Source organism: Actinoplanes palleronii (assembly GCF_016862315.1).
GTDB classification, from domain to species: Bacteria; Actinomycetota; Actinomycetes; order Mycobacteriales; family Micromonosporaceae; genus Actinoplanes; species Actinoplanes palleronii.
The window spans coordinates 1-57,671 of the sequence record NZ_BOMS01000085.1; the positions used below are offsets into that span (position 1 = coordinate 1).

A 57,671-nucleotide genomic window follows, 5' to 3' on the forward strand; every position below is an offset into this window, starting at 1 on the left:
GGCGCCGAGCGCGGGGCTCCGCTGCTCCGTCGGCGTCGGCCAGCCGCGCCGACCGGGGCAGTGGCGGAGGTGGATGGGTGGGTGGGGAGGTGGGCTGGTGTGGGTGGGGTCAGCGGTTGATGTCGGTGCCGGTTAGGGCGGTTAGGTCGGGGCGGGTGGGGGCGCCCTGGCAGTCGCCGGGGACCGTTACCGCGAAGGCGCCGGCGGTGATCGCGGTGTGCAGGCGGGTGGTGGGTGGGGCGCCGGTCAGGCGGTCGGCCAGGTAGCCGGCCACGAAGGCGTCGCCGGCGCCGACCGGGTCGATCACGGTTACCGGGAGGGCGTCGGCGGTGAGGCGGGTGCCGTCGATCAGGGCGGTGCAGCCCCGGGCGCCGTCCTTGATGATCACCTCGGTGGGGCCGAGTGCGGCCAGGCCGGCGACCGGGTCGGTGGCGTCGGTGAGGATGGCGGCCTCGTCCGGGCCGGCGAACACCACGTCGGCCCGGGTGACCAGGTCGCGCAGGATCGGGGCGGCGTCGGAGCGGGACCAGAGTTTGCTGCGGTAGTTGACGTCGATCGAGACCGGCACCCCGGCGGCCCGGGCGGCCTCGACGGCGGCGAAGACGGTGGCGCGGGCGGTGTCGCTCAGGGCCGGGGTGATGCCGGTGATGTGCAGGATCCCGGCCGACTCCAGCTCGGACAGGGGCAGGTCGGCCGGGTTCAGGTGGGAACCGGCGCTGCCGGCGCGGTGGTAGTCCGCGTGGATGAACTGGGCGGACCGCCGATAGCGGATCATCAGGCCGGTCGGTGACGCGTCGGGGACGGCCAGCACCCGTACGCCGGAGGAGCGCAGGCGGGCCGCGATCAGTGACCCGGCGGAGTCCGGGCCGAGGCGTCCGAGCCAGGTGGCGGACCCGCCGAGACGGGCGACACCGACCGCGACGTTGCTCTCCGCCCCGCCGACCGCGAGGGTGAAACCGGGGGCGTGGTCGAGCGGGCCGATGCCGTCCGCCACGAAGATCCCCATGGCCTCGCCGAGGGTGAACAGCCCGCCGCTCACCGGACACCCCGGACCGATGCCGAGCGAGGCGCGGTCACGAGCGGGCCTGGGCGACGGCGTCGACGGCGCGCTTGGCCCGGGCGGCGAGGGCGGTGAGGCTGCCGCCGGTGGCCGCGTCGCCGACCAGGGGGCCGCCCAGCCCGACCGCGGACGCGCCGGCGGTCAGCCAGGCGGTGATGTCGTCCAGGTTGATGCCGCCGGTGGGCAGGATGCGGACGTGCGGGAGGGGGCCGCGGAGGTCTTTCAGGTACGCCGGTGTCAGCCCTCCGGCCGGGAAGAGCTTGACCATCGGCGCCCCGGCGAGGTGGGCGCGGTAGACCTCGGTCGGGGTGTACGCCCCCGGGTAGCACGGCACGCTCTGCCCGGCGAGGGTGTCGAGCACCGGCGAGACCAGGAACGACGCGCCCGCGTCGACGGCCGCCCGGGCGTCGTCCGGTGTGAGCACGGTGCCGGCCCCGATGATCGCGTCGGGTGGCAACCGGCGGCGCAGGGCGGCGATCGCGTCGAGGGCGCCCTGCGAGGTCAGGGTGACCTCCAGGGCGGTGATCCCGGCGGACACCAGCACGTCGGCGACGACGGAGAAGCCGCCCGCGGTCGGTGCCCGGAGGATGGCGACCAGGCCACTGTCGGCGATGGCCGCGGAGACGGGGTCGAGGGGGGTGCGAAGATCGGTCACGGGGTCGATCCTGCCCGATCCCCCGCCGCCGAGGCCAGCTACCGACGGCGGATTCCCATCACCGAAGGAAAGCGCATTCCCAGCGCTCAGGAGCGCTCCACCTCGGAACGTTTGAGGGCTGCACCGTTCTGCGGCCTCCGCCCGTTCAGGGAGTGCGGCCGCGCCGACGGCGGGGCGTCCTCGATGCCCAGCTCCTCGCGGATCGCCGCCTCGAGCTGTTGCATGATCAGGGGCACCTGGGCGAGCAGCTCGCGGAAGTGGGTCTCCGGGCGGACCCCGGACACCCCGGCCGGGTTCATCGGCGCGTGCAGCCGCTCGAGTTGCAGGTGGACGGCGAGGGCCGCGCTGCGTACCGGGCCGGAGGCGAGCAGCCGGACCGGCATCAGGGCCGGGCTGATCTCGTCGGTGTAGGCGAGGGCGGACGGCGGCTTCTCGTCCGCCTCGAAGCTCAACCGCAGGCGCACGACCGACCGTTCGAAGGCGGCCAGCAAATCGACGTAGGCGGCCTTGCGCTCCTCATACCAGCGGCGGGTGCGCCGCCGCCGGCTCAGCAGAACGTTGTCACGGGCGGCGATGAACCGCACCGACGCGGCGCCGACCAGCGCGAACACGGCGGCCACGAGGGGCAGCCCCCACCACGGGATCTGAGACACCCGCTAACCGTATCGACCCGGTGCCGGGCGGTCTGTCACCCACTCCCGAGGCATCGACGACCAGGGTCACCCGATCCAGACCTCGATCCCGTCCAGGATCCGGGCCAGGCCGAACTCGAAGAGCACGTTCAGATCAAATGCGAAGTCCGGCGTACGCAGGAACAGCTCCTCGAACTGCGGCATCCGATGCTCCTCGACGAGCCGCCCGAACGCCGCACTCTGGGCGTCCATCCACTCGTCGTCGGTCAGCCCGGTGTCCCGCATCGCCACGGCTTCCGGCTCGAGCGCGCTGGCCACCCCGCGGACGAAGCTGAACAGCAGCACCTCGACGAGCATACGGTCGGTCACGGTCAGCCGGGTCCCGCCGAGCGAGCCCATCAGCCACTCGCCGAGGCGCATGGCGTTCGGGGTCATCTGCGGCCGGGTCAGCGACATCGACACACCCAGCCAGGGGTGCCGCTGGAAGATGTCCCACAGCGCCCGGCCGCAGCCTTCCAGATCGGCCCGCCACGCGCCGGAGTACCGGGGCGGCACGCGCAGCTCGCCGAGCGCCGCGTCGATCATCGCGAGTTCCAGGTCCTCCCGGCCGGGCACGTGCCGGTAGAGCGACATGGTGGCCACGCCGAGGTCGGCGGCGACCCGGCGCATGGACAGCTCGCCCATGCCGTGCTCGTCGGCGATCCGGATCGCGGCCACCACGATCCGCTCCGGGCTCAGGTCGGTGTCGCGCCGCGGGGCCGGCCCGGCGACCACGGTCCCGACGCCGGGCCGGGCCAGGGTCAGCCCCTCGTCGCGCAGCGCCGCGTGCGCCTTGGTGGCGGTCGCGATCGCCACACCCCACTCCCGGGTGATCGCCCGCGCCGACGGCACCCGGTCGCCGGGGCGCAGCTCGCCGGCCTCGATCCGGCGCCGCAACTCCGCCACGATCCGCGTGTAGGCCGCCTCCACCTAGTACACCCACCTCTCCGTACTAGTGCAGTTTGCCCTGCTGGGAGAACCGCGCTTAGCGTGCATAGTACATCGATATACAGAGTACGCAGGGGGCGGGGAAATGCGGGTACTGATTTCCGGGAGCAGCATCGCCGGGCCGGCGTGTGCGTTCTGGCTGCACCAGGCCGGCGCCGAGGTGACCGTGGTGGAGAAGGCCCGGGCGCCGCGGCCGGGCGGGCACGCGGTGGACGTGCGCGGCGTGGCCCGGCGGATCGTCGAGGCGATGGGTGTCCGGGAGGCGATCCGGGCCCGGCAGGTGGACGAGCGGGGCATCGCGCTCGTCGACCGGAACAACCGGCCGTTCGGCAAGCTGCCCGCCACCGCGTTCGGCGGCGAGGGCATGATCGCCGAGATCGAGATCGCCCGGGGTGACCTCGCCGAGGTGCTGCGCGAGGCGACCGAGGACGTCGCCGACTACCGGTACGGCGACCGGATCACCGCGCTGGCCCAGGACCCGACCGGCGTCGACGTCACGTTCGCGAGCGGCACCACCGGCCGGTACGACGTGGTGCTCGGCGCCGACGGCGTGCACTCCGGGGTCCGCGCGCTGGCCTTCGGCCCGGAGACGGACTACGTGCGCCACCTCGGGGCCTACTCGGCGTACTTCACCGTGGCCGATCCGGGCGACCTGGACCACTGGGCGCTGATGTACAACGAGCCGGGCCGGGTCGCCCTGCTCCGGCCGGAGCGCGGCGGCACCGCCAAGGCCGGGCTCTCCTTCCGGGAGTCGTCACCCGGTTTCGCCCGGCTCACCCGGGACGAGGAGCTGCGGCTGGTCGCCGAGCGGATGGCCGGCGCCGGCTGGAAGATCCCGGGGCTGCTGGCACAGATGCCGGACGCGCCGGACTTCTTCTTCGACGCGATCAGCCAGGTCCGGGTGCCGCGCTGGTGGCGGGGCCGGGTCGCCCTGGTCGGCGACGCCGGGTACTGCGGGTCGCCGCTCGCCGGGCTGGGCACCAGCCTGAGCCTGACCGGGGCGTACGTGCTGGCCGGCGAGCTGGCCACCCGGCCCGATCCGGAGTCGGCGTTCGCGGCGTACCAGGACGTGATGGCCGACTACGTGGCGTCCGGGTTGGAGCTGCCGCCGGGCGGGATGTCCGGTTTCGCGCCGAACAGCCGGCTGATGATCCGGGCCCGCGGGCTGTCCTTCGGGATGATCAGCCGATGGCCGATGCGGCAGCTCGTGGCGAAACAGTTCGGCAAGGCCGACGCGATCACCCTGAAGGACTACGCGCTGGGCGCGACCCGGTTGCCCGACCGGGCCGTCACTCCAGGTACGCCAGCCCGTCGATGATCACTCCCGGACGTCCGGCCGTGCCCTCCGGCTCCACCCGGACGGTGTGCTGCCCGGCGTCGGTCCACGAGCGGGCCCAGATCACCCGGCGGTAGACCGGTGCGGTCGCGTGCGTGTCGGCGTACCCCTGGAAGTCGCCGTCGACGTAGACCTTGACCCGGCCCGAGTTCGTCGTCCGGCCCACCACCAGGCCCGCGGAGCTGCCGGTGAACGTCCAGCTCAACGACGACGCGTCGGTCGCGGCGGCGGCTGCCGCGCCGCCGAGATGGCCTGGGTCCGGGCGGTCCCGCCAGCTTCCGGTCCGCACGGCCTCGGTCTCCTGCAACACCCCAGGGGTACGACTGACCGCCGCGGCACGCTCGTTGCCCGCGTGGTCGGTCGCCGTGACCGTCCAGGTGCTCTCCTCGCCGACCCGGGCCGTACCCGTCAGGCTCTTGATGCTCCCGGCCAGCGCGGCCTCGCTCGCGCCGGCCACGGTGACCCCCCGCAACCCGGCGGGATCGGTGGCCGACCAGCTCAGCCGGACCGGCGCGGTGACACCGACCGTCCCGCCGGTGATCGTGGCCCGCGGCAGGCCGGTGAAGTCCGGCGGCGTCGCGTCCGCCACCACCTGGACCGTGGCGGTCGCGGTCCGGCCGGAGAGGTGCACGGCCTGGACCGCGACGGTGTGCTCGCCGGGTTCCAGGGTGAGGTTCGCGAGCCGGAAGCCGTTGGCCCGGGACAGCGCGAGCTTGCCGTCCACGTAGACGTCGAACCGGTTGATCATCCGGCTCGAGGTGATCAGGTCCCAGAGCGGGCGGAGCGCGCCCTGGGTCCAGTAGGTGCCGGACCAGAGCCAGGCGCCGGAGAGCTTCCGGAAGGCCAGGCTGCTCGGCGCCGCGCCGGCCAGGCTCCGGATCGACGGGAGCTGGGCGTAGAGCGCCTTGCCGGGGCACTCGGTGAGGCCGGCGTCGCGGTGCCCGGAGATCCGGTTCAGCAGCACCCGGCGGCCGGCGGTGAATTTCGGGCTGCCGCCGGAGACCATCGTGGTCCGCCCGGCCGGCGCGTTGCCGTCACCGCCCAGCTTGTACGCCGCGAGCTGGGCCACCGACAGCCGCGCCGCCGCCGGGATGGCCACCGAGCGGAAGTCGCCGATCACCGCGACCGCGCTGGCGTTGCTGTTGAAGCCCAGGGTGTGCGCGCCGAGCACGTTGTGGGTGACGCCGCCGCCACGCCCCTCGAAGATCGTGCCGCACTTGTCGACCAGGAAGTTGTAGCCGACGTCGTTCCAGCCCTTGCTCTTCACCTGGTAGGCCTGGATGCCGCGGACGATGCTGGTCGAGGTCTTGCAGCTGTAGTTGTTGCCGGTCGCGGTGTGGTGCACGAAGAACACCTCGACGTCACCGGTGTAGCTCGGCGACTCCTTGACGATCCGTTCGTTCGCGCCCCAGGCGGCCCGGGTCAGCATCTTCGGCACCGGGCGGGCCGGGATCTCGACGCCGGCCTTCCGGCGAGGTTTCTCGAACGCTGCGGGTGTCATCGCCGCCGACGAGGAGGAGGTCGCGTCCGGGTTGATCAGGTCGACGCGCATCCCGGCCGGCAGCGCCCGCGCCCCGCTTCCGGTGATCACCCGGGCCTGCACCCCGGTCGACGGGCCGACCCAGAGCGGGTCGCTCGCACCCCGGACGCCCGGGCCCTCGGCGCCACCGGACTCGTCCGGCGCGTCGGTCTCCAGCACCTGCCACGGCGTCCAGGTCCCGGTGCCGGACGGCCGGGTCCGCACCTCGATCGTCCCGGCCGCGACCGCCTTCGGGTCGTCCCAGGTCACGCCGACCAGGCTGAACCGCGCGGTGTCCCGCTCCGGCAGCTCGGCGATCTCCGCGCGGCCGCCCGAGGACTCCGCGACCAGGCGCATCCCGGCCGGGAAGGCGAACGTCTGCAGCAGCGGGACCGGGCGGGACGGGGTGAGACCGACGATGGCGAGTGCCACCGCCGGGGTGGCGGCGACCATGGCGGCGACGAGACGGTTCCGGCGCATGCGAGAAGCTCCCCCAGCCACCGGCGGAAGGGGTCATTTCGGGATGCAACCGGCGACCAACTGACACCTTGCCGGGGACGCGAGTGGCCTGTGATGAGTTCCGTGAAAAAGCCTCGGACTTATCCGGCTTTCTGCTGATGCCGGGCCTGCTCCACCAGACCGGCGATCATCCAGTCGGCGATCGCGGGGAATTCCAGCGGCCCGCCACCGCCCTCGATCAGCGCCTTCCGCAGGAACGGGAAGTTTCCGCTGGTCACGGCCGCCCCGATGTCCACCGCGGCCAGCGCCGGATCACTCGTCAGCTCACCGGTCACGTAGGACGCCACGAACCCGGTGAACAGCCCGAGCAACGTCATCTTGGTGATGCCGGGAAGACCGGCCGGCTCCAGCGCGCGCAGCCCGTGCTCCAGGAAACCGAGCAGGTTGCGGCCGGTCAGCCGGCGGCCGCCGAGCACACCGGGCAGCCACGGGTGGGCCCGCATCAGGTCGCGCTGCATGACCAGCAGCGCCAGCACGTCGGCCCGCCAGTCGCCGGTGACCCGGGGCGGGACCGGCTCGCCGGCCACCCGGTCCACCATCAGGTCGATCAGGTGCTCCCGGTCCGGCACGTACGTGTAGAGCGACATCGCGCCCGCGCCGACCTCGGTGGCGACCCGGCGCATGGTCACCGCCTCCAGCCCGTCGGTATCCGCGACGGTCACCGCCGCGGTCACCACCTGGTCACGCGTGTACGCCGGTGGACGCCCTCGCGGCATGACGTTCCTCCTGGTAATCTTTTTGGTACAACGTACGGGAAAGGGGTTTGATCGATGCGCGACCTGCCCTGGCTCCTCCGCCTGATGCGACGGCGGACCCGCAAGGGTCCCGCCGCACGGTACGACGTCCGCTGGGATCCGGCCGTGCCGGTGCCCGGCGCCGACGGCGATCCGATGCTCACCGACCACTACGCCCCGACCACCTCCGAACCCTGCCCGACCGTCCTGCTCCGCGCGCCGTACATCCGCGGCGGCTTCCCCTGGAACTACCTCTACGGTGCCCTCGTCGCCGAGCAGGGTTTCCACGTGCTGCTGCAGAGCAGCCGTGGCACCGGCGGGTCCGGCGGTGAGTTCGCCGCCTGGAGCAACGAGGCCCGCGACGGTCAGGCCGCCGTGGAGTGGATCCGCAAGCAGGACTTCTTCAACGGTGACCTCTACACGCTCGGCCCGAGTTACCTGGCCTACAGCCAGCTAGCCCTGGCCGCCGCGCCGCCGCCGGAGTGGCGCGGCGCGGTCGCCCAGGTCGGCGTGATCGATCCGTACCGGTTCTTCTGGCCCGGCGGGCGGTTCGCCCTGGAGCGTTCGCTGGTCGGCGGCCTCGGCCTGTTCAGCCAGGCCCGGACGTTCCGGGCCAACCTCGGTGCGGTCGTGCGCCTGCAGATGCGGCTCAGCGGGATGCTGCGCCGCACCCCGCTGATCAGCACGTATCCCGCGCTGTTCGGCGGCCGTCGCCCGGAGTTCGAGAACTGGCTGACCAGCCCGTCGCCGGACGACCCGTACTGGGCGGGCGCCGGCGTCGGCGCGGCCGCGGCGGCGCTGCCGGTCCCGGTCAGCCTCTGCACCGGCTGGCACGACCTGGCCACCGACCAGGTGATCGAGCTCTACCAGCGGCGCCGGGACGCGGGCCACGAGGTGGATCTGCTGATCGGTCCGTGGACGCACACCAACGCGCTGGAGCGCGGCTGGGCGGAGGTGTTCGGCCAGGCGATGCGGCGGATGCGCGGCGAGTCACCGCCGCTGCCGGTCCGGGTGCACGTCGGTGGCGCCGACGAGTGGCGCGATCTGCCCGATTGGCCGCCGCCCGGCGTCCGCCCGCGGCGGTTCCACCTGGGTCCGGGTTCGCTCACCGCCCTTCCGGGTCAGGGTTCGACCACTTTCCGGTACGACCCGGAGCACCCGACCCCGTCCATCGGCGGCGCCCTGCAATCGCCCACACAGGGCACCCGGGACATGGCGAAACTCGAAGAGCGCGACGACGTGCTGCTGTTCACGTCCGCCCCGCTCGACGAGGCGGTCGAGGTGATGGGTCCGGTGCAGACCGAGTTCGACGCGTCGACCAGCGCGGCCAGCGGCGACCTGTTCGCCCGGCTCTGCGACGTCGACCCTGCCGGCCGGTCGGTCAACGTGTGCGACGGGCTGGCCGGGATCACGGCCGACGGCCGGACCGTGGTGACGATGGGCTCGGCGGCACACCGGTTCCGGGCCGGGCACCGGATCCGGCTGCTCGTGGCCGGTGGGGCGTACCCGCGCTGGCTGCGCAACTACGGCACCGGCGAGCCGCCGGCCACCGCCACCCGGATGGTCCCCACCGAGACCACGGTGGAGCACAGTTCAGTATTGATGATCACTGTGGTTTAGCGGCTCGGAGCCGTGGGGTACAGGGTCGCCGCCCCATCCCCACGGCTTCGAGGAGTATCCATGACCATCCAGGGCGTCTTCTATCTGATCGCGATCATTCTGCTGGTGCTGGCCGCACTGCCGGTCGCCACCCGCGGTATCAGCCTGGCCCTGCTCGGCGCGGCGTTCGCGCTGCTGGGTTACGCCTGGCCGGTCCTCACCTGATAGCAGTCCCGGTCTTCCCGGGCATTGATCACCGGCTGTGCTTGCGCCGGTAGACCACCGCCTGCCAGGGGGCGAGCGTCAGCGCTTGCGACGACGCCCCCGGCAGGTTGGTCAGCACCAGTTCGGCGCCGGCCCACCCGGCCGCGTCGTCGATCTCGGCCGGCGCCGTCTCGCCGGAGAAGTTGCCGATCACCAGCAGCTCGGTGTCGCCGAGCCGGCGGGTGAACGCGTAGAGCCGCTCGTCGTGCGGCAGCAGCATGGTGAAGTCACCCTCGGCCACCGCCGGTTCGGCGTGCCGCAGCGCGATCAGCTGCCGGTAGTAGTGGAACACCGAGTCCGGGTCGGCCCGCTGCTCGGCCGCGTTGATCTGCGGGTAGTTCGGGTTGACCGCCAGCCACGGCGTGCCGGTGCTGAACCCGGCCTGCGGCGAGGAGTCCCACTGCATCGGGGTGCGCGCGTTGTCCCGCCCCCGGGCCCGCAACACCTTCAGCACCTCGTCCGGGGTCCGGCCCTCCAGCTCCAGGGCCTGCTTGTACTGCCCGAGCGCCTCGATGTCGCGGAAGTCCTCGATGCCGCCGAACGGGTAGTTGGTCATGCCGAGTTCTTCGCCCTGGTAGACGTACGGCGTGCCGCGGTGCAGGTGCAGCACGGTGCCGAGCATCTTGGCCGAGGCGGCCCGGTGCTCCGCGGAGTCGTCGCCGTAGCGGGAGACGACCCGGGGCTGGTCGTGGTTGTTCCAGTACAGGCTGTTCCAGCCGACCTCGGCGAGACCGGCCTGCCAGCGGCCCAGGATCGCCTTGAGGTTGGTCAGCTGCAGCCGCTGCAGCAGCCACGGGTCCGGGCCCCGATCGGCCCAGACGTGGTCGAACTGGAAGACCATGTCGACCTCGTGCCGGTCCGGGTCGGTGTGCAGCTTCGCCTCGTCGACGGTGACGCCGGGCATCTCCCCCACGGTCAGCATCTCCTCACGGCCGGCGAACACCTCCCGGTACATCTCCTGGAGGAACTCGTGCAAACGCGGACCGCCGATAAATCCGGCCGAGCCGTCGGCGTACGCGGAACCGGCCGCGAGCCGGCCGTCCGGCAGCGGAAGGACCTTGGAGATCATGTTGATCACGTCCATCCGGAAGCCGTCCACGCCCCGGTCCAGCCACCAGCGCATCATCGCGTAGACCGCCTGGCGGACCTCGTCGTTCTCCCAGTTGAGGTCGGGCTGCTTGCGGGAGAACAGGTGCAGGTAGTACTCGCCGGTCTTCTGGTCGAACTCCCAGGCCGGTCCGCCGAAGACCGAGCCCCAGTTGGTCGGCTCGGCGCCCGGCGCGCCCGGCTCCATTCCGTCTCTGGCCGGTCGCCACCAGTACCAGTCGCGCTTCGGGCTGTCGATGGACGAGCGGCTCTCCTCGAACCACGCGTGCTCGTCGGAGCTGTGGTTCACCACCAGGTCCATGATCAGCTTCATGCCGCGGTCGTGGGCGCCGGCGAGCAGCTCGTCGAAGGTCGCCAGGTCGCCGAACATCGGCTCGATGCCCTGGTAGTCGCTGATGTCGTAACCGTTGTCGTCCTGTGGCGAGGGATAGATCGGCGACAGCCACAGCACATCCACACCGAGTTCGGCGAGATGGTCCAGGTGGTTGATGACGCCGCGCAGATCACCCATGCCGTCACCATCCGAGTCCGCGAAGCTCCGCGGGTAGATCTGGTAGACGACCGCCTTCTTCCACCACGAATCAGTCATAACTCTTCTCTAACACGAGAACGGACCGCAGAACGGGCAGGCATACTGTGCGAGTGTTAATTGACCAAAGATCGCTTTTGTCGTGAAGATCGCGTTGTTGGGGCCTATCGCCTGGCGGACGCCGCCACTGCACTACGGACCATGGGAACTGATCACCAGCCTGCTCGCCGAGGGGCTGACCGCGCGCGGCATCGACGTCACGCTCTTCGCCACCCTGGACTCGGTCACCGAGGCGACCCTGGACGGTGTCGTGCCCACCGGTTACGAGGGCAACCCGGAGATCGACGGCCGGGTCTGGGAAGCCCTTCACGTGAGTCACGCCCTAGCACGATCGACCGAATTCGATCTCGTGCACAACCACCTGGACTGGCTGCCGCTGGCGTTCTCGGCGCACTGCGCGACCCCGATGCTGACCACCGTGCACGGCTTCTCCGGTGTGAACATCCTGCCGGCCTACCGCCGGGCCCGGTCGCAGTACGTGTCCATCTCCGACAGCGACCGCTCGCCCGATCTCGACTATCTGGCCACCGTCTACCACGGCGTTGATCTGAACGGGCTGCCGTTTCACGCGGATGGTGGTGAAGATCTGATCCTGTTCGGGCGAATCCACCCGGACAAGGGCACCGACACCGCCATCGAGATCGCTCGACGGGCCGGCCGCCGATTGGTGCTCTGCGGCATCGTCCAGGATCATGACTACTTCACCGAGCGCGTGGAGCCGCATATCGACGGTGACCGGGTGGTCTACCTGGGCTCGGTGGGTCCCGACGAACGAGGGAAGATCCTCGGTTCCGGCCTGGCTCTGCTGCATCCGATCCGCTTCGCCGAACCCTTCGGCCTCTCCGTGGTGGAATCGATGGCGTGCGGCACCCCGGTGATCGCTTACCGAAAAGGATCAATGCCTGAGGTAATCGACGACAGCGTGACCGGCTTCCTGGTGGATACCGTGGACGAGGCTGTCACCGCGATCGGTCGGGTCGGGGAGATCGATCGGGGAGCGTGTGCCGCGCGTGCCCGGCACCGCTTCTCCGCGGACCGGATGGTCGACGAGTACCTGGCGATTTACCGAAAAATCGTCAGCAAATAGCTGAATCTTGTTAACGTCGCAATGTGAATTGCGCGTTAAACGGGAGTTATTCCCGGAACGCCTTTACGCCGTTCACGCGCGGTGTACACGTTCGATGCCCGCGCGCGGAGTCCGCGCTGCGGGGAGGCAGCCGGCCTAGGATAGAAAGGCCAGTCATGCCCGCGACATACGGGTTTTTGAGCACTTATCCGCCCACTCAATGCGGTTTGGCGACGTTCAATGCGGCGTTGTCGTCCCACCTCACGGCCGGCAGCGGCGGATCGGGGGTGGTGCGGCTTCTCGCCAGGGACAATGCCAGCGGGGGGATCGCGCTCGACCGAGGCGCACCGCGGGTCGTGCACACCTGGGACACCGACATGCCCGGTGGCTGGCCGGGGGCGGCCGCCGCGCTGAACCGTTTCGACGTGGCGGTGCTGCAGCACGAGTACGGCATCTACCCCGGCGACACCGGTGACGAGGTGCTGCCCCTTCTGCGCGCCCTCCGGGTGCCGTCGATCGTCGTGCTGCACACCGTGCTGACCCAGCCCGATCCCCGGCAGCGGGCCGTCCTGGAGCAGATCGTCGCCCGGGCGGACGCCGTGGTGACCATGACCGACACCGCCCGGCGCCGACTGACCACGTACTACGCGGTCGACCCGCACAAGGTGACGGTGATCCCGCACGGCGCCACCAGCCACAGCGGGGTGGCCCGCGAGACCCACGACCAGCCGTACCTGCTCACCTGGGGCCTGCTCGGGCCGGGCAAGGGCATCGAGTGGGCGCTGCGGGCGCTCGCGCTGCTCGACGACATGGACCCGCTGCCGATCTACACGGTCGCCGGCAAGACCCACCCCAAGGTGCTCGAACAGCTCGGCGACGGATACCGGGACGGGCTGCGCAAGCTCGCCGACGAGCTCGGCGTGACCGACCAGGTCCGCTGGGTGGACACCTACCTGGAACCGGCCGAGCTGTCCCGGCTGATCCGCTCGGCCGACGCGGTGGTGCTGCCGTACGACTCGACCGAGCAGGTCACCTCCGGCGTGCTGATCGAAGCGGTGGGCGGCGGGGTGCCGGTGGTGGCCACCGAGTTCCCGCACGCCGTGGAGCTGCTGGCGGACGGGCCGGGGCTGCTGGTGCCGCACCACGACCCGGAGGCGATGGCGGTGGCCATCCGGCACGTGCTCGCCGAGCCGGCCATGTCCGGCCGGCTGACCGGGCTCGACAGCGGACCGACCCTGCGCTGGCCGGCGGTCGCCGCCCGCTACCAGGCGCTGGCCTCCCGGCTGGTCGCCGACCGCTCGCCGCTGGCCGCCGCGACCATCCCGGCATGAGCCTTTCCTTACGGCTGATCCCGCCGCCGGTCCAGCTCGCCGACGTGCCGCAGCCCCGCTTCGACCACGTGCTGCGGCTCTCCGACGACACCGGCATGCTGGAGCACGCCCGCAACGCGATCGCCCGCCGCGAGCACGGCTACTGCGTCGACGACGTGGCCCGCGGCCTGCTGGTCGTCGCCCGGGAGCCGAAACCGGCGCCGGACGTGCTCCGGGCCGCCGAGCGCTACCTGGCGTTCCTCACCCACGCGCAGGGCGCCGACGGGGCGTTCCGCAACCGGATGAGCTACGACCGGCGCTGGCAGGACGAGCCGACTCTGGGCGACTGCTGGGGCCGGGCGCTGTGGGGGCTCGGCACGGCGGCGGCCCGCAGCACCTCCGGCTGGATCCGGCGGGAGGCGCTGATCGCGTTCCGCCTCGGCGCCGCACGGCGCTCCACCTGGCCTCGGGCGATGGCCTTCGCCGGGCTGGGCGCGGCCGAGGTGCTGCGCGCCGGCCCGCACGATCCGGTCGCCGCCGAGCTGCTCGGCGACGCGGCCACCGTGATCGGGCTGCCCGGCTCGGACCCGGCGTGGGTGTGGCCGGAGCGCGAGCTGACCTACTCCAACCCGGCCCTGGCCGAGGTGCTGATCGCGGCCGGCGACCTGCTCGGCGACGAGGCGCTGCTCGGCGACGGCTTGCGGATGCTGTCCTGGCTCTGCGATCAGCAGGAGCAGCACGGGCACCTGTCCTGCGTGCCGGTCGGCGGCTGGCGGCCCGGCGCGGTCCGGCACCGGTACGACCAGCAGCCGATCGAGGCGGCGGCGACCGCGGACGCCTGCGCCACCGCCGCCGCGGTCACCGGCGACGAGCGCTGGGACGCACCGCTGTTTCAGTCGATCGCGTGGTTCCTGGGCGATAACGACACCGGATCGGTGATGTACGACAGCGAGACTTGCGGTTGTTATGACGGATTGACGGCTGATGGTCCTAATCTGAACCAAGGAGCCGAATCCACCCTCGCGCTCGTCTCCACGCTGCAGCATGCCCGCACGCTGGCGATCCGGAGCGCGACCCGACCGTCAGGCGGCCAAGCGTGACCGCAACAGTCAATACGACCGACATCACTCGTCACAACATCACCATGGCGCCCGACGGCCGGCGCGTGGTCATCAAACTGTTCGTGCCCGGCGAGGATGCCCACGCCACGCACAACCGCGCGGCCTGCATGATCGAACGGATGCTCCAGCTCGACGAGAAGGACATCACCGAGCTGCTGGACGACGTGCTGAACCGCTTCTCCGGCCGGCACCACGACATCCTGTCGGTCTTCCAGCACCACTACGAGGTGGTCCAGCACCGGGTGCCGCCGGAGATCGAGCTGTCGCCGTCGGCCCGGACGCTGATCGGGGCGTACTTCAGCCACGAGTTCTCGGTCGAGGCCGCGGCGCTCTGCAACCCGTCGATGATCCCGCACCCGGACCAGAGCGACCTGGGCCCGGGCGAGCTGCGGGCGGCGCTGAGCCTCCGGCAGATCGGCGAGGGACACATCTCGTCGATAGGGTTCTGCAGCGTGATCATCGGACCGGGCGCGGCGATCCGGCTGGAGGACCGGGACGGACCGCTCACGATCGGCCAGCGGGTCGGCGCCAAGCACATGAAGCACCAGCTCTTCGCGGCGCTCGGGGACGAGAACATCGACAACGAGGCGTCCGCGTACATCCTGAACTCGCTGCCGGACCGGTACGACGACCTGGAGTTCGAGGACACCCTCAGCCACATGCCGCACGAGCTGTCGGCGCGTCCCACCACCCCGATGACGATGGACCTGATCCGGCGGATCGTCGGCGACGACTACGCGGTCACGTTCCCGGCCACCATGCCGCTGCACCAGCGGGTGCTCTGGCCGGCCACCCCGAGCGAGAGCCGGGGCATGGAGGACGCCCGCTTCGTCCGGGTGATCGACCCGGACGGGCGGCCGGCGTACCAGGCGACCTACACCGCGTACGACGGCTTCAACATCTCCGGGCGGGTCATCTACACCCGTGACCTGCGGCACTTCGAGGTCACCACGCTGCACGGGCCGGCCGCCCGGAACAAGGGCATGGCGCTGTTCCCGCGGTACATCAAGGGCAAGAAGATGGCGCTCTGCCGCTCCGACGGCGAGACGCTGGGCCTGGCCGTCCGCGACGAGCAGCACCGCTGGCAGCCGGCCGGCCCGCTGCTGGTCCCGCACCGCGGCTGGGACCTGATCCAGGTCGGCAACTGCGGCTCGCCGATCGAGACCGAGGCCGGGTGGCTGGTGCTCACCCACGGCGTCGGGCCGATGCGCCGGTACGCCATCGGCGCCATGCTGCTCGACCTGGACGACCCGTCGAAGGTGATCGCCGACCTCCCGCAGGGCCTGATCGACCCGGACGAGATCGAGCGCGAGGGGTACGTCCCGAACGTGCTCTACTCCTGCGGCGGCCTGGTGCACGAGGGCCGGTTCTGGCTGCCGTACGCGTCCAGCGACGTCCGCATCAGTTTCGCCAGCATGCCGCTGGACCGGCTGCTGCACCGGATGACCCCGATCGAGCGCTAGCGCCTCACACCGTGCCGGCCACCACCCAGATGGTCAGCACGGCGAGGAAGTCGCCGCGGGCGCCGGCCGCCTCGACGTGTGCCAGCCACTCGTCGCGCAGGCCCGGCGGCGTCCGCCAGGTGTCCTCCGGCACCCGCGGGTTGACCATCGGGAGCACCACGGCAGCCGAGTCCGGGTTGCCGAACAGGCACGTCACCGGGGTCGCGGTCAGGTCGCTCAGACCGGCCGCGACCAGCCGGCGCCGCAGGGTGCGCCCCATGTCGCCCTGCTCCGGCGTGAAATGCGGCCCGACGAACGACAGCACCGTGTCACGCAGCCCGACCGGCATCCCGTCGAAGGCCAGCGAGTCCCAGTCGGTGTCGATCAGGCAGAGCCGGCCGCCCGGACGGGTCACCCGGCGCAGTTCGCCGATCGCCGCGTCCGCGTCGTCGACGTGCTGCAGCACCCGCTCGCACCACACCCCGTCGACCGTGTCGTCGGGCAGGTCCAGGTCGCAGACGTCGCCGGTCACGTACCGCACGTTGCTGTCGTCGTGCCGTGCGACAGCGGCCGCCGTGATCGCCGCCGAGTAGTCCAGCGCGATCACCTCACCCCGCGGCCCCACCTCGGCGGCCAGCCGGCGGGCCACCTCGCCGCTCCCGGAGCCCGCGTCCAGCAGCCGCGCCCCGAGCGCCGGCCGCAGCGCGTCGAACCCGGCCCGGCGCACCCGCCGGATCTCCGGATGGCGGCCCATCTCGGTGAGCGCGGTGAGCACCATCTCCGACATCCGCGCCGGCAGTCCGTCGATGTCGGAAAACGGCGTGCGGTCCTTCTGCGCGGGTTCCATGCCGCGATTGTTCTCTTGGCGCACACCTATTCGGCGGTGCCGGTCATCCATCCGACAGGGGGCTCCACCTGCTTTTCTTTTGATCCGTTCCAGTACCGTGGGGCCCTTGTGAGACAGGAGCACCCGATGACCACCCCCCTGCCGCGGCCACAGCCGCCCGCCCCCACGGCGCCGGCCTGGATCACGTGGCCGCTGAGGGCCATGGCCCTGGTGGTGGTGCTGCCGGTCCAGTTGGTGTGGGCCGTCCTCGGCGCGGCGTACCAGTACGTGCTGGTCCCGATCGGCCGCGCGCTGGGCTGGCTGCTGCGCACCCTGCTGGTCGCGCCGCTGCTCTGGCTGCTCCGCCAGCTGCTGCAGTGGGTGATCCTGCCGGTGCTGCACGCGCTGCGCTGGGTCGGCGGCGCCGTGCTGGTCGCGGTCGGCTGGGTGCTGCGGATGCTGGTGCGCTGGGTGTTCCGTCCGATCGGGACGGCGCTCGCGGCGGTGGTGTTCTTCATCGGACGATGGATGCTGCTGCCGATCGGGCGGGCGCTGGCCTGGGTCGCACAGATGATCTACCGCTGGGTGCTGACCCCGATCGGACTGGTGATCGCCGGGCTGGTCTACGCGTCGTACCGCTGGGTCCTGCGGCCGATCGGCCTGGCCATCGCCTGGACCGCCCGCCGACTCGGCGCGGCCCTGGCCTGGACCGGCGTCACCCTCTACCGCTGGGTCCTGCGCCCGATCGGCCTGGCCATCGCCTGGACCGCCCGCGGACTCGGCGCGGCCGTGGCCTGGACCGCGGTCGCCACGTACCGCTGGCTGCTGCGCCCGGTCGGCCTGGCGATCGCCTGGACCGTCCGCGCCATCGGGGCGGCCCTGGTCTGGGCCGCGGTCACGCTCTACCGCTGGATCCTGCGGCCGATCGGCCTGGCCGTCGCGTGGGCCGCCCGGTTCCTCTACCGCTACCTGTTCCGCCCGATCGGCCTCGCGGTCGCCTTCACGTGGCGGTACACGTTCGGCGCGGCGTTCCGCGGTCTCGCCGCCGCCGGCCGCTGGCTGCGCGACGAGGTGCTCCGCCCGGCCGGCGCTGTGATGCGCGACGCGCTGGGACTGCGCCGCTGATACCACATTTCGTGACGCCATGTCATGCGGCCGTTATCACAAGTAACCACCGGGTGCACCCGCAACAGGCTGGCAATGGATGTGAAAAACTTCCGGCATGATCGAGCAGGTGCGGTTCGGGCTGGTGGGCTACGGCAGCGGTGGGCGGATCTTCCATGCCCCGCTGGTCTCGTCGGCGAAGAACATCGAGTTCGTCGGCGTGGTGACCACCTCCGAGGAGCGCCGTAAGCAGGTCGCCGAGCAGCTCCCGGGCGTGGCGAGCTACGACTCGCTCGCCGCGCTGGCCGCGGACGGGGTGCAGGCGGTGACCATCTCCACCCCCGCCTCGACGCACGCCGAGCTGGCCCTGGAGGCGGTCCGGCTGGGTCTGGCCGTGGTCGTCGACAAGCCGTTCGCCCTGGACGCGGCGAGCGCCCGTGAGCTGGTCAAGGCGGCCGAGGCGGCCGGTGTCCCGCTGACGGTCTACCAGAACCGCCGCTGGGACTCGGACTTCCTGACGATCCGCCGGCTGATCGAGAAGGGCTCGCTCGGCACCATCCGCCGCTTCGAGTCCCGGATGGAGCGCTGGGCGCCGGACCGTCTGCCGAAGGCGGCCGGCGGCGGCACCCTGCTCGACTTCGGCTCCCACCTGGTCGACCAGGCGCTGCAGCTGCACGGGCCGGCCCAGCGGGTCTACGCCGAGATGCGCGGCGAGACCGAGCTGGACGACGACTTCTTCCTGGCCATGCACCACCTCAGCGGCGTCGAGTCGCACCTGTGGGGCAGCTGGCGGCAGGCCGGCCCGGGCCCGCGTTTCCGGGTCACCGGCACCGCCGGCACGTTCATCTCCAACGAGCTCGACGGCCAGGAGGACCTGCTCAAGGCCGGCAAGACCCCGGCCAAGCTGGACGAGCGCTGGGGCCTCGAGCACGAGCACCGCTGGGGCCACCTGTTCCGCGGCTCGACCGGCGCCCCGGTGGAGAGCGCCCGCGGCCGCTGGGACTCGTTCTACCCCGCGTTCGCCGACGCGGTCCTGGGCAAGGGCCCGCTGCCGGTCGACCCGTGGGACTCGGTCCGCGCCATGGAGGTCCTCGACGCCGCCCGCGTCAGCGCCACGACGGGCCGCTCCGTCACCCTCTGACCCGCTTCTCCCCAGGCCGGCGTCCCACTCAGGGCCGCCGGTCTTTTCAACCCCATATGGTACGAAATGGGAGTCCCGTCCGCAGGCTACGAGCCGAGTCCCGTGCCAGTCTCGCGCGACACCGCCCCCACTCCCGACCGCACCGCGCCCCCAGGCCCCGGCTGGTCCTTCAGGGGTGTCTCGGGGTGCCGGAGGCACCCCGGAGAGCCGGCGGGGAGTGTCAGCGGGGCTGGAGGGTGTCGTCGACTACCCGGGCGGTGGCCAGGAGGTCGGCGAAGGTGGCCGGGGTCAGGTCCAGGCCGCTCGGGAGCCAGGTGATGCCGGGCTGGTCGGGTTCGGTCATCGCGATCAGGATCTCGTCGGGGGTCAGGCCGGCGGCGCGGAGCGCGCGGAGTTCGCGCGGGTTGACGCCGGCGGGCAGCGGGCCGTTGCCGAGGTCGGTGCCGTAGCGGACCTTGCCGCCGTGCTCGACGAAGCGCCGCAGGTTGCCGATCGCGACCTCCCGCGCCGGATCGATCTCCGGAGCCGGGGGCACGGAGCCGGGCGGGGGCACGGAGCCCGGCGGGGGCACGGAGCCCGGCGGGGTCGGGTCGGTCCAGCCGTGGATGTCCAGGGTGCTGATCCAGGTCATCCGGGAGGCGCAGGCGCGGAGCAGCGGGTCCGGCAGGGACTCCGTCCACGGGGTGTGTGCCAGCAGGTCGGCGCCCGCCTCGAAGGCCGCGGCGACCGTGCCGGGCCCCTCGGCGTGCACCACCACCTGAAGGCCGGACGCGTGGGCCGCCTCGACCAGGGCGCGCAGCGTCGGCTGCGGGAGCGTGGGGCCGCCGGCATGCGCGGTCACCTTGATCAGGGTGGCGCCGGCCGACCAGGCCTCGGCCACCGCGGCGCCCGCGTCGGCGGCTGAGCTGATCTCCCGCCAGCTGCCGGCCGGCGCCCAGGCGCGGTCGCTCGGGTAGCCGCCCGGTGCGATCAGGAACGGTCCGGCGTAACGAATCCGGGGCAGGGCCGAACCGAGCCTCCCGGCGCGCGCCGCGAGGTCCCGCAGGGTGTCCGGGACGCCGCCGAGGTCCCACACCGCGGCGATCCCGCCGGCCCGGACGGTGCCGAGGTCGGCCAGGGCCGCGTGCACGTGCGCGTCGACCAGGCCGGGCAGCAGCGTGCCGGGCAGGCGGCGGACCCCGTCGCTCGGCGCCATCTCGGCGGGTACCGGCTTGGCCCGGCCGTCCGTGCCGACCCGGAGGGCCACTCCCCGGCGGAGCCGGCCGCCCCACCAGATCGAGTCGGCGAGCAGCCAGTCGACCCGGTCGCGCGCCTCGGTCACCGTCGGACGCGGTTCCCCGGGCCGGACGGTTCCGGTCGTGGCGGCTCTGGCCGTACGGGAAAAGCAGTTGTCTGTGCCGCAACCCGCACCGCCGCAGGAACGCGGCGGCAGACCGCCCACCTCGGCGTCCGGCGCGGCCGAAGAGGCACAGGACTCCGCGGTCACCGCTGCTTCTCGGCCAGGTCGCGGAGGATCGAGAGGCCGTGGTGGACCTCGGTGAAGCTGGTGCTCAGCGGCGCCGGACCGATCCGCAGACCGTCCGGGTGGCGGTAGTCCGGGATCACCCCGCTGTCCCACAGCGGCTCCAGCAGCTCCTCGAAGCCGGCCCGGCGCAGCGTCACGTGCCCGCCGCGGCGCTCCGGCTCGCGCGGGCTGACCACCTCGACGCCCAGCGGCGTCAGCCAGGCGTCCGCGATGTCCAGGACCAGGCCGGTGAGCAGCAGCGACTTGGTCCGCACCGCCTCGATACCGGCTTCGGCGAGCATGTCCAGGTTGGCGTGCATCGGCACCATCGCCAGGATCGGCGGGGTGCCGCTGAGCAGCGCCCGGGCGCCGGACGCCGGCTGATAACCGGGACCCATCTCGAACACCGCCCGATGCCCCATCCAGCCCTGGATCGGCTGGCGCAGCTCGTCCTGCAGGCCCTGGCGCAGGTAGCCGAACGCGGGCGCGCCCGGGCCGCCGTTGAGATATTTGTACGAGCAGCCGACCGCCAGGTCCACTCCCCACTCGTCGAGCCGGATCGGCACCGAGCCGGCCGAGTGGCACAGGTCCCACAGGGTCAGCGCGCCGGCCGCGTGCGCGATCCGGTTGATCTCCGCGACGTCGGCGAGCCAGCCGGAGCGGTACGCGACGTGGGAGAACAGCACCAGCGCGGTGTCCGGACCGACCGCGTCGGCGACCTGCGCGGGGTGCACGCCGGTGACCGGGTCGGTCTCGATCCAGTGCAGGGTGAGGCCGCGCTCGGCGGCGATGCCCTCCAGGATGTACCGGTCGGTGGGGAAGTTGTCGGTGTCGAGCACCACGGTGCGCCGGTCCGGGCGGGCGTCGACAGCGGCCCGGGTCAGCTTGTAGAGCAGCACCGTGGTCGAGTCGGCGACCACGGTCTGCCCGGCCGCGGCGCCCAGCGCGACCGCGCCGAGCCGGTCGCCGAGGGTGAGCGGCCAGTCCATCCAGCCGTCGGTCCAGCCGCGGATCAGCCGGCCGCCCCACTGGCCGCGGACGAAGTCGTCGAGCAGCCGGGCGGTCGCCTCCAGGGGACGGCCGAGCGAGTTGCCGTCCAGGTAGGAGACCGCCGAGGTGGGCACGAACCGGTCCCGGAAGGCCGCGAGCGGGTCGGCCGCGTCCAGGGCGGTGGCGCGGGCCAGCAGATCGTCGGTCAACGCGGGACTCCGATCTCGGTGCGGACGGCGTAGAGCTCCGGGAAGAATGTCAGATCGAGAGCGGCTTTCAGGAACGAGACCCCGCTGGACCCACCGGTGCCGCGCTTGAAGCCGATCGTCCGTTCCACCGTCTTGAGGTGCCGGAACCGCCAGAGCTGGAAGTTCTCCTCCAGGTCGACGAGCTCCTCGCAGGCCTCGTAGGCCTCCCAGTGCTGCTCGGCCTGCTCGTAGATGGCGGTGAGGACCGGCACCAGGTCGGCGCGGTACTCCCACGGCTCGGTGACGTCGCGCTGCAGGATCTCCACCGGGACCGGGTGTCCCTGCCGGGCCAGCAGGTGCAGGAACTCGTCGTACACGCTGGGCGTGCCGAGCAGCTCCTCGAGCAGCTCCCGGGCGGCCGGCTGGTCGTCGAAGATCTGCAGCATGTGCCGGTCCTTGTTGCCGAGCAGGAACTCGACCGCGCGGTACTGGTACGACTGGAAGCCCGACGACGTGCCCAGGAAGCTGCGGAACTGGGCGTACTCGGTCGGGGTCAGGGTGGCCAGCACCGACCACTGATCGGTCAGGGTCCGCTGGATGTGCTTGACCCGGGCCAGGCCCTTGAGCGCCGGCTTGAGCTCGTCCTTGGTCAGGTGGGACAGCACCCGGCGCAGCTCGTGGATGATCAGTTTCAGCCACAGCTCGGACGTCTGATGCTGGATGACGAACAGCAGCTCGTCATGGTGCTCCGGAACGCTCACCGGATGCTGAGCACCCAGGACCTCGTCCAGATGCAGGTATTCGCCGTACGAGAGATTCACTTTGAAGTCCCGGACGATGTCGTCTTCCAGCGGCCTCGATGCCGACATGGTGATCACCCACTCCTTGTGCGCCTCTTGAAGGAGATCACACCGGGCCCTGGTACACCCATCGGCCGTCGTGCCGGACGAATCTGCTGCGCTCGGTCATCACGCCGGGCGTGCCGCCGTCGCGGTAGTGCGCGCGGAACTCGACGAAGCCCTCGGCGTCGAAGAGGCCACCACCGGTGCTCTCCAGCACCTCCAGGCGTACCCAGCGCAGGGCGGGGTCACTCTCCAGCTCGTCCGGGCGGGTCTCCGGGAGCCAGGAGTGCAGAACATAATCGGACAGGTCCAGGGCGAACGCGCTGAAGCGCGATCGCATCAAGGCTTCCGGGTCCGGTGCCGGCTTGCCGTCGTGGATCGGTCCGCAACATTCCGCGTACGACGGTGAGCCGCACGGGCACGCCCGGGCGCGGGGGGTTCGCTTGCTACCAGCCATGCCGGACAGTCTTCCTCAGCCCGCCTGCTGCTCCACCACGATCCCGCTGATCACCTTCTGGCAGCGGTCCAGCTCCTCGATCAGGCCCTGCATCTCCTCGATCGCCGAGACCGCGCTCTGCGTGTCGGTGCGGATCCCGCCGACCTGGCTGCCGATCTCGCTGGTCGCCGTCGCGGTCTCGTTGGCCAGGTCCTTGACCTCGCTGGCGACCACGGCGAAGCCGCGTCCCGCCTCGCCGGCCCGGGCCGCCTCGATGGTGGCGTTGAGCGCCAGCAGGTTGGTCTGCTTGGCGATCGTGGCGATCAGCTGGACCACCTTGCCGATCTCGGTGCTGCTCGCCTCGAGCCGCTGGATCACCTGCACCGCGGTCTCCGCGGCGTGCACGGCGGCCTGGGTGGCGGTGGCCATGTCGTTGCTGACGTTGGCCAGCCGGAACACCGAGTCACGCTGCCGGTCGTGCGCCGACTGGTCCCCCGCGCCGCCGGAGGACCAGCTGTCGTTCTGATCCCAGTCGGTCATGTGGTGGGGTCCCTTTCTTACCGGTAGCCCCCAACATCCCACCCCTCCACCCGGGGCGGGCGGTTTTCGACAACCTCGCCGCGCTCGCCGTCAGGCAGCCGCTCGCCGCGCTCGCCGTCAGGCAGCCGCTCGCCCGCTCGCCGTTATGCAAGCGTGAGGTAAGCCCTGTCAGCACGAAGCGCGACGGTTAACCGGGTAAGTCCCGGGCGAACCGCGGCACACGCTCACCGCCCGTGAAACATCTTGGAAACTTAAAAGCTGCGCCTGCAACGATCGGCAAGCACTGTCATCAATTCCGAAATCGGCCGCAAAAGACGGTTCAGTTTTTGCAACATCCTGACGTAGGATTCCGGCGTGACCAAACGTCTTGCCGAGGTGGCGAAGAAGGCCGGGGTCAGCGAGGCAACCGTCAGCCGGGTGCTCAACGGCCGCAGCGGCGTCTCCGAGGCCACCCGCGCCTCGGTCCTCACCGCCCTCGATGTCCTGGGCTACGAACGCCCCACCAAACTCCGTGGCGAGCGCGGCCGGCTGGTCGGCCTGGTGCTCCCCGAACTGCAGAACCCGATCTTCCCGGCGCTCGCCGAGGTGGTGACCGCCTCGCTCGCCCAGCGCGGCTTCACCCCGGCACTGTGCGCCCGGACCATCGGCGGCGTCCCCGAGTCGGACTACGTCGAGATGCTGCTCGACCACCAGGTCTCCGGCGTCATCTTCGCCGGCGGGTCGTATGCGCTGGCCGACGCCTCGCACGAGCACTACCGCCGGCTCACCGACCGCGGGCTGCCGGTGGTGCTGGTCAACGCGGGCGTCGACGAGCTGGGCTTCCCCCGGGTGTCCACCGACGACGCGGTGGCGGTCGAGCAGGCGTACGGGCACCTGCGCTCCCTCGGCCACGAGCGGATCGGCATGGTGCTCGGCCCGGAGGGCCACATCCCGTCGCGCCGCAAGCTGGCCGCGATGATCCAGGCGGCCGGCTGGCCGGACACCGGAGTGTCGTCGGATCACCAGTGGGTCGAGCGCTCCAGCTTCTCGATGGAGGGCGCCCGGGTCGCCGCGGCCAAGCTGATCGAGCGCGGCGCCACCGGCATCATCTGCGCCAGCGACGTGCTGGCGCTCGGCGCGATCCGGGCCGCCCGGCGGCTGGGCCGGCAGGTGCCGGCCGACGTGTCGGTGGTCGGCTTCGACGACTCGGCGTTCATGACCTGCACCGATCCGCCGCTGACCACGGTCCGGCAGCCGATCGAGACGATGGGCCAGGCGGCGGTGGACCTGCTGGTCAGCCAGATCGAGGAGACCAACGTGCCGAGCGACGAGCTGCTCTTCGAGCCGGAGCTCGTGGTCCGCGGATCGACAGCTCCCGCCCCTCGATAGACGCCGCAAACCGACGGCCGTCGACCGCATCTTGCGGTGGACGGCCGTTTTTTCATGCCCGCCGACCGGGCGAAGGCCGGGAAATCACCTCAAACCACACCGCTGTCAACATCTGCCATCGCAATGTCGCGTCTTTTCAGTGCACGATCGAAACCTTGCGGAAATGAGTACGCCTCGCTACGGTGACTCCACTCACAGAGCTGACCACGGCGAGTGCCGGAGCGTCGACTCTGCGAACACGTGCATCGATGAAATCGCAGCTGTAGCTAAGCCAGATACCCGTTCCCGAAGGGATGGACAGATGTCCGCACCGCAGTACCGGAAGGCCGTGGCGTACGCGCTCGCGGCCGGCCTGGGACTCAGTCTCGCGGCGTGCTCCACGAAGAGCGACGACGCGGCGACCGACGCCAACGGCAAGGTCACCATCACGGTCGACTGCCAGCCGGTCGGTACCGAGAAGGACCTCCTGGCGAACTGGAACGCCGACGTCGCCGCGTTCCAGAAGGACAACCCCGACATCACCATCAAGAGCGTCAGCGTCGGCCAGCAGTGCAACAACCCGCCGGACTTCACCGCCCGGCTGGCCGGCGGCACGATGACCGACGTCTTCTACGGCTACATGACCGACCTGTCCCAGGTGCTCGACTCCGGCCAGGCGATGGACATCACCGAGTACGCGAACAAGGACACCGTCCCGACCTTCGACAGCATCGACCCGGCGCTGACCAAGGTCTTCACCGACGGCGGCAAGCTCTACGCCCTGCCGGTGAAGAACTACTCGATGGGCCTGGTCTACAACAAGACGCTGTTCCAGAAGGCCGGACTCGACCCGGCCAGCCCGCCGAAGACCTGGGCCGAGGTGCGCACCGCGGCCAAGAAGATCGCGGACGCCGACAAGGGCGCCGCCGGCTACGCGGAGTACAGCGCGGGCAACACCGGCGGCTGGCACTTCACCGCCGAGCTGTACTCGCAGGGCGGTCAGGTCCTCAGCGAGGACGGCAAGAAGGCCGACTTCAACAACGCGCTCGGCAAGCAGGTCCTGCAGAACCTCAAGGACATGCGGTACGGCGACAACAGCATGGGCACCCGCCAGCTGCTGCAGTGGGGCGACCTGCTGACCAACGCGGCGGCCGGCAAGGTCGGCATGTTCGTCGGCGCGCCGGACGCCACCCAGGCGATCGTCAGCCAGTTCAAGGGCAAGTACGAGGACTGGGCGGTGGCCCCGCTCCCCGGCCAGGACGGTCTCGCGAAGTCGACCCTCGGTGGCGGCGAGGGCTACTTCTTCAAGAAGGGCCTCACCCCGGAGCAGGTCAAGGCCGGCCTCAAGTGGGTCGCCTACGAGAAGCTGACCGTCGGCAAGGGCCAGTTCGACTACCCGCGGGCCAAGCCGCAGAACTACCCGGTCGGTGTGCCGCAGCCGCTGCTGTTCGCACCGGGCACCGAGGCGCAGAAGGCCGAGGTCGAGCTGCGCAAGGCGAACGCCAACGTCGACCCGGCGATCTACGCGCTGTTCGAGAACCAGCAGCTCCCGATCAAGGGTGAGCCGACCAACGCGCAGGCGATCTACGCGGTGCTCGACTCGGCGATGTCCGGGGTGCTGACCAACCCGAACGCGAACATCGACGAGCTGCTCAAGACCGCGGAGACCAAGGTCAACCAGCTGCTGGCCGCCGGTAGCTGATTCGGCGAGTGGTGAGGGCCGGTGCGCCGGCCCTCACCCTTCTCTTCAAGTGCAGGAGTTTTCCGTTGGCGATCATCACCGCCCCGGGCACCACCGAGAAGCTGGGCCGTAGTGAGCCGGCGATCCGGAACAACGCCCGGCGCAACCGCAAGATCCGCGACAACGTCACCGGGCACGCCTTCCTGATCGGGGCGGTCCTCTGCTTCGCCCTCTTCTCCTGGTATCCGATGATCCGCGGCATCGTGATGAGCTTCCAGCGCACCAAGCGCGGGGTGACCACCTGGGTGGGCTGGGACAACTACACCCGGATCGTCGCCGACCCGAGCTTCTGGCCGGCCTGGAAGAACACCTTCTACTTCACCGTCCTGGCGCTGATCCTGGGTTACGCGGTCCCGTTCTTCGTGGCGATCCTGCTCAACGAGCTGCGGCACGCCAAGGGCTACCTGCGGATCCTGGTCTACCTGCCGGTGATGCTGCCGCCGGCCTCGGCGCTGTTCCTGTTCAAGTTCTATGCGTACGACCCCAGCGACGCCGGCCTGTTCAACGCGATCCTCAAGTCGCTGCACCTGCCGACCTCGCAGTGGATGCAGTCGGCCGACGCCACCATGCCGGCCATGGTGATCGCCTCGACCTGGATGAACATGGGCGGCGCCGTACTGATCTACCTGGCCTCGCTGCAGAACATCCCGGGCGAGCTGTACGAGGCGGCCGAACTCGACGGCGCCGGACTCTGGCGGCGGATCTGGAACGTCACCATCCCGCAGACCCGGCTGATCCTGGCCCTGCTGGCGATGATGCAGATCGTCGCGACCATGCAGCTCTTCATCGAGCCGCTGATCCTGGCCAACGGCGCCGGCACCGAGGACTCCGCGACCACCGTGGCGTACCTGATCTACCAGCACGGCTTCTTCCAGAACGACCTCAACGGCGCCGCGGCGCTCGGGGTGATCATGCTCGTGGTGCTGGCCGCCTTCTCCGCCGTCTACGTGCGGCTGACCACCAAACAGGACTAGGACGGACGATGGCACAGGAATCCGGAACCCGCACGCTCGTCTCGCAGGCGCAGCTCCGGCGAGGACGCGGCAGGATCGTCTACTGGACGCTGCTCGCCACGATCATCCTGGGGTTCACCCTCGTCTTCCTCGGACCGCTCTACTGGATGGTCACCGGCGCGCTGAAGTCCGGCACCGAGATCGCGCAGACCCCGCCGACGTTGTGGCCGCAGCACCCGGAGACGGACAACTACGTCAACGCGTGGCACGACCTGAACCTCGCGAAGCTGCTGTTCAACACGTTCTACTACGCGATCGGAGCGGTGCTGTTCCAGCTGATCCTGGACACCGCGGCGGCGTACGCGCTGTCGAAGCTGCGCCCGGCGCTGGGCAACGTGATCCTCGGCGCGATGCTGGCGACCCTGATGATCCCGGCGATGGTGCTGATCGTCCCGCAGTACGTGACCGTGATCGACCTGCCGATCGTGCACGTCAACCTGCTCGACTCGCCGTTCGCGATCTGGCTGCCCCTGGTCGCCAACGCCTTCAACATCTTCCTGCTCAAGCGGTTCTTCGACTCGATCCCGGAGGACCTGATGGCGGCCGCCTCGGTGGACGGCGCCGGCCCGCTGCGCACCCTCTGGTCGATCATCCTGCCGATGTCGCGCCCGATCCTCGGCGTGGTCTCGATCTTCGCGGTGACCTACGTCTGGAAGGACTTCCTCTGGCCGAAGCTGGTCATGCCGTCGGCGGAGACCCGGACGGTCAGCGTCGGCATCGAGGCGTTCTCCCGGGGCACCTCGATGAACGAGATCGTCGCCGCCTCGGTGATCGCCGCGATCCCGACCGTGATCATCTTCCTGATCTTCCAGCGGAACATCATGTCCGGCCTGACCGCGGGCAGCGTCAAGGGCTGAGCGTCACACCTCTCTCTTCAAGGCCAACGTACGAAAGCGAGTTCTTCGTGTCCGGAATTGACGATGCTTGGTGGCGCGACGCGGTCATCTACCAGGTGTACCCCCGCAGTTTCGCCGACGCCGACGGTGACGGGGTCGGCGACATCGACGGCATCCGGGCGCACCTGGGCCACCTGCGTGACCTCGGGGTGGACGCGATCTGGATGAGCCCGTGGTACCCGTCGCCGATGGCGGACGCCGGTTACGACGTGGCGGACTTCCGCGACATCGACCCGGTCTTCGGTGACCTGGCCGGTGCCGAGGCCCTGATCGCCGAGGCGCACGCGGCCGGCATCCGCATGATCGTCGACATCGTCCCGAACCACATCTCCTCTGAGCACCCGTGGTTCAAGGCCGCGCTCGCCTCGCCGGACGCGCCCGAGCGCGACTACTTCTGGTTCCGGCCGGGGCGCGACGGCGGCGCGACCATGCCCACCGACTGGACCGGCGAGTTCGGCGGCACCACCTGGACGAAGGCACCAGACGGCTCCTGGTACCTGCACCTGTTCACCCCGGAGCAACCCGACCTGAACTGGGAGCACCCGGACGTCCAGGCCGAGTTCGAGGCGATCCTGCGGTTCTGGTTCGACCGCGGGGTGGACGGGATCCGGATCGACTCCGCCGCGCTGCTCTTCAAGGACAAAGACCTTCCCGAGGTACGCGAGGGAGCCCCGCACCCGTTCCACGACCTGGACGCGGTGCACGACGTCTACCGGGCCTGGCGCCGGGTCGCCGACGAGTACCCGGGCCGGGCGCTGATCGGCGAGGTGTGGATGCCGGAGGTGGACCGCTTCACCAACTACCTGCGCCCCGACGAGCTGCACGCGGCGTTCAACTTCGACTTCCTCGGCTGTGCCTGGGACCCGTACCTGATGCGCGACTGCGTCGACCGGACCCTGGACGCGCACGCCAAGGTCGGCGCCCCGCCCACCTGGGTGCTGTCCAACCACGACGTGACCCGGCACGTCACCCGGTACGGCCGGGCCGACACCACGTTCAGCTTCGACAACAACCTCGACGGCACCCCGGTCGACCTGGAGCTGGGCACCCGCCGGGCCCGGGCGGCCGCCCTGCTGTCGCTGTCGCTGCCTGGCGGCGCCTACGTCTACCAGGGCGAGGAGCTGGGCCTCTGGGAGAACGAGACCATCCCGGAAGACCAGATCCAGGACCCGATGTACGCCCGGCGCGGGCACACCCGGGACGGCTGCCGGGTGCCGCTGCCCTGGTCCGGCGACGAACCGCCGTACGCGTTCAGCACCACCACGCCCTGGCTGCCCCAGCCGGCCGAGTGGAAGGACCGCACGGTCCAGGCGCAGACCGGCGACCCGAGCTCGATGCTCGAGCTGTACCGCGCCGCGATCCGCCTGCGTCACTCGCAGGGCGCCGGGTTCGCCTGGCTGGATCGGGGCGCGACCGTGCTCGCCTACACCCGCGGCGCGGACTTCGCCTGCGTGCTCAACCTCTCCGGCGCACCCGTTCCCCTGCCGGAGCACCAGACCATCCTGCTCGCCAGCGGCCCGCTCGACGGTGACCTCCTCCCCCAGGACACCGCGATCTGGCTGCGCCTCTAGGCAACCGGTGGCGTCCCCGGTTCCACCGCCGGGGGCGCACAGGAGCAGGAAAGGAAACACCGGGGGCTGGCCACACCAAGGAAGGTACCCATGGCCAACCGCACCGCCCCACTAGCCACGCTCGCCGTCGTCCTCGCGGCAGCCGTCACCACCGTGATCTGGCAACCGCCCGCGGCGCACGCCGCCGGGCTGTCCCCCTTCGACGTCGCCGGGCGCGGCGCGACAGTACCGTTCACCGAGATCGAAGCCGAGAAGGCCGCCACCAACGGCACCTCGACCGGCACCGACCGCACGTACGGCACGCTCTCCTCCGAGGCCTCCGGCCGGGAGGCGGTCACCCTCGACGCCGCGGGTGAGTACGTCGAGTTCACCCTCACCAAGCCGGCCAACGCGGTCACCTTCCGGTACAGCATCCCGGACGGCAAGAACGCGTCGCTGGACCTGCGCACCGGCTCCACCCTGATCAAGACAGTGCCGGTGACCTCGAAGTACAGCTGGTTCTACGGGTACTACCCGTTCACCAACAATCCCGGTGACGGGCGGCCGCACCACTTCTACGACGAGACCCGGGCGACGTTCGGGACCACCTACCCGGCCGGCACCAAGATCCGGATCCAGGTGGGCTCGACCGCGCAGTCACCGAGCTTCACCGTCGACCTCGCCGACTTCGAGAACGTGCCGGCCGCGGTCGCCAAGCCGTCCGGCGCGATCGACGTGGTCGCCGACTACGGCGCGGACCCGACCGGCACCACCGACTCGACCGCGAAGTTCCAGGCCGCGGTGAACGCCGGCGCCTCGTCCGGGCGGGTGGTCTTCGTACCGGCCGGCAATTTCACGCTCTACAGCCACGTCATCGTCGACCGGGTCACCCTGGCCGGGGCCGGCCCCTGGTACACGGTCCTCGGCGGCCGGCATCCCACCCAGCGCAGCCAGGCGGCCGGCATCTACGGCAAGTACGTCGGCCAGGGCGGCCCGAGCCAGAACGTCGTCGTCAAGGACCTCGCGATCATCGGCGACATCCAGGAGCGGGTCGACGAGGACCAGGTGAACGCGTTCGGCGGGGCGATGTCGAACTCGACGATCGACAACGTCTGGATGCAGCACACCAAGGTCGGCGCGTGGATGGACGGTCCGATGGACAAGTTCACCATCAGGAACAGCCGGATCCTGGACCAGACCGCGGACGGCGTGAACTTCCACATCGGGGTCACCAACTCCACGGTGACCAACACGTTCGTCCGCAACACCGGTGACGACGGCCTGGCCATGTGGGCGGAGAACACGCCGAACGTGGCGAACTCCTTCACCCACAACACCGTTGTCGTACCGATCCTGGCGAACAACATCGTCAGCTACGGCGGCCGGGACATCAATATCAGCGACAACGTGATGGCCGAGACCGTCACCAACGGTGGTGGCCTGCACGTCGCGAACCGGTACCCGGGTGTCACCGGGCCGACCGCGGTGGCCGGCACCTGGACGCTGGCCCGCAACACCCTGATCCGCACCGGCAACGCCGACTACAACTGGAACTTCGGGATCGGCGCGCTGTGGTTCTGGCCGGACCAGGGCGCGATCACCGGGGCGACCATCAACGTCACCGACACCGACATCCTGGACAGCTCGTACGCCGGTATCCAGTGGATCGGCAACGCCACCAGCGGGCTGAACCTGACGAACGTGAACATCGTCGGCGCGGGCACGTTCGCGCTGCAGGCGCAGGCACCGGCGTCCGCGACGTTCACCAACGTCAAGGCGAGCGGGATCGCGCAGAACCCGCCGACCTACAACTGCGTGGGCTCGGCGCTGGCGATCACCGACGGGGGCGGCAACTCGGGCTGGCAGTCGGCCAACCCGTACTGCGGCCCGTGGCCCGCCCCTCGATGGGGAAACACCACGTCGACGCCCACTTCCAGCCCCACTGTTAGTCCGACGGCCAGCCCCACTGTTCCCAGCGGCAACCTCGCGGCGGGCCGCCCGGCCACCGCGACCGGGCAGGCCGACGTCTACGGCCCGGGCAACGTCACCGACGGCAACCCGAACACCTACTGGGAGAGCACCAACAACGCGTTCCCCCAGTCGATCACCGTCGACCTGGGCCAGAACCGGCCGGTGGCGCGGGTCGTCCTCAAGCTGCCGCCGGCGACCGCCTGGGCCACCCGGACCCAGACGCTGTCCGTCCTCGGCAGCACCGACGGGTCCACGTTCAGCACGGTGAAGAGCAGCGCCGGATACGTGTTCAACCCGGCGAGCGGCAACACGGTCACCGTTCCGGTCACCACGACGCAGCGCTACCTGCGCCTGACCGTCACCGGCAACACCGGCTGGCCCGCGGGTCAGCTCTCCGAGTTCGAGGTCTACGCCTCCTGAAAACCCCGGCGGGCGGCTCCCACCGATGTCGCCCGCCGGTCTTCACCGAACACCTCACCTCTCACGGAAGAAAGGTGCGCTCCCACATGTCCAGATTCAGACTCATGGTCGCTGCCACGGCAGCCGCCAGCGTCGTCGCCGCACTGATACACGCCCCGGCAGCCCTCGCCGCGGGCCCCAACCTGGCCGCCGGCAAGACCTTCAGCGCCAGCAGCTACACCGACGTCTACCCGGCCGGCAACGCCGGTGACGGCAACGCCAACACGTACTGGGAGAGCAACAACAACGCGTTCCCGCAGTGGCTGCAGGTCGACCTCGGTACCGCCACGCAGGTCAACCAGGCAATCCTCAAGCTGCCGCCGGCCACCGCGTGGAGCACCCGCACCGAGACGCTAGCCATTCAGGGCAGCACGAACGGCACCTCGTTCAGCGACCTCAAGGCGAGCGCCGGGTACACGTTCAACCCGTCCTCCGGCAACACCGTCACCGTCGACTTCACCGCGGCCAGCGCGCGGTTCGTCCGGCTGACCTTCACCGGCAACACGTCGTGGCCGGCCGGTCAGCTGTCCGAGCTGGAGCTGTACGGCCCGGTCAGCGGCGACAGCCAGGCACCGAGCGCGCCCGGCGGCCTCGCCTACACCCAGCCGGCCAGCGGGCAGATCCGGCTGAGCTGGAACGCGTCCACCGACAACGTCGGCGTGACCGGTTATGACATCTACGCGAACGGCCAGCTGCGCACCAGCGTGGCCGGGAACGTGCTGACCTGGACCGACAGCCAGCCGGACTCGGCGACCGTGGCGTACTACGTGCGGGCCAAGGACGCGGCCGGCAACGTGTCGGCGAACAGCTCGACGGTGACGCGCACCGGCGCGAGCGGCGACTCGCAGGCGCCGACCACGCCGGGAACGCTGTCCTACACCACGCCGGCCGCCGGGCAGATCCGGCTCAGCTGGGGCGCGTCGACCGACAACGTCGGCGTGACCGGCTACAACGTGTACGCCAACGGGACGCTCACGACCACCGTCACCGGGACCACGTACACCGACAGCCAGCCGGACACCGCGACCGTGGCGTACTACGTCAAGGCCAAGGACGCGGCCGGCAACGAGTCGGCGGCCGGCAACACGGTCACCCGTACCGGGGCGCCGCAGACCGGTGCCAACCTCGCGGTCGGCAAGCCGATCGAGGCCTCGTCGTCGATCTTCACGTTCGTCGCGACCAACGCGAACGACAACGACACCGCCACCTACTGGGAGGGTTCGGCCTACCCGGCGAACCTGACCGTGAAGCTGGGCGCGAACGCGACGGTCTCCTCGGTGGTCGTCAAGCTCAACCCGGCGACCGACTGGGGCACCCGGCAGCAGACGTTCGCGGTGCTCGGGCGGGAGCAGTCGGCCACCGCGTACACCACGATCGCAGGCTCCGCGACGTACACCTTCAATCCCTCGTCGCAGAACACGGTGACCATCCCGGTCTCCGCGACCACGGCGGACGTCCGTCTTTCCTTCACCGCCAACACCGGCGCACCCAGCGGTCAGGTGGCGGAGTTCCAGGTGATCGGCGCTCCGGCGGCGAACCCGGACCTGACCGTGACCGGCCTGTCCTTCGCGCCGGCCGCGCCGGTCGAGACCGACGCGGTGACGCTGTCGGCGACGGTCCGCAACGCGGGCACGGCCGCCTCGCCGGCCAGTTCGGTCAACTTCTACCTGGGTACGACGAAGGTCGGCACCGCGACCGTCGGCGCCCTCGCGGCCGGCGCCGCCTCGACCGTCTCGGCCTCGATCGGGGCCCGGGACGCGGGCAGCTACGCGCTCTCCGCGAAGGTCGACGAGGCGAACACGGTCATCGAGACCAACGACGCCAACAACTCCTACACCAGCCCGACGAACCTGGTCGTCGCGCCGGTCAGCAGCTCCGACCTGGTCGCCTCGGCGGTCTCCTGGTCACCGGGCAACCCGGCGGCCGGCAACACGGTGACGTTCGCGGCCACCCTGAAGAACCAGGGCACCGCGGCCACCGCCGGCGGCGCGCACGCCGTGACGGTGACCGTGCTGAACGGCTCGGCCACGGTCAAGACGTTCACCGGCTCGTACACCGGTTCCCTGGCCGCCGGCGCCTCCTCGCCGTCGATCACGCTGGGCACCTGGACCGCGGTCAACGGCAAGTACACGGTGCGTACCGTGGTCGCGACCGACGCCAACGAGTTGCCGGTCAAGCAGGACAACAACACCAGCGAGAAGCCGTTCTTCGTCGGCCGCGGCGCCAACATGCCGTACGACATGTACGAGGCCGAGGACGGCACCACCGGCGGCGGGGCGGCGGTCGTCGGCCCCAACCGCACGGTCGGTGACCTGGCGGGCGAGGCGTCCGGCCGCAAGGCGGTCACGCTGAACCAGACCGGCTCGTACGTCCAGTGGACCACCCGCAACCCGACCAACACGGTCGTCGCCCGGTTCTCCATCCCGGACGGCACCACCAGCTCGATCAACGTGTACGTCAACGGCACCCTGAACAAGTCCCTGCCGCTGACCTCGAAGTACGCCTGGCTGTACGGCAACGAGACGGCGCCGCAGAACTCCGGCACCGGCCCGCGGCACATCTACGACGAGGCGAACATCCTGCTCACCGGCTCGTTCCCGGCCGGCAGCACGATCAAGCTGCAGAAGGACGCCGGCAACAGCGGCTCGATCGCGATCGACTTCATCAACCTGGAGCAGGTCGCCCCTCTGGCCAACCCCGATGCTGCTCGTTACGTCGTGCCGACCGGTTTCGATCAGCAGTCGGTGCAGAACGCGCTCGACGCCGCCCGGCAGGACACCAGCAAGCTGGGGGTCTACCTCCCGGCCGGTGACTACCAGACCGCGAACAAGTTCCAGGTCTACGGCCGCTCCTTGCGCATCGTCGGGGCCGGGCCCTGGTACACCCGGTTCCACACCCCGGACACGCAGACCGAGACGGACGCCGGCTTCCGGGCCGACGCCACCGCCAACGGGTCGACGTTCGCGAACTTCGCGTTCTTCGGCAACTACACGATCCGGATCGACGGTCCGGGCAAGGTGTTCGACTTCGCCAACGTCGCCAACGTGACGATCGACAACATCTGGGCCGAGCACGTGGTCTGCCTGTACTGGGGCGCGAACACCGACAACATGGTGATCAAGAATTCGCGGATCCGGGACACGTTCGCCGACGGCGTCAACATGACCAACGGCAGCACCGGCAACCTGGTCGACAACAACGACGCCCGGTCCACCGGTGACGACGCGTTCGCGCTCTTCTCGGCGATCGACGCCGGCGGATCCGACGAGATCAACAACACGTTCTCGAACCTGTCCACCACGCTCACCTGGCGGGCCGCCGGCGTCGCCGTCTACGGCGGGTACGCCAACACCTTCAAGAACATCTACATCGCCGACACGCTCGTCTACTCCGGCATCACGATCAGCTCGCTGGACTTCGGGTACCCGATGAACGGCTTCGGCGCCAACCCGCCGACCGTTTTCGACAACATCTCGATCGTCCGGGCCGGCGGCCACTTCTGGGGCGCGCAGGTCTTCCCGGCGATCTGGATGTTCAGCGCCTCGAAGGTCTTCCAGGGCATCCGGGTCAGCAACGTCGACATCGTCGACCCGACCTACTCCGGCATCATGTTCCAGACCCAGTACATCGGTGGAAACCCGGTCAACCCGATCACCGACTCGGTCTTCACCAACGTCACCATCACCGGCGCGCAGAAGAGCGGCGACGCCTTCGACGCCAAGAGCGGCTACGGCATCTGGGCCAACCCGCTGCCGGAGACCGGCCAGGGCCCGGCGGTCGGCTCGGCCACCTTCACCAACCTGCAGATGAGCAACAACTTCAAGGACATCGAGAACCCGACCAGCACGTTCACCATCACCCGCAACTGACCCACTCCCGCAGGAAAGCCGCGTGTCCGGACCGTCTCCGGGCGCGCGGCCCCTTCATTTTTTTCGGTACGACCTGTGCACAGCCCCACCGCACACCGCGACGCATCCCCCACTCCCGACCGCGAGGCCGCATCCGGGCCGAATCCGGTGGAGACAGATCCGCCCACACCGACTGGCGCCGACGGTCGTCGGCTGGTGCTGGCGGCCCTCAAAGCAGCCCGATAACGGCCGCCAGGACCAGCTGAATGTGCTCGGCTGGTGCTGACGGCCCTTAAAACGGCCCGATACCGGCCGCCAGGACCAGCTCGGTGTGCCCGGCTGGGGCTGGCGGTCCTATCGAAGGGCGGGAAACCACCGTGGGGTGCTCGCCCGGCCGAGGTGGCGAGCGCCCGTGGTGGTCACAAGCGGCGCGAGACCACAAACCAGCGCTCGCCTGACCACCACGGCGAGCGGCCATCGTCGTCACAACGGCCCCGACACCACCGGGAGCGCTCGCCGGGCCGCCTGGGGCGCGGGGCGTCGTGTGGCTGAGGACGTACCGGAAAGGGGGTGCTGCCGGCGATGACCTGGAGTGGAGCAGCTGCCGGGACCGGACGCCCACATTCCGGGCCCGAGGCGGACCGTGACCGGCGGCGGCCCCGCCTGGCTGGCCACCCCGGCCATCCGGCAACCGCGAGCATGCGGCGGGTCCGGCTCCGGCTGGTGCCGGCGGCTGCCTCGAGGCCGTCGAGGCAGCCGTGACCGCCAGCCGGGACCGGGCGTGGAAGCGGGGCCGGAGCCTGGTGGCTTCGGCCCCGCGGGGTGGGGTGGGTCAGGCGGCGGGTGTGTGGAGTGGGCGGTGGGTGCCGAGGACCGGGTCGACCTGGTGCATCAGGGCTTCGGCGATGTCGAAGTACATGCCGGTGATGCGCAGCCGGCCGGCGGCCTCGGCGGCCTGCACCACCGGGTAGGTACGCAGGTTGGCGAGTTGCTGCAGCACGTTGTCGGTGCAGCAGCGCTGCTCGTCGTCGACGTCGGTGAAGTGGACGCCGGAGAGGCCGAGCCAGTCGCCGAGGGCCGAGCCGGGCTGAGCCGCCCCGGACATCAGGGCGCGGACCGCCCCGCAGCCGGAGTGGCCGCACACCGTGATGGTGGTGACGCCGAGGACGTCCACGGCGTACTCGATGGCGGCGCCGACCGAGGTGTCACCGGCGGCCGGGCGCGAACGGTGACCCGGCGCCGGTTGGTGCGGCGGGACCAGGTTGCCGACGTTGCGGACGCAGAACAGGTCACCCGGCCCGCTCGCGGTGATCAGGTTGGGCACCACGCGGGAGTCCGCGCACGTGATGAAGAGCTGTTCCGGGTTCTGCCCCTCGCGGGCCAGGGTGGCCAGGTGCGGCCGGACCATCGGGGCGACGCTGCGTTCGAACTCGGCGATGCCGGCCGCCATCGCGTCCCGGCGCTGGTGGTTGAGGCCCTGCCAGCGCGACCACGAGCCGATCAGCCGCGGCGTGCTCTTGTTGCTGCCGAGCCGGCCCGAGGTGGCCTGGTGGAACCAGGAGTCGTGCACCTCGCGGATCCGGACCGTGCCGCCACCTTTGTGGTACGCGTCCGCCCAGTTCTTGATCGTCTCGAAGGCGCCGTGGTCGAGGTAGTCCAGGTGCAGCTCGACCTCGACCTCCTGGCCGGGCGGGATCGCGCCGAACTCCCGGGTGAGGCGGGCCGACTCGATGAACGCGCAGGTGCCGGCGATGTTCACCGACCACTGCCCGGGCGCCTGTTCGACGGTCTGGATCTCACAGCGGGTGAGCCGCCAGAGGATCATCGCGGCGGCCGTGACCATGCCGAGCGCGACCCCGGTGAGCAGGTCGACGGCGACCACCCCGATCGCGGTGACCAGGTAGGTGGGCAGTTCCCGGTGCCGGGCGTAGGTGCGGATCTGGCCCAGGTCGATCAGCCGGAGACCGACCACGATCAGCACGGCGGCCAGCACCGCCATCGGGATCCGTTCCAGCAGCCCGGCGCAGAGCAGCACGAACGCCGCCACCCACACGCCGTGCATGATCGCCGAGGCGCGGGTCCGCGCGCCGGCGGCCACGTTCGTCGAGCTGCGGACGATCACGCCGGTCACCGGCAGACCGCCGAGCAGGCCGGAGACGGTGTTCGCGGCGCCCTGGCCGATCAGCTCCTTGTTGAGCCGGGCGCGCGGGCCGTCGTGCATCCGGTCCACCGCGACCGCGGAGAGCAGCGATTCGACGCTGGCGACGAGCGCGATGGTGAGCACCGCGACGGTGATCTGGCGCAGGGGCGCGTCCGGCCAGACCGGGGTGATCAGCTCGGCGAGCGGCTCCTCGGGAAGTTTGACCCGGGTCACGTCGGCGCCGGTGACGTGCGCCAGCACGGTCACTCCGACGACCGCGACCAGGGCGGCGGGCAGCAGCGAGATCGTGACGAAACGGGGCCAGAGGATCAGGACCGCGATGGTGAGCAGGCCGAGCGCCGCGGACAGGCTGTGGTGCTCGACGATCTGGGCGGGCAGGTCGCGCAGGTTCGCCCAGGCCGAGCTCTGCGGCGCGCCGCCGAGCAGCACGTGCACCTGGCTGAGCGCGATGACCAGCCCGATGCCGGCCAGCATGCCGTGCACGACGGCGGGTGAGAGGGCGAGGGCGGCGCGGCCCAGGCGGGACACGCCGAGCAGGATCTGGACGATCCCGGCGAGGGCCACGACCGCGGCGGTGCCGGCGAAGCCGAAGTCGGCCACCGCTCCCGCCACGATCACGGTAAGGCCCGCGGCCGGGCCGCTGACCTGGAGTGGGGCGCCACCTAGGGCGCCCGCGACGATGCCGCCGACAACAGCGGCGACCAATCCCGCGAGAAGCGGGGCCCCGGATGCCGCGGCGATGCCGAGCGACAGCGGGATGGCGATCAGGAACACGACGATGGACGCCGGCAAGTCCCGGCGCAGGAACTGCGTCAAGTCGGACATTGCGTAAAAATACCGAGAAATGGTTACGGCAGCTTTACGACGCTCGTACGCCCAGGCAAAACACAGCTATGTGCCCGCAAATTCCCAGCTACCGGGAGAAAAGCCGCACAACCGGTCCGCCAAACCAAACAAAAGACCTTTTTGTGTACGGAACAGCAGGCGACTACGCCTTCCAGACGTCCTGGTTCGCCTCGTACATCTCGCGGAGGATGGCCGGCACGTCGTAGGTCAGCTTCCAGTCCGGGAAGTGCTCCTCGAACCGGCCGGTGCCGCTGATCCACCACTGGTGGTCGCCCATCCGGTTCTCGTCGACGTATTCGGTGCGCGCCTCGCGGCCGGTGATCTCCTCGGCGATCGCGAAGGCCTCGATGTGGCTGCAGTTCGAGAACCGGCCGCCGCCCATGTTGTAGATCTCGGCGACCCGCGGGGCGCGGAAGAACGCCTCGAACGCGGAGACCAGGTCGTGCGAGTGGATCGCGTCGCGGACCATCTTGCCCTTGTAGCCGTAGATCTTGTAGAGCCGGCCCTCCATCACGCAGCGCATCACGTACGCCAGGAAGCCGTGCAGCTCCGCCGCCGAGTGACCCGGCCCGGTGAGCGTGCCACCGCGGAACACCGAGGTCGGCATGTCGAAGTACCGGCCGTACTCCTGGACCATGACGTCGGCGGCCACCTTGCTCGCGCCGAAGACCGAGTGCATGCTGCTGTCGATCGACATGGTCTCGTCGATGCCGCCGTACCACTTGTGGTCCTCGGGCAGCTCCCAGCGGGTCTCCTGCTCGACCAGCGGCAGCGAGTTCGGCGTGTCGCCGTACACCTTGTTGGTCGAGGTGAAGATGAACGGCGCCTCGATCGCGTGCCGGCGGGTCGCCTCCAGCATGTTGATCGTGCCGACCGCGTTCACGTCGAAGTCGGTGAACGGCTCGCGGGCCGCCCAGTCGTGGCTCGGCTGCGCGGCGGCGTGGATCACCAGGCCGATGTTCTTGCCGAGCTTCGCGAAGAGCTGGTCCAGGCCTTCGCGGTCCCGGATGTCCAGCGAGTGGTGCGTGTAGCGGTCGCCGATCTCCTTGGTGAGCCGCTCCAGGTTCCACTTGGTGGAGCCGTCGGCGCCGAAGAAGTAGCCGCGCATGTCGTTGTCGACACCGACCACGTCCATGCCGAGGCCGGCGAAGTGGCGAACCGACTCCGAACCGATCAGACCGGCCGAGCCGGTGATGACGACGACGCTGCCCATCAGGACCTCCGCGGGGATGTGGTGCCGACGCCCGAGGTTACCGGTAGCGACGAAGGCCCGGCCGCGCCGGTCGGTGTGTCGCGATCATCATGCTTGGCGCGAGCGCGAAACGGGCACGTCACAGATCTGCCACATCCGATGGGAAGGCTCCGGCGATACGAACGCTATGCCGGACTTGATAGCAGAGGCGGTCGCAATGACGGAGTCCCTTCCGGCTTTGGATCCCCCCATGCCCGCCACGAATGCGCTCACCCTCGGTGCCGAGGAGGAGCTGCACGTCGTCGATCTGGCCACCCGGGAACTGGTGCCCCGGGCCCCGGAGGTGCTCGACCAGCTCGACCCGAAGCACTTCTCGGCCGAGCTGCACCGCTCGGTGGTGGAGACGAACACCCCGGTCAGCACGACCCTGGACGGTCTGCGCGAGGGCATCGCGGAACGCCGGCGGGCCGCCCTGGCGGTCGCCGAGTCGCTCGGGCTGGGCCTGGTCGCGGCCGGCACGGTGCCGCTCGTCGACCTGGACACCCTGCCGGTCACCCCGACCACCCGGTACCGCCGGATGCTCAGCGAGTACCAGATGCTCGTCCGCGAGCAGCTGATCTGCGGCGCCCAGGTGCACGTCGGGGTGCCGGACCGGGACGAGGCGGTGTCGGTGGCCCAGCGGGTCGTCCCGGCGCTGCCGGTGCTGCTGGCGCTCTCGGCCAGCTCGCCGTTCTGGATGGGCGAGGACTCCGGGTATGCCAGTGCCCGCTCGCTGGTCTGGACGCGCTGGCCGACGGCCGGCGACAGCGGCGAGCTGCACTCCGCCGAGGAGTTCGACATGCTGGTCAACGACCTGATCGCGTCCGGCGCGATCAGCGACCCGAAGATGGTCTACTTCGACGTCCGGCCGTCCGCGCACGTGCCCACGGTCGAGCTGCGGGTCACCGACGCCTGCCCGGACGTGGACACCGTGGTGCTGCTGGCCGGTCTGTTCCGGGCGCTGGTCCGGCGGGCCCAGGAGGACTACCGGGCCGGCAAGCCGCTGCCTCCCTCGCGGCCCCCGTTGCACCGGGCCGCGATGTGGCGGGCGGCGCGCTCCGGCCTGGAGGGCGACCTGCTCGACCTGCCCCGCTCCCCGGTCGCGGTGCCGGCCGCCACCGCGGTCGAGCACCTGGTCGGCGAGCTGCGCCCGCACCTGGAGGCGCTCGGTGACTGGGAGCAGGTCTTCGACCTGTCCGCGCGGGCGCTGAGCCGGGGCAGTTCGGCCGCCCGGCAGCGCCGCGCGCTGCAGCGCCGCGGCCGGATCGCCGACGTGGTGGATCTGCTGGTCTCGGAGACGCGGGGCGGGGCCGCGGCTCCGGTTCCGGGTGGGACCGGGGCACCGGCCAGGCTCATTCCGTACGCGGTGGTCGGCGACGAGGCGTTCCCCGAGGACGCGGTCACCGACGAGTACGCGGACATGGTGCCGGTGCTCACCGCGCTCGGCGCCACCGGCCTGCGGCACCGGGAGGACGCCCGGGACGAGGAACAGCGCGCCAACGGCGTCACGTTCAGCGTGGCCGGCGAGGCGGCCACCCGGCTCTTCCCGTTCGACCTGGTCCCCCGGGTCGTGCCGGCGACCGGCTGGACGGCGTTGCAGTCCGGGCTGACCCAGCGGGTCCGCGCCCTGAACGCGTTCCTCGCCGACGTCTACGACGGGCGGCAGATCGTCGCCGACGGGATCATCCCGGAGTGGGTCATCGACGGCTCGCCCGAGCTGCGGGCCAGCGGCGCGCTGGTCGCCGGGCAGGGCACCCGCGCCCAGGTGGCCGGTGTGGACCTGGTCCGTGACGAGGACGGCAAGTGGTGCGTGCTGGAGGACAACCTGCGGGTGCCGTCCGGCATCGCGTACGCCATGCAGAACCGCCGGCTGACCGAGAGCATCCTGCCCGAGCTGCCCCGGCCGCGGAACCTGATCCCGGTCGAGGACACCCCGCGGCTGCTCAAACAGGCGCTGCTGGCCTCGGCCAAGCCGTCCGCCGGCGACAACCCCTCGCTCGTGGTGCTGAGCCAGGGCCCGGACGACTCGGCCTGGTTCGAGCACCGGATGCTGGCCGAGGCGATGGGTGTGCCGGTGGTGCGCAGCACCGAGCTGTTCGTCGAGGACGGCCGGGTGCGGCGGCTGCGCGACGGCAAGCGCTACCCGGTGGACGTGATCTACCTGCGGATGGGCGAGGACAGCCTGGTGCACTCGCCGGGCGCGGACGGGATGCCGCTGGGCCCGAGCCTGGTCTCGGCGCTGCACGCGGAGACGGTCACGCTGGCCAACGCGCTGGGCAACGGGATCGGCGACGACAAGGCCGTCTACGCGTACGTGCCCAAGATGATCGAGTACTACCTGAGTGAGAAGCCGCTGCTGGCGGACGTGCCGACGTACCTGTGCGGGGTGCCGGACCAGCGGGCCGAGGTGCTGTCCCGGCTCGACGAGCTGGTCAGCAAGCCGGTCGACGGGTACGGCGGTGACCGGATCGTGATCGGGCCGCACGCGACCGCCGACGAGCTGGACGCGCTGCGGCGGCAGATCCGTACCGCCCCGCACCGGTGGGTGGCGCAGGACCTGGTCCGGCTCTCCACCCACCCGGTCTTCGACGGCCACCAGCTGGCGCCCCGGCACGTGGACCTGCGCGCGTTCGTCTTCACGGGCGGCGACGGGAGCAAGCCCGTGGTGGCGCCGGCCGCGCTGACCCGGGTGGCCCCGGCCGGCTCCATGATCGTCAACTCGTCGCGCGGCGGCGGCTCGAAGGACACCTGGCTACTCGCAGAGGGAGGCAAGTGATGTGTGGCATCGCCGGTGAGATCAGATATGGCGAACGGCAGGCGGACGCCGAGGCGGTCCGGCGGATGCTGCCCTGCATGCAGTCGCGCGGGCCGGACGGCGACGGGGTCTGGGAGCACGGACGGATCGTTCTCGGTCACCGGCGCCTGAAGATCATCGACCTGAGCGAGAACGGCGCGCAGCCGATGACCGACGACGAGCTGCGGCTCACCGTGGTCTTCAACGGCTGCGTCTACAACTACCAGGAGCTGCGCACCGAGCTGCAGGGGTACGGCTACCGCTTCTTCTCCACCTCGGACACCGAGGTGATCCTCAAGGCGTACCACCGGTGGGGCGCCGACTGCGTCACGCACTTCCTCGGGATGTTCGCGTTCGCGGTGGCCGAGCACGACAGCGGGACGGTCACGCTGGCCCGGGACCGGCTCGGGATCAAGCCGATGTACCTGGCCGAGACGCCGGGGCGGTTGCGCTTCGCGTCGACGCTGCCGGCGCTGCTGGCCGCCGGCGGGGTGGACACCACCGTGGACAAGGTGGCGTTGCAGCACTACATGACGTTCCACTCGGTCGTCCCGGCGCCGCGGACCATGCTCGCCGGGGTCCGGAAGCTGCCGCCGGCCACGGTGCGGGTGGTCACCGCGGACGGGACCGTGTCCGAGCGGGTCTATTGGGAGGCGGGCTTCGATCGTACGAAATCGATGTCTTCCGACGAGTGGGCCGCAGCCGTGCGGGACAAGCTCAACCTCGCGGTGAAGCGGCGGATGGTCGCCGACGTGCCGGTCGGGGTGCTGCTCTCCGGCGGTCTCGACTCGAGTCTCATCGTGGCGCTGCTGGCCGAGCAGGGGCAGCACGGGCTCACCACGTTCAGCATCGGGTTCGAGTCGGGCGGTGGCGAGGCCGGCGACGAGTTCGCCTATTCGGACCTGATCGCCAAGCAGTTCGGCACCGAGCACCACCAGATCAAAATCGGGCACGACCGGTTCCTGCCGGCGGTGGACCGCACCGTCGCGGCGATGAGCGAGCCGATGGTCAGCCACGACTGCATCGCCTTCCACCTGCTCAGCGAGGACGTGGCAAAGCAGGTCAAGGTCGTACAATCAGGGCAGGGCGCGGATGAGATCTTCGCCGGTTACAGCTGGTACCCACCCCTCGCCGGCGTCCCCCGGGAGCAGGCCGCCGAGGCGTACGCGAAGGAGTTCTTCGACAGGCCGTTCGCGGCGCTGACGAAGCAGCTCAGCCCGGCCTGGATGCTCGAGGAGGACACCGCGGCGGCCTTCGTCGCGGCGAGTTTCGCCCGGCCCGGCGCGACCACCGCGGTGGACGCGGCACTGCGGCTCGACTCGCAGGTGATGCTGGTCGACGACCCGGTCAAACGGGTCGACAACATGACTATGGCGTGGGGGCTGGAAGCACGCGTACCCTTCCTCGATCACGAGTTGGTGGAACTCGCCGCGGCCTGCCCGCCCGAGCTGAAACTGGCCTCGGACGGCAAGGGTGTGCTCAAGGACGCGGCGCGCGGGCTCGTGCCGGACGAGGTGATCGACCGCACCAAGGGCTACTTCCCGGTTCCGGGGATCCGGCACCTGGAGGGGACGATGCTGACGAAGGTGCGTGACGCTCTCCACGCGCCGGAGGCTCGCGCCCGCGGGCTGTTCCGGCCGGAGTACGTCGACGCGCTGCTCGCCGACCCGAACACTCCGCGCACCACGCTCGGGGCGAACCAGTTGTGGCAGCTCGCGCTGCTGGAGATGTGGTTACAGCACAACAAGATCTAGGGGGACTCGCGTTGGAAGGTCAGCTCCACCGCATCGACGTGACCGTTCTGCCGACCGGCTTCTTCCGCCCAGCCGGTCTCGCCTCGGAGATCGCCGGTAACTGGTCACCGGCGTTGTCCCCGGACGGACGGCACGCGGCGTACGTCTCCGACCGCAGCGGCACTCCCGCCGTCTGGGTGCAACCGGTCGGCAGCGAACTGACCTTCCAGATAGCGTTCCCGGAACCGGTGACCGAGGTGGCGTGGTCGTCCGGCGGTGGCTGGCTGGCCTGCCAGATCGCACCGGGCGGCGCGCCCCGGCACGAGGTGTGGCTGGTCCGGCCGGACGGGTCGGACCCGCACCAGGTGGCCGGGTTCGGCGAGGACACCGCGGAGAACATGCGGTGGCTGCCCGGACGGCCGGTGCTCGCCCTGACCGAGAACCTGACCAGCACGGTCCTGGTCGACGTGGTGGCCGGGACCCGCGACGTGATCGCGAAGGGCGACCTGGTGTCGCTCTGCGACGTCGACCCGGCCGGGCGGTTCGCGCTGCTGCGGTACGGCCCGCGGGGCTCCCGCCGGATCGTGCTGCGGGATCTCGCCACCACCTTCGACGAGGTCATCACGCCGGGTGAGGTGGCGGTGTTCAGCCCCGGCGGCGGATGCGTCTACGCGCGCAGCGAGGACGGCGAGTTCCCGGCGCTGGTCCGGATCGCCGGCGGCACCACCGAGGTGCTCGCGTCCGGCCCGGCCGAGGTCGAGTCGTTCGCGGTGACCGCGGACGGGCGCACGGCCGCGCTGCTCTGGAACGTCCGCGGCGGCGAATCCCTGCTGGAACTGCTCGACCTGGACCACGACGGCCACGGCCAGAAGCAGTCGGTGCCGCTGCCCGGCGCGGTCGTCACCGGGTTGTGCTGGAGCTTCGACGGCTCGACCCTGGCGTTCACCGCCGAGGGACCGGGCCAGCCGCACGGGGTCTGGGCCTGCGACCGGGACGGCGCGAACCTGCGGGCGATCTCGGCCGAGCCGGCCGCCGTCGACGCGGTGCACCCGACGCTGGCGACGTTCCCGGCGCACGACGGGCGCACGCTGACCGGGTGGCTGTTCACCCCGGCCGGCACCGGGCCGCACCCGACGGTGATCTGGCTGCACGGCGGGCCGGAGGCGCAGGAGCGTCCGGGGCACGGGCCGCTGTTCCAGTCGCTGGTCCGGCGCGGGATCGCGGTGCTGGCACCCAACGTACGGGGGTCGTCCGGGTTCGGGCGCGACTTCGTGAACGCCGACAACATCGGGCTGCGGTACGGCGCGATCGAGGACGTCCGGTCCTGCGTGACGTACCTGCGGGAGGCCGGGATCGCCAACCGGGTCGGCGTGATGGGCCGCTCGTACGGCGGGTACCTGACGCTGGCGGCGCTGTGTGCGTACCCGGAGCTGTTCGACGTCGGCATCGACGTCTGCGGGATGTCGAACTTCGCGACGTTCTACGAGCACACCGAGCCGTGGATCGCGTCCGCCGCGATCAGCAAGTACGGCGACCCGGGCGCGGACGCCGACCTGCTGCGCGACCTGTCGCCGATCCACCGGATCGACCGGCTGCGGGCGCCGCTGATGGTGGTGCACGGCGAGAACGACAGCAACGTGCCGGTGATCGAGGCGGAGCAGGTGGTGGCGGCGCTGGCCGCTCGCGGGATGCCGCACCGCTATCTGCTGTTCCCGGGCGAGGGGCACGAGCTGCTGCACCGCTCGTCCCGGGCCGCCTACCTCCGCGAGACCATCGACTGGCTCACCACCCACCTCCAGCCCTGACCCGCGCTGTGTGTGAAGTTCGGGCGCGCTCCGCACCCGAACTTCACACACAACCCGGCGCACCCCGCTGCGTGGGGACTTTCGGCGCGCACCGCACCCCAACTTCACACACAACCCGGCACACCCCGCAGCGGGGGGACTTTCGGCGCGCACCGCACCCCAACTTCACACACAACCCGGCGCACCCCGCAGCGTGGGGACTTTCGGCGCGCACCGCACCCGGAACACGCAACCGGTCAGACGCAGGGGCTGGACAGGACCAGCAGCAGGAAGACGAGCAGCGCGGCGATCCGGCTGGTCATCGCCCGGCTCATTCCTCGGCGGGGAGGCGCTGCTCCAGTCGCTCGATGCGGGCGAGCAGCGGCTGCAGCGCGCTCGCCAGCAACGCCGCCGGGTCAGGGGCCGCGGCGGACGTGGCGCGCAGCTGCGCATAGCCCGACGCGGCCGCGGTGTTCGCCCGCAGGTGGACATATCCAGCCAGGGCCGAGGCCACCGCCCGGCGGGTCAGCCGCGGCTCGGCGCCGGCCGCGCGCAGCACCTGGCCGGCCACCCCGTCCGGCTCCGCGACCAGGCCGAGCAGCAGGTGCTCGCAGCCCACGTAGTTGTGCCCCATCCCGACCGCCTCGGTCACCGCCAGCTCCAGCGCGCCGGCCGCCGGCGTGCTGAAGTGCACGCCCGGACCGGGGCCGGCCACCTCGGCGACCTCCTGCCGGTCCAGGTCGCGCTGCAGTGCCGGCGGTTCGATCTCGATGGCCCGGAGCACGCTCAGGGACAGGTTGGCGCCCTCCTGGATCATCGCGCCGAGCAGGTGGCCGGTGCCGACCGCGGCCGCGCCGCCGGCTCGCTCGACGGCCAACCCCAGCACGGTACGAGCGCGGCCGGTCAGCAGCGGGAATCGCTCCTCGAGGTCGGCGCTGGACAGCTCGGTCAGGGACGTCTCCCGGATCGCGGTGACCCGGCGCACCGCCTGTTCGAGGGCTCGCTGGCAGATCGCGGAGACCGGGAGGCCGGTCTCCTTGACCGCCTCGGCCAGCTCGTCCGGCAGATACACGTTGATCTTCGGCATCGCGCACACCTCCACAGCAATTGGGGTTACAACTATATACCCCCACAGGGGTTATGCGCAGCACCGGCAGTGAGCAGACGCACGTTGCAACCCGGCGACCTGCGGAGAAGGCTGGAAAAGAATCCACGAGTGGAAGGCCCCACATGTCCCTGCGACCCGGAGCCCGGGCCTGGGCGGTGTGGGCCGCCGGCCTCGCCGCGTACACCGTCGCCGTCCTGCACCGCACCTCACTGGGCGTCGCCGGGCTGGACGCGCAGCAGCGATTCGACGTCAGCGCCGGCACCCTGGCGAGCTTCGCGGTGCTGCAGCTGCTCGTCTACGCCGGCCTGCAGATCCCGGTCGGGCTGCTGCTCGACCGATTCGGATCACTGCGGTTGGTGGTGTGCGGCGGGCTGGTGATGGCCGCCGGGCAGACCCTGATGGCGTTCTCCGACGGGATCACCGGTGCCGTGTTCGCCCGGGTGCTGGTCGGTGCCGGCGACGCGATGACCTTCATCAGCGTGCTGCGGCTGGTCCCGCGCTGGTTCCCGCCCCGGCGCGTGCCGGTGCTGACCCAGATGACCGGGCTGGTGGGGCAACTGGGCCAGATCGTCTCCGCCGTACCCCTGGCCGCTCTTCTTGCCGGGCCTGGCTGGACCACCGCCTTCCTCGGCGCCGCCGGCACCGGATTCTTCGTCTCGCTGGTGGCCTTCGCCGCGCTGCGGGACACCCCGGAGCGGCGCTTCAGCAGTGGCACCGCGGTCAACCTGCGGCAGCTCGGCACCGACCTGGGCGACGCCTGGCGGCACCCGGGCACCCGGCTCGGGCTGTGGACGCACTTCACCACCCAGTTCACCGGCACGGTGTTCGCCCTGATGTGGGGCATCCCGTTCCTGATCGCCGGCGAGGGGCTGACCCGCGGCGAGGCCGGATCGCTGCTGACCATCTTCGTGATCACCGGGATGGCCGCCGGGCCGGTGCTCGGCACCCTGGTGCAGCGCTACCCGCTGCGCCGGTCGCTGCTGGTGCTCGGCATCGTCGCGATCAACCTGGGCGCGTGGGCGCTGGTCCTGCTCTGGCCGGGGCGGGCCCCGCTGCCGGTGCTGGTCCTGCTGGTGGTCGCACTCGGCTCGGGCGGGCCGGGCTCGATGATCGGTTTCGACTACGCCCGCAGCTTCAACCCACCGCACCGGCTCGGCACCGCGACCGGCGTCGTGAACGTCGGCGGTTTCGTCGCCTCACTGGTGACCATCGAGCTGATCGGCCTGATCCTGGACGCCCGGACGGGTGGCAGTGCCGACTATCACATCGCCGATTTCCGGATCGCGATGTCGGTGCAGTTCGTGGTCGCCGCGGTCGGCCTGGCGGGCATTCTGCGCAATCGGCGGCTGGCCCGACGCCTGCTCGAGGAGGAGGAAGGCATCGTCATCCGGCCCTTGCGGGTGGTGCTGGCCGAGCGGCGGAGTTTAGCCGCCAGCCGTGCGGTAAAGGCTGAGGGCTGGCACGACTGAAAGGGGGCACATGACTGAGCACGCGCACCACCGGGTCTGGTCCGGTATCGACATCCCGAAGACCATCGCCGGCACTCTGGCCGCGGTCTCCGCGGCAGTGGTCGGTTCGTTCCTCGGCGTGGCCGGCACACTGATCGGCGCGGCCGTGGCCAGTCTGATCAGCTCGGTGGGCACCGAGATCTACCACCGGTATCTGGAACGGGGCACGAAGAAGCTGCAGACCGCGTTCGTGACCGCGCCGGCCGCCGTCGGGACACCCGAGGTGGCCGCGGCACCGCAGCCGCCGTCCGACGAGCCGGCACCGGCCCGGCAGATCCGCTGGAAGCGGATCTCGCTGGTGGCCGCGTCGCTCTTCGTGCTCGCGATGGGCACGCTCACCGCGGCCGAGTTGCTGGCCGGACGGTCCGCGGCGGACGCCACCGGCGGCAAGTCCGGCGGCGCGCCGACCGTGTTCAACTGGACCGGCAACGACTCGTCGAGCGACGCGGACACCGACAAGCCGGCTCCGGCGTCGTCCACGACACCGGCCGGAGCCGACCCGAGCACGGAACCGGCCGCCGAGCCGAGCTCGCAGCCGGACCAGGGCACCGCGACCACGGCGCCGGCCGACCCCGGTACGGCCACCACCGAACCGGCCGCGGAGCCGACCACGGAGGCGCCGGCCGAGCCGGAACCGACCACCGGGGCCGACACCGATCAGGGCACCGCGGAACTGCCGGAGCAATAGGAAGGGATCGAGGAATGGACGCGAAGGGTCTTCTCGAGGACGCGTACGGCCGCCTGCCCGACCTGGTCGGCACGGCGATCCGCGGCCTCACCCCGGAGCAGCTCCGCTGGGCGCCGCAGCCCGGCGCCAACTCGATCGGCTGGCTGGTCTGGCACCTCACCCGGGTGCAGGACAGCCACCTCGCCGAGGTGCTCGGCGCCGAGCAGGTCTACGTCGACGGCGGGTGGGCGGCCCGGTTCGGCCGCAAGCCCGACCCGTCCGACACCGGGTACGCCCACACGGCCGCCCACACGGCCGCCGACGTGGCCGCCGTCGTCCCGGAGAGCTCCGAGGCGCTGACCGATTACTACCAGGCCGTGCACGAACGCACGATGGTCTACCTGGGTGGTCTCACCGACGCCGAGCTGGACCGGGTCGTCGACCGGAGATGGAATCCGCCGGTCACCCTCGGCGCCCGGCTGATCAGCGTGTACGACGACGACGCCCAGCACGCCGGCCAGGCCGCGTACGTCCGGGGCCTGCTCCCCTGACCGTATGACACCTGTCAGCGGCTGATCGACGTCGATGGGGCTAGCGTCGGGGCATGGTGGAATACCGAGCCAGCCAGACCGCGGTCCTGGTCGCCCAGGGACGGGCCGCCGCACACGAGCGGCTCGCCCCGGGACGGTTCACCGATCCGACCGCGCGGGCGCTGCTGCGTGACGACGAGCTGACCACCGTCGATCTGGTCCGCCGGGACGAACCACCCGCGGACTGGACCGGCCGGGTCACGTACGAGATGGTGCGGCGCTGCGCCGAGATGATGGTGCCGCGGACCGTGGCGATCGACGCGGCGATGCGGGAACGGCGTACCCCTCAGGTTGTCATTCTCGGCGCGGGCCTGGACGGACGCGCCTGGCGGATGCCGGAGCTGGCCGCCGCGGACGTCTACGAGGTCGATCAGCCCGCCTCCCAGCAGGACAAACGGGAGCGCTCGGGCATCCTCGACGGCAAGCCGCCGGTGTTCGTGCCGGTGGACTTCGAACAGGACCGGCTCGGCGACGCGCTCGCCGCGGCCGGTCACCGCGCCGCCGCGACGACCTGGGTGTGGGAGGGCGTGGTGCCGTACCTGACCCCGGAGCAGGTGGACACCACGGTGCGGGCGGTCGCCGCGCTCTCCCCGCCCGGCAGCCGCCTGATCATCAGCTATCAGGCCCGGTCGGGGCGGGCGCGGGTCGGCCGGCTGGTGGCGCACTCGATGGCGAGGGTCACCGGGCACGTCAGTCCGTGGGCCGCCGAGCCGTGGCGGTCGGCGTGGACCCCGCCGGGGCTGGCCGGGCTGCTGCAGCGGCACGGCTTCACCGTGCTCCGCGACGACAACCTGCTCGACCTGGCCGCCGGTCTGCTGCCGGCGACTCCGCGCACCGTCTCGTTCCGCTCCGGCCGGATCGCGGTCGCCGACATCTGACCGCGCGCCGGCTGGGCCTCAGGGGTGCTTCCGCGCCCTGGAGGCACCCCTGACAACCAGCCGGAACCCCGTCAGACCGCGCTTTCCAGGACCGCTTTCATCTCCAGGATGCCGCGTTCCACGCGGGCCCGGACCGCGGGCGCGAGGGCGTGCGGGAGGACGTCGGTGGTCCAGACGACTTTGGTACGACCTTCTGCCGCCTCCACCACCTGGAACGCGGCCTGGTGATACGTCAGCGGCATGGCCTGGCCCTCGACCACCGAGTAGGCCATCCGCCGCAACTCGTGGTCGATCGCGATGATCAGCTCGCGGATCCGCGCGCCGTTCGGCATGGTCAGGATCCGGAAATCGCCGTCGAGCTCGGCGGCTGCCACCCGGCCGGGCAGCAGCCGCTCGTGCACCGCGCCCACGTCGGCGATCGCGTCCCAGACACGCGCGGCGGGCACCTCGACGAACGTCTCCACAGCAACAGTGGCCACGTCTACGCCGAGGCCGGCTCGCTCAGCGGCAACCGGACCAGGAACCGGGTGTCCCCCGGCGCCGACTGCAGCGACAGGTCACCACCGTGCCCGTTCACCACGATCCGGTACGAGATGTCCAGGCCCAGCCCGGTCCCCTCGCCCACCGGCTTGGTGGTGAAGAACGGCTCGAACACCCGCTTCTTGATCTCGTCCGGCACCCCCGGCCCGGAGTCGCCGACCGAGACCACGACCCGCTCGTCCTCCTGGTACGTCCGGATGGTCAGCGTGCCCGCCCCGGACATCGCCTGCACCGCGTTGTCGATCAGGTTCGTCCACACCTGGTTCAGCTCGGCCGGGTGGACCGGGATCTGCGGCAGCGTCCGGTCGTAGTCCTTGACCACCCGGATCCCGTCGCCGATCTTGTGCGCGAGCATCACCAGGGTGCTGTCCAGCCCGGTGTGCACGTCGATCCACTGGTGCGCCGAGCGGTCCACGTGCGAGTACTGCTTCGCCGCGTTGACCAGCGACGACACCCGGCCGGTGGCGTCCTCGATGTCGCTCATCAGCTGCTCGGTCTCCAGCGCGTACCCGATCCAGTGGATCGCCTGGTCGAGCAGCTCCGGCGAGGCCAGCCGGTCCTGGATCTCGGTGAGGCAGTCGACGTCGATGCCACCCTGCGCGAAGACCGGCGCGACGTCCCAGCCACCGGTGACCCCGTGCTCGTCCATCCAGTCGCCGAGCTCGTCCTCCCGGTCGGCGGTCTGCATCGCGGTCAGCGACGGCGCCTTGGCGGCCCGCTCGATGACCTCCTCCTGCAGCTCGAGCAGCTGCATCAGCCGGTCCGGGGCGACCTTGCCGGCGGCCAGCTTGCCGAGCTTCATCCGCATCCCGGCGACCCGCTGGCGCAGCGCGCCGGTGGCCCGGGAGGCGGCCGCGGCCGGGTTGTTCAGCTCGTGCATCAGCCCGGCGGAGAGCGCGCCGAGGGCCTGCAGCCGCTGCCGTTCCCCGATCACCGCCTGCGAGCTGCGCATCCCCAGGGTCAGGCCCTCGAGCAGGTGGATCGCCATCGGGAACCACTCGCGCATCAGCCACCCGAAGTCGGCCGCGGAGAGCGTGAAGAACTCGCTGTCGGAGAGCGCCCGCATCGACGCCATGTAGCGCTGCGGCACGCCGTCGTCGCGCAGGTAGGCGGTGGTCGCGCCCATGTAGACGCCGCGCTGCTCGGTGCGGACCGTCTGGACGTCGTCCTGACCGACCCGGCGGGTCAGCGCGACGGTGCCGGTGAGCAGCACGAAGAACTGCTCGGCCGGGTCGCCCTCGCGCAGCACCAGGCCGCCGCCGGCCACCCGCTGGGTGCAGCCGTGCTCGGCGATCCAGGTCAGCTGCTCGTCGGTGAGTTTCTCGAAGAGGAACAGCGACCGCAGGTCCTCGGCGGTGAGCCGGCCGGGCTCACAGGGTTCCAGGTGGATCTCTTCGGGTTCGGTCATGGCTGGGCCAGCCTTGTCATGCCCTCGTGGCCCTCGCCTGCGAGGTCGTTGTTCGGCACCAGGAAGTGCCGCTCGGTGCAGTCGGTCATGACTATTGCGCCTCCAGGTAACGATGCACCAGCGCGACGGCCATCGCGCCCTCACCGACCGCCGAGGCCACCCGTTTGATCGAGTTGGCCCGGACGTCGCCGGCGGCGAAGATGCCGGGAACACTGCTCTCCAGATAGAACGGATCGCGGTCGCGATCCCATCCCCGCGGACGGTCCCCGTTCGCAAGAAGATCCGATCCGGTACGGATGAAGCCCTTTCCGTCCCGTGCCACCGCGTCACCCAGCCAGTCGGTGCGCGGTTCGGCCCCGATGAAGACGAACAGGTAGCCGCACTCGACGGTGGCCTTCGTGCCGTCCTTGCTGTCGCAGATGGTGATCGCCTGCAGGTGCCCGTCGCCGAGCGCCCCGATCACCTCGCAGCGGGTACGCACCTCGATGTTCTCCACCCGGGCCAGCTGCTGGATCAGGTAGTACGACATCGACGACTCCAGCGAGTCGCCGCGGACCAGCAGGGTGACCCGGCGCGCGTACTTCGCGAAGAAGAGCGCGGCCTGCCCGGCCGAGTTCGCGCCGCCGACGATGTACACGTCGGTGCCGGAACACGCCGGCCCCTCGGTGGCGGCCGAGCCGTAGAACACCCCGGAACCGGTCAGGCCGGCGACCCCGTCGGCCAGCAACGGGCGGTAGGAGACCCCGGTGGCCAGCAGGATCGCGTGCGCGGAGACCTCGCCGCCGTCGGCGAACGTCAGCGTACGAGCGGACCCGTCGGCCCGGAGCCCGACCACCTCGCGGGTGTTGAGCGTCTCGGCGGCGAACTTGTCGGCCTGCCGCCGGGCCCGGTCGGTCAGCTGGGCCCCGGAGATCCCGTCCGGGAAGCCCAGGTAGTTCTCGATCCGCGAGCTCTGCCCGGCCTGCCCGCCGACCGCCTGCCGCTCGATCAGCAACGTCTTGAGGCCCTCGGAGCCGCCGTAGACGGCCGCGCCCAGCCCGGCCGGGCCACCGCCCACGATGATCAGGTCGTAGAAGTCCCGGCCCGGGTTGGTGGAGAGCCCGGCCGCCTCGGCGACCTCCTGCACGGTCGGCTGGGACAGCGCCCGCCCGTCCGCGGTCACCACCAGCGGGACCGACTCCGGACCGGCCCCGGCCGCCTCCAGCAGCCGGCGGCCCTCCGGCTCGTCCGCGCCGAAATACCGGTACGGCACCAGGTTGCGGGCGAGGAAGTCGCGGATCTGGAACGACGGCTCGCTCCACCGGTGCCCGACCACCCGGATGTCCAGTTGCTCCTGGTCACCGGTCGCCTGCCACGCGTCCAGCAGCGCGTCCAGCACCGGGTAGAGCTTCTCCTCCGGCGGGTCCCACGGCTTGAGCAGGTAGTGGTCGACGTCGACCACGTTGATCGCCTGGATCGCGGCGTCGGTGTCGGCATACGCGGTCAGCAGCGCCCGCCGCGCGTGCGGGAACAGGTCCATCGCCTGCTCCAGGAAGTCGATGCCGTTCATCTGCGGCATCCGGTAGTCGGCGAGCATGACGGCGACCCGTCCGCCACGCAATTTCAATTCCTTCAGTACGTCGAGCGCGTCGCCGGCCGAACTCGCCCGGATGATCCGGTACTTGTCGCCGTAACGGCGGCGCAGGTCACGCGCGATGGCGCGGGAGACCGAGGGGTCGTCGTCGACGGTGAGGATCGCGGGTTGGCCCATGGGTCGTTACCTCTACTCCACATCGATTTCTTCGGGGTGCCGTTCCAGATAACCGGCGACGAACGGGCAGGTGGCGGTGACCGGCGTGGACCGGGAACGGGCGTCGGCGAGTGCCGCGGCGGCCAGCCGGCCGGCCAGCCCACGCCCGGAGAAGGCCTGGTCGACCTCGGTGTGCAGCAGCTCGACCCGGTCGCCGTGGCGGCGGTAGTGCAGCACGCCGGCGACCTCACCGCCGAGCAGGATCTCGTACCGGTCCCGCTCGAAGCTGTCCACCACGATCGCGTCCTCGGCGTTCCAGTCGCCGGCCTGGGCGCTGCCCTCGACCCGTAGCTTGCGCCGGGCCCGCTCGTAGAACGAGGTGGTGCCGAACCGGATCACCTGGGCGGCGGCCGGGAGCGGCTCGATCTCGATGGCCGCGCCCGGTTCGGCGTACCCCTCGATGATCCCGTCCACCTCGATCGCCAGCCGGCCACTGGTCGACAGCACGTCCAGGCAGAGGTGTTCGGAGGTGTCCAGCACCAGGGACCGGTTGAACGACGAGTGCGCGGCGGCCGCGCTGACGATCAGGCCCTCCACGTTCGGCGAGACGATCGGGCCACCGGCCGAGAAGCTGTACGCCGTCGAGCCGGTCGGCGTGGAGACCAGCACGGCGTCGGCCGCGTAGTTGACGAACCGGCGCCCCTCGACCCGGATCCCGACCGCGGCCAGCCCGTGGCCCGGCACCCGGACCAGGGCGATGTCGTTGAACGCGGTCACCGACCGGCCGTCCGGCAGGGTGGTGCGCACCGCGGTGCGGGTCTCGACCGTGTACCGGTGGTCGTCGATCGCGGAGAGCGCGTCCTTCAGCTCCGGCAGGTCGACCTCGGCGAGGAAGCCGAGCCGGCCCACGTTCACCCCGAGCACCGGGGTCTTGCGGCCCTCGACCAGGCGCATCGTGCGCAGCATGGTGCCGTCGCCGCCGAGGCTCACCAGCAGACCGGCGCGGTCGACCATCTCCTCCACGGAGACCGCCTCGGCGCTGCAGTCGATGCGGTCGATCTCGTCGGGCAGGCCCAGCACGGTCACGCCGCGGGACGCCGCCCAGCTCACGATGGTGTCGACCGCCGAGCCGCAGTCGCGGCGCGGATGCAGCACCAGACCGACCACTTTGATCATGCCCATCAGTGTGCCCCTCTCCCGGTTCCCCGTCAGCCTCGCACGCCAGGCCGGAGATCGGCGACCATCCGGACCGTGGCGGAAACCACGGGGCGGCATCCGTCGTACGCATGATGTTCAATGCCGTTCATGACGGAATGGCGGGCGGTGGTCACCGATCTGGACGGCACGGTGGTCGGACGGAACGATCGCATCACGCCGGCCACCCTGAACGCGGCCGCTCAGCTGCGGTACCGCGGGATCCCGCTGCTGGCCGCCACCGCCCGGACCCGCAACGGTGTGTTGCGGCTCGGCGCGTTCGCCGGGCACCTCGCGGTCGCGGTCTGCCACGGCGGGGCGCTGGGCTGGGCCCCGGAGAGCGGGCAGACCCTGTGGCAGCGCACCCTGCCCGCGGAAACCCTGCGTGACCTGGTCACCTTCGTCCGGGATCGGCACGGTGCCGGGCTGTCCGCGTTCGGTGTCACGTCCTGGGACCTCACCCCGGAGTACCTGGCGCTGCGGGGCACCCCGCCGGCCGAGCCGTGGCGGCCGGTCGCGCTCGCCGGGATCGCCGACCAGCCCGCGTACGGCGCGGCGATCCGGCACGCCTCGCTCAGCTCGGACGAGCTGATCGCCGAGCTGGCCCAGGCCGGTTTCGCCGCGCGGGCCACCCTGACCTACGCGGCGCCGCACCTGGTCGAGATCGGTCCGCTCGGCGTGGACAAGGCGGCCGGGGTGGCGCGCGCCCTGGACTGGCTGGGTGTCTCGCCGGAGCACACCGTGGCTTTCGGCGACATGCCGAACGACCTGAGCATGTTCGCGCTGGTGGGGCACTCGGTCGCGGTGGGCGCGGCGCATCCGGCGGTGCTGGCCGCCGCGACCGCCCACACGGCCGGCGTCACCGACGACGGCTTCGCCCAGCACCTGGCCACCCTGGGCCTGATCCACACCTAGCGCCCGCGAGAAGCCCTCAGACCGCAAGGAACCGGCGCGCCGCGAGGAAGCCGGCTGGTTCTCAGGGGTGCCTCCGAACGCCGGAGGCACCCCTGAAGACCAGCCACACACCTTGAGCGACCCGCCTCGTCACCCCGGCTGGCGCTCAGGGGTGCCTCGGAGTGCCGGAGGCACCCCTGAGGACCAGCCTCGTTGCCTCGGCTGGTGCTGAGGGGTGTCTCAAGGCCGTTGAGACACCCCTGAGCACCA

44 protein-coding genes are annotated in these 57,671 nt (G+C 71.0%); 24 read left to right on the top strand and 20 right to left on the bottom strand.

All coding sequences use genetic code 11. From position 1 onward, the window contains the following. Positions 1-109: 109 nt before the first annotated feature. The 4 genes from Apa02nite_RS26980 to Apa02nite_RS26995 all read right to left on the bottom strand — a co-directional run bounded on the left by Apa02nite_RS26980 (position 110) and on the right by Apa02nite_RS26995 (position 3,316). Positions 110-1,039: a sugar kinase gene (locus tag Apa02nite_RS26980; RefSeq protein ID WP_239164594.1), complete on the bottom strand. Its 930-nt coding sequence runs from the start codon at positions 1,037-1,039 to the stop codon at positions 110-112. A gap of 34 nt (positions 1,040-1,073) precedes the next feature. Beyond that, positions 1,074-1,715 (bottom strand): bifunctional 4-hydroxy-2-oxoglutarate aldolase/2-dehydro-3-deoxy-phosphogluconate aldolase, encoded by a 642-nt coding sequence (locus Apa02nite_RS26985; RefSeq protein WP_203827456.1) that lies wholly within the window; start codon positions 1,713-1,715, stop codon positions 1,074-1,076. 86 nt (positions 1,716-1,801) lie between these two features. Beyond that, positions 1,802-2,368 carry a hypothetical protein gene (locus Apa02nite_RS26990; protein ID WP_203827457.1) on the bottom strand — a complete coding sequence of 189 codons (567 nt, stop codon included), beginning with the start codon at positions 2,366-2,368 and terminating at the stop codon, positions 1,802-1,804. Positions 2,369-2,434: 66 nt separating this feature from the next. Further along, the gene (locus Apa02nite_RS26995; protein WP_203827458.1) at positions 2,435-3,316 is read right to left on the bottom strand and encodes a TetR/AcrR family transcriptional regulator C-terminal domain-containing protein; all 882 of its coding nucleotides are present in this window, start codon (positions 3,314-3,316) and stop codon (positions 2,435-2,437) included. A gap of 103 nt (positions 3,317-3,419) precedes the next feature. Here Apa02nite_RS26995 and Apa02nite_RS27000 point away from each other — a divergent pair, with 103 nt between their 5' ends. Next, entirely contained in the window at positions 3,420-4,652 is a 1,233-nt protein-coding gene (locus Apa02nite_RS27000) for an FAD-dependent monooxygenase (protein ID WP_203827459.1), read from the top strand. Here the strand turns inward: Apa02nite_RS27000 and Apa02nite_RS27005 are convergent. Next, positions 4,624-6,669 carry a peptidoglycan recognition protein family protein gene (locus tag Apa02nite_RS27005; protein WP_203827460.1) on the bottom strand — a complete coding sequence of 682 codons (2,046 nt, stop codon included), beginning with the start codon at positions 6,667-6,669 and terminating at the stop codon, positions 4,624-4,626. The two genes, Apa02nite_RS27000 and Apa02nite_RS27005, sit on opposite strands and share 29 nt — an antisense overlap. Before the next feature lie 119 nt (positions 6,670-6,788). Beyond that, positions 6,789-7,424: a TetR/AcrR family transcriptional regulator gene (locus tag Apa02nite_RS27010; RefSeq protein WP_203827461.1), complete on the bottom strand. Its 636-nt coding sequence runs from the start codon at positions 7,422-7,424 to the stop codon at positions 6,789-6,791. Positions 7,425-7,478: 54 nt separating this feature from the next. Between Apa02nite_RS27010 and Apa02nite_RS27015 the strand changes: the two genes are divergently transcribed. Then, positions 7,479-9,062, top strand: a complete 1,584-nt coding sequence (locus Apa02nite_RS27015; RefSeq protein WP_203827462.1) for a CocE/NonD family hydrolase — start codon at positions 7,479-7,481, stop codon at positions 9,060-9,062. A gap of 60 nt (positions 9,063-9,122) precedes the next feature. Further along, positions 9,123-9,266 carry a hypothetical protein gene (locus Apa02nite_RS27020; protein WP_198170458.1) on the top strand — a complete coding sequence of 48 codons (144 nt, stop codon included), beginning with the start codon at positions 9,123-9,125 and terminating at the stop codon, positions 9,264-9,266. A gap of 28 nt (positions 9,267-9,294) precedes the next feature. Here the strand turns inward: Apa02nite_RS27020 and Apa02nite_RS27025 are convergent, their stop codons facing one another. Next, positions 9,295-11,001, bottom strand: coding sequence for an alpha-glucosidase (locus Apa02nite_RS27025; RefSeq protein ID WP_203827463.1), 1,707 nt, complete (start codon positions 10,999-11,001; stop codon positions 9,295-9,297). A gap of 82 nt (positions 11,002-11,083) precedes the next feature. Between Apa02nite_RS27025 and Apa02nite_RS27030 the strand changes: the two genes are divergently transcribed. The 4 genes from Apa02nite_RS27030 to Apa02nite_RS27045 all read left to right on the top strand — a co-directional run bounded on the left by Apa02nite_RS27030 (position 11,084) and on the right by Apa02nite_RS27045 (position 15,961). Beyond that, positions 11,084-12,088, top strand: a complete 1,005-nt coding sequence (locus Apa02nite_RS27030) for a glycosyltransferase family 4 protein (RefSeq protein ID WP_203827464.1) — start codon at positions 11,084-11,086, stop codon at positions 12,086-12,088. Positions 12,089-12,243: 155 nt separating this feature from the next. Then, on the top strand, positions 12,244-13,398 hold the full coding sequence (locus Apa02nite_RS27035; protein WP_203827465.1) for a glycosyltransferase: 1,155 nt from the start codon (positions 12,244-12,246) through the stop codon (positions 13,396-13,398). Next, entirely contained in the window at positions 13,395-14,477 is a 1,083-nt protein-coding gene (locus Apa02nite_RS27040) for a glycosyltransferase (protein WP_203827466.1), read from the top strand. Before Apa02nite_RS27035 ends, Apa02nite_RS27040 begins: the two co-directional genes overlap by 4 nt. Continuing rightward, positions 14,474-15,961 carry a glycoside hydrolase family 130 protein gene (locus Apa02nite_RS27045; protein WP_203827467.1) on the top strand — a complete coding sequence of 496 codons (1,488 nt, stop codon included), beginning with the start codon at positions 14,474-14,476 and terminating at the stop codon, positions 15,959-15,961. Before Apa02nite_RS27040 ends, Apa02nite_RS27045 begins: the two co-directional genes overlap by 4 nt. 4 nt (positions 15,962-15,965) lie before the next feature. On the opposite strand, the gene Apa02nite_RS27050 is transcribed toward Apa02nite_RS27045, so the two are convergent. Next, positions 15,966-16,787 carry a methyltransferase domain-containing protein gene (locus Apa02nite_RS27050; RefSeq protein ID WP_067684442.1) on the bottom strand — a complete coding sequence of 274 codons (822 nt, stop codon included), beginning with the start codon at positions 16,785-16,787 and terminating at the stop codon, positions 15,966-15,968. Positions 16,788-16,913: 126 nt separating this feature from the next. Between Apa02nite_RS27050 and Apa02nite_RS27055 the strand changes: the two genes are divergently transcribed. Continuing rightward, a complete protein-coding gene (locus Apa02nite_RS27055) occupies positions 16,914-17,891 on the top strand; it encodes a hypothetical protein (RefSeq protein WP_203827468.1) in 978 nt (325 codons plus the stop codon). Positions 17,892-17,988: 97 nt separating this feature from the next. Then, the gene (locus tag Apa02nite_RS27060; protein ID WP_203827469.1) at positions 17,989-19,011 is read left to right on the top strand and encodes a Gfo/Idh/MocA family protein; all 1,023 of its coding nucleotides are present in this window, start codon (positions 17,989-17,991) and stop codon (positions 19,009-19,011) included. A gap of 220 nt (positions 19,012-19,231) precedes the next feature. Here the strand turns inward: Apa02nite_RS27060 and Apa02nite_RS27065 are convergent, their stop codons facing one another. The 5 genes from Apa02nite_RS27065 to Apa02nite_RS51970 form a co-directional block, all read right to left on the bottom strand. After that, complete coding sequence (locus tag Apa02nite_RS27065) at positions 19,232-20,332, bottom strand: amidohydrolase family protein (RefSeq protein ID WP_239164595.1); 1,101 nt, start codon at positions 20,330-20,332, stop codon at positions 19,232-19,234. 161 nt (positions 20,333-20,493) lie between these two features. Then, positions 20,494-21,714, bottom strand: a complete 1,221-nt coding sequence (locus Apa02nite_RS27070; RefSeq protein ID WP_203827470.1) for a kynureninase — start codon at positions 21,712-21,714, stop codon at positions 20,494-20,496. Further along, on the bottom strand, positions 21,711-22,562 hold the full coding sequence (locus Apa02nite_RS27075; protein WP_203827471.1) for a tryptophan 2,3-dioxygenase: 852 nt from the start codon (positions 22,560-22,562) through the stop codon (positions 21,711-21,713). The genes Apa02nite_RS27070 and Apa02nite_RS27075 overlap by 4 nt, the downstream gene beginning before the upstream one ends. Before the next feature lie 37 nt (positions 22,563-22,599). Further along, positions 22,600-22,914, bottom strand: a complete 315-nt coding sequence (locus tag Apa02nite_RS27080; RefSeq protein WP_307871984.1) for a YchJ family protein — start codon at positions 22,912-22,914, stop codon at positions 22,600-22,602. A 93-nt stretch (positions 22,915-23,007) separates the two neighbouring features. Next, the gene (locus tag Apa02nite_RS51970) at positions 23,008-23,511 is read right to left on the bottom strand and encodes a methyl-accepting chemotaxis protein (RefSeq protein ID WP_203827473.1); all 504 of its coding nucleotides are present in this window, start codon (positions 23,509-23,511) and stop codon (positions 23,008-23,010) included. 354 nt (positions 23,512-23,865) lie between these two features. Between Apa02nite_RS51970 and Apa02nite_RS27090 the strand changes: the two genes are divergently transcribed. The 7 genes from Apa02nite_RS27090 (at position 23,866) to Apa02nite_RS27120 (ending at position 36,357) form a co-directional block, all read left to right on the top strand. Next, positions 23,866-24,879, top strand: a complete 1,014-nt coding sequence (locus Apa02nite_RS27090; RefSeq protein ID WP_203827474.1) for a LacI family DNA-binding transcriptional regulator — start codon at positions 23,866-23,868, stop codon at positions 24,877-24,879. Positions 24,880-25,180: 301 nt separating this feature from the next. After that, the gene (locus Apa02nite_RS27095; RefSeq protein WP_203827475.1) at positions 25,181-26,560 is read left to right on the top strand and encodes an ABC transporter substrate-binding protein; all 1,380 of its coding nucleotides are present in this window, start codon (positions 25,181-25,183) and stop codon (positions 26,558-26,560) included. Between the two features lie 65 nt (positions 26,561-26,625). Next, positions 26,626-27,573: a carbohydrate ABC transporter permease gene (locus Apa02nite_RS27100; RefSeq protein WP_203827476.1), complete on the top strand. Its 948-nt coding sequence runs from the start codon at positions 26,626-26,628 to the stop codon at positions 27,571-27,573. Positions 27,574-27,581: 8 nt separating this feature from the next. Next, positions 27,582-28,469, top strand: a complete 888-nt coding sequence (locus Apa02nite_RS27105) for a carbohydrate ABC transporter permease (RefSeq protein WP_203827477.1) — start codon at positions 27,582-27,584, stop codon at positions 28,467-28,469. A 47-nt stretch (positions 28,470-28,516) separates the two neighbouring features. Then, entirely contained in the window at positions 28,517-30,079 is a 1,563-nt protein-coding gene (locus tag Apa02nite_RS27110) for a glycoside hydrolase family 13 protein (RefSeq protein ID WP_203827478.1), read from the top strand. A gap of 90 nt (positions 30,080-30,169) precedes the next feature. Further along, the gene (locus Apa02nite_RS27115; RefSeq protein ID WP_203827479.1) at positions 30,170-32,449 is read left to right on the top strand and encodes a discoidin domain-containing protein; all 2,280 of its coding nucleotides are present in this window, start codon (positions 30,170-30,172) and stop codon (positions 32,447-32,449) included. A gap of 86 nt (positions 32,450-32,535) precedes the next feature. Continuing rightward, entirely contained in the window at positions 32,536-36,357 is a 3,822-nt protein-coding gene (locus Apa02nite_RS27120; protein WP_239164597.1) for a discoidin domain-containing protein, read from the top strand. An 811-nt stretch (positions 36,358-37,168) separates the two neighbouring features. Here Apa02nite_RS27120 and Apa02nite_RS27125 read toward each other — a convergent pair. Continuing rightward, positions 37,169-39,322 carry a bifunctional SulP family inorganic anion transporter/carbonic anhydrase gene (locus Apa02nite_RS27125; RefSeq protein ID WP_203827480.1) on the bottom strand — a complete coding sequence of 718 codons (2,154 nt, stop codon included), beginning with the start codon at positions 39,320-39,322 and terminating at the stop codon, positions 37,169-37,171. Between the two features lie 163 nt (positions 39,323-39,485). Further along, a complete protein-coding gene (locus tag Apa02nite_RS27130; RefSeq protein WP_203827481.1) occupies positions 39,486-40,556 on the bottom strand; it encodes an NAD-dependent epimerase/dehydratase family protein in 1,071 nt (356 codons plus the stop codon). Between the two features lie 229 nt (positions 40,557-40,785). Here Apa02nite_RS27130 and Apa02nite_RS27135 point away from each other — a divergent pair, with 229 nt between their 5' ends. Genes Apa02nite_RS27135 through Apa02nite_RS27145 form a run of 3 tightly spaced genes read left to right on the top strand, consistent with a single transcriptional unit; the run spans position 40,786 to position 46,906 of the window. Further along, positions 40,786-43,350, top strand: a complete 2,565-nt coding sequence (locus tag Apa02nite_RS27135) for a carboxylate--amine ligase/circularly permuted type 2 ATP-grasp protein (protein ID WP_239164598.1) — start codon at positions 40,786-40,788, stop codon at positions 43,348-43,350. After that, positions 43,350-45,122 (top strand): N-acetylglutaminylglutamine amidotransferase, encoded by a 1,773-nt coding sequence (locus Apa02nite_RS27140; RefSeq protein ID WP_203827483.1) that lies wholly within the window; start codon positions 43,350-43,352, stop codon positions 45,120-45,122. Before Apa02nite_RS27135 ends, Apa02nite_RS27140 begins: the two co-directional genes overlap by 1 nt. Positions 45,123-45,160: 38 nt before the next feature. Next, positions 45,161-46,906 carry a S9 family peptidase gene (locus Apa02nite_RS27145; protein ID WP_239164599.1) on the top strand — a complete coding sequence of 582 codons (1,746 nt, stop codon included), beginning with the start codon at positions 45,161-45,163 and terminating at the stop codon, positions 46,904-46,906. 310 nt (positions 46,907-47,216) lie between these two features. Here the strand turns inward: Apa02nite_RS27145 and Apa02nite_RS27150 are convergent, their stop codons facing one another. Beyond that, the gene (locus Apa02nite_RS27150) at positions 47,217-47,972 is read right to left on the bottom strand and encodes a Clp protease N-terminal domain-containing protein (protein WP_203827485.1); all 756 of its coding nucleotides are present in this window, start codon (positions 47,970-47,972) and stop codon (positions 47,217-47,219) included. Between the two features lie 143 nt (positions 47,973-48,115). On the opposite strand from Apa02nite_RS27150, the gene Apa02nite_RS27155 reads away from it, so the two are divergent. The 4 genes from Apa02nite_RS27155 to Apa02nite_RS27170 are packed head-to-tail and all read left to right on the top strand — an operon-like array spanning position 48,116 to position 51,636. Beyond that, entirely contained in the window at positions 48,116-49,462 is a 1,347-nt protein-coding gene (locus Apa02nite_RS27155) for an MFS transporter (RefSeq protein WP_067684405.1), read from the top strand. Between the two features lie 10 nt (positions 49,463-49,472). Continuing rightward, a complete protein-coding gene (locus Apa02nite_RS27160; protein WP_203827486.1) occupies positions 49,473-50,189 on the top strand; it encodes a prolipoprotein diacylglyceryl transferase in 717 nt (238 codons plus the stop codon). A gap of 14 nt (positions 50,190-50,203) precedes the next feature. Next, on the top strand, positions 50,204-50,719 hold the full coding sequence (locus Apa02nite_RS27165; RefSeq protein WP_203827487.1) for a mycothiol transferase: 516 nt from the start codon (positions 50,204-50,206) through the stop codon (positions 50,717-50,719). A gap of 53 nt (positions 50,720-50,772) precedes the next feature. Continuing rightward, positions 50,773-51,636, top strand: coding sequence for a class I SAM-dependent methyltransferase (locus Apa02nite_RS27170; RefSeq protein ID WP_203827488.1), 864 nt, complete (start codon positions 50,773-50,775; stop codon positions 51,634-51,636). 71 nt (positions 51,637-51,707) lie between these two features. Here Apa02nite_RS27170 and Apa02nite_RS27175 read toward each other — a convergent pair whose 3' ends face one another. The 4 genes from Apa02nite_RS27175 to Apa02nite_RS27190 form a co-directional block, all read right to left on the bottom strand. Beyond that, positions 51,708-52,115, bottom strand: coding sequence for an SRPBCC family protein (locus tag Apa02nite_RS27175; RefSeq protein WP_203827489.1), 408 nt, complete (start codon positions 52,113-52,115; stop codon positions 51,708-51,710). A 2-nt stretch (positions 52,116-52,117) separates the two neighbouring features. Then, a complete protein-coding gene (locus tag Apa02nite_RS27180) occupies positions 52,118-53,584 on the bottom strand; it encodes an ATP-binding protein (protein ID WP_203827490.1) in 1,467 nt (488 codons plus the stop codon). Positions 53,585-53,675: 91 nt separating this feature from the next. Next, positions 53,676-55,334, bottom strand: coding sequence for an NAD(P)/FAD-dependent oxidoreductase (locus Apa02nite_RS27185; RefSeq protein WP_203827491.1), 1,659 nt, complete (start codon positions 55,332-55,334; stop codon positions 53,676-53,678). Positions 55,335-55,346: 12 nt separating this feature from the next. Beyond that, positions 55,347-56,489 carry an NAD(+)/NADH kinase gene (locus tag Apa02nite_RS27190; protein WP_232343848.1) on the bottom strand — a complete coding sequence of 381 codons (1,143 nt, stop codon included), beginning with the start codon at positions 56,487-56,489 and terminating at the stop codon, positions 55,347-55,349. A gap of 129 nt (positions 56,490-56,618) precedes the next feature. On the opposite strand from Apa02nite_RS27190, the gene Apa02nite_RS27195 reads away from it, so the two are divergent. Beyond that, a complete protein-coding gene (locus Apa02nite_RS27195; RefSeq protein WP_203827492.1) occupies positions 56,619-57,422 on the top strand; it encodes an HAD family hydrolase in 804 nt (267 codons plus the stop codon). Positions 57,423-57,671: the final 249 nt, after the last annotated feature.

Excerpts from the sequence above, each read along its gene's own strand:
- Apa02nite_RS27120 (WP_239164597.1), top strand. The coding sequence starts at position 32,536 with ATGTCCAGATTCAGACTCATGGTCGCTGCCACGGCAGCCGCCAGCGTC.
- Apa02nite_RS27010 (WP_203827461.1), bottom strand. The coding sequence starts at position 7,424 with ATGCCGCGAGGGCGTCCACCGGCGTACACGCGTGACCAGGTGGTGACC.
- Apa02nite_RS27025 (WP_203827463.1), bottom strand. The coding sequence starts at position 11,001 with ATGACTGATTCGTGGTGGAAGAAGGCGGTCGTCTACCAGATCTACCCG.
- Apa02nite_RS27170 (WP_203827488.1), top strand. The coding sequence starts at position 50,773 with ATGGTGGAATACCGAGCCAGCCAGACCGCGGTCCTGGTCGCCCAGGGA.
- Apa02nite_RS27160 (WP_203827486.1), top strand. The coding sequence starts at position 49,473 with ATGACTGAGCACGCGCACCACCGGGTCTGGTCCGGTATCGACATCCCG.
- Apa02nite_RS27040 (WP_203827466.1), top strand. The coding sequence starts at position 13,395 with ATGAGCCTTTCCTTACGGCTGATCCCGCCGCCGGTCCAGCTCGCCGAC.
- Apa02nite_RS27165 (WP_203827487.1), top strand. The coding sequence starts at position 50,204 with ATGGACGCGAAGGGTCTTCTCGAGGACGCGTACGGCCGCCTGCCCGAC.
- Apa02nite_RS27000 (WP_203827459.1), top strand. The coding sequence starts at position 3,420 with ATGCGGGTACTGATTTCCGGGAGCAGCATCGCCGGGCCGGCGTGTGCG.
- Apa02nite_RS27095 (WP_203827475.1), top strand. The coding sequence starts at position 25,181 with ATGTCCGCACCGCAGTACCGGAAGGCCGTGGCGTACGCGCTCGCGGCC.
- Apa02nite_RS27060 (WP_203827469.1), top strand. The coding sequence starts at position 17,989 with ATGATCGAGCAGGTGCGGTTCGGGCTGGTGGGCTACGGCAGCGGTGGG.
- Apa02nite_RS27020 (WP_198170458.1), top strand. The coding sequence starts at position 9,123 with ATGACCATCCAGGGCGTCTTCTATCTGATCGCGATCATTCTGCTGGTG.
- Apa02nite_RS27115 (WP_203827479.1), top strand. The coding sequence starts at position 30,170 with ATGGCCAACCGCACCGCCCCACTAGCCACGCTCGCCGTCGTCCTCGCG.
- Apa02nite_RS27005 (WP_203827460.1), bottom strand. The coding sequence starts at position 6,669 with ATGCGCCGGAACCGTCTCGTCGCCGCCATGGTCGCCGCCACCCCGGCG.
- Apa02nite_RS27105 (WP_203827477.1), top strand. The coding sequence starts at position 27,582 with ATGGCACAGGAATCCGGAACCCGCACGCTCGTCTCGCAGGCGCAGCTC.
- Apa02nite_RS27190 (WP_232343848.1), bottom strand. The coding sequence starts at position 56,489 with ATGATCAAAGTGGTCGGTCTGGTGCTGCATCCGCGCCGCGACTGCGGC.
- Apa02nite_RS27050 (WP_067684442.1), bottom strand. The coding sequence starts at position 16,787 with ATGGAACCCGCGCAGAAGGACCGCACGCCGTTTTCCGACATCGACGGA.
- Apa02nite_RS27155 (WP_067684405.1), top strand. The coding sequence starts at position 48,116 with ATGTCCCTGCGACCCGGAGCCCGGGCCTGGGCGGTGTGGGCCGCCGGC.
- Apa02nite_RS27130 (WP_203827481.1), bottom strand. The coding sequence starts at position 40,556 with ATGGGCAGCGTCGTCGTCATCACCGGCTCGGCCGGTCTGATCGGTTCG.
- Apa02nite_RS27055 (WP_203827468.1), top strand. The coding sequence starts at position 16,914 with ATGACCACCCCCCTGCCGCGGCCACAGCCGCCCGCCCCCACGGCGCCG.
- Apa02nite_RS27150 (WP_203827485.1), bottom strand. The coding sequence starts at position 47,972 with ATGCCGAAGATCAACGTGTATCTGCCGGACGAGCTGGCCGAGGCGGTC.
- Apa02nite_RS27035 (WP_203827465.1), top strand. The coding sequence starts at position 12,244 with ATGCCCGCGACATACGGGTTTTTGAGCACTTATCCGCCCACTCAATGC.
- Apa02nite_RS27125 (WP_203827480.1), bottom strand. The coding sequence starts at position 39,322 with ATGTCCGACTTGACGCAGTTCCTGCGCCGGGACTTGCCGGCGTCCATC.
- Apa02nite_RS27075 (WP_203827471.1), bottom strand. The coding sequence starts at position 22,562 with ATGTCGGCATCGAGGCCGCTGGAAGACGACATCGTCCGGGACTTCAAA.
- Apa02nite_RS51970 (WP_203827473.1), bottom strand. The coding sequence starts at position 23,511 with ATGACCGACTGGGATCAGAACGACAGCTGGTCCTCCGGCGGCGCGGGG.
- Apa02nite_RS27015 (WP_203827462.1), top strand. The coding sequence starts at position 7,479 with ATGCGCGACCTGCCCTGGCTCCTCCGCCTGATGCGACGGCGGACCCGC.
- Apa02nite_RS27185 (WP_203827491.1), bottom strand. The coding sequence starts at position 55,334 with ATGGGCCAACCCGCGATCCTCACCGTCGACGACGACCCCTCGGTCTCC.
- Apa02nite_RS27135 (WP_239164598.1), top strand. The coding sequence starts at position 40,786 with ATGCCCGCCACGAATGCGCTCACCCTCGGTGCCGAGGAGGAGCTGCAC.
- Apa02nite_RS27180 (WP_203827490.1), bottom strand. The coding sequence starts at position 53,584 with ATGACCGAACCCGAAGAGATCCACCTGGAACCCTGTGAGCCCGGCCGG.
- Apa02nite_RS27195 (WP_203827492.1), top strand. The coding sequence starts at position 56,619 with ATGACGGAATGGCGGGCGGTGGTCACCGATCTGGACGGCACGGTGGTC.
- Apa02nite_RS27140 (WP_203827483.1), top strand. The coding sequence starts at position 43,350 with ATGTGTGGCATCGCCGGTGAGATCAGATATGGCGAACGGCAGGCGGAC.